This is a genomic window from Pantoea sp. DY-5 (genome assembly GCF_019795955.1).
Taxonomy (GTDB): Bacteria; Pseudomonadota; Gammaproteobacteria; order Enterobacterales; family Enterobacteriaceae; genus Pantoea; species Pantoea leporis.
Window position 1 is genome coordinate 1 of record NZ_JAIMIE010000011.1, and the last position, 55961, is coordinate 55961.

Sequence of the window (55961 nt, forward strand, 5' to 3'; positions counted from 1 at the left end):
ATGGCTCCTTAAATCCGGCTGAGTAGGTGCAGCTCGCGCTGCGGACCCGAAAAAGACCTTCTCTGACGCGGGTTTTATCTTTCCGGTCTGGCCTTTCGCGGCAAAGGGCAAAGGAGCAACGACGAAGTGAGGGCATAAAGGGGCGACGACAAAAGTTTTTGCGGCCCCTGGCGAAAAGTTTTGGCGGCGTGCACTTCACCCCTTTCTGCCTGAACCGGCGGTGCTACGACCAGCCCTCCGCGCAAGGGCTGGCCGGAAAGCAGAGGAGCGTCAGAAGGGACGTTTCAGACCGCCAGGCGGGCTGGCCTTAAAGGCCCGGCGTAGTTTGCCGGGACGGTGAGAGCGACGGCGAAGCCGGCAGCAGCCGTTGAACCTGGACATCAGACCGAAACCGCTCGCGGACGAAACCCGAAGGGATTCGGTGGCGCTTGGCGGCTATGCCGCTTAGCGACATAGGGCTCGACGACCCGGCTTGCCGGGGAGCCGAAGGGGGCTAGAAATTATGTTTTATTTCTATTAAGGAGCCATTCTGTTAAATGTTAATCATTATCTCATGTATTAAACATTAAATCAGATCTGGCAATCCCGATTAATAATCACTTAAACCCAGATAAAATTTGATACTCCAACTCCATTTCTTCATATAAATCATCAAAAGTGTAACATGTTATATGTTTATTATAGATTGTCGAACACTCAATCCTTTTCTCAAATCGATGCCGACAATCACTTTTATTTAGTGAGTTAGCCCTTCCAATTATAAGTGCACCATAATATTTAATGTTATGCCGGCCAAATTCAGCCTGCATATTTTGCGTGCCGTTATTTTCATGTAGATGATGGTACCAATCGATTACTTGACTATATCCGTGCTCAAATCTTAATGACCAAGAATGAGCAAGGGTTTTTTTATTTATTTTTTTAGTGAAAATTGAACTCTCCATGGCATTTTCGAATTCAATAAAAGCAAACGTAGAATTATTATCATTGGAAACCACAAAATCTGCCCTATACTTACCTATTATTGGTGTTTCATTATTGTACTGTGTAGCGCCTTCAACACCAACAAGCCTTCCCATCAGGAGAATCAACTGAGGTCTCGCTTCAAAGAAATCCAATAAATCAGTCTCTTTTATATCTTTTCCAGCTAATAAGAAACTTGCAAACTCATCTAGTTCACTCCTGCAATCACGCTCTCGTAGCTGGCCAGATTTTAATACAATCATTTGGCTGACCTCATCAAACGATATGTTTCATCATAACTAACCAAATCTACCAAGCTGCAACTTTCTTTATCTGCAGTATATATAACCAACAGATCTTTACTAACGCGGTATCTATAAATTTTTTGATTTTTAAACTCACCCATAACTATTGAATCAACAGGTCTCCCTTGCTCTAATAAATCCACTAGAGAAAATACTTTATCAAGAATCCCTTCTGGGTGCTCTTTGACTTTTTGAAGAAACCTCTGAGAATATTTTATTTTCAAGTCTATACCTCCTAAAAACTCATGAATCGCAACCGACCAGCCAAACCTCATCAAAACAAAATAAAATTACGACCCACCCTTATCATTCAAATCTAAATAAACAGCATGAACATCAAGCTAAACCAACTAAAACTGAATATTCATGCTAATTTTACAATTTCACTTTATATTCCATTTTATATAATCTTTTAGATTCTACCTTACACGATCGTATCAGATATGGGCGGCAAAGCCGCCCTTGATTTCAATCTAAGACCTTAAAAATGGCGCGGGCTTCGGGATGGGTGAAGGCATAGTCGGTCAGCTGACGGTGACGGCGGCAGTAAAGTGCGCACAGCTCGCCATCATCGTGACGGTCATACATCCAGCTACGGTGATTGAGCACCAGTGAAGTGATCACGATGCCCGCCGCTTCGCTGCTCAGGCGTACATCGCTGTAATTTTCGGGATTGATGAAGCGCCAGTCTCCCTCCGCTGCGGGCTTCATGAAACCACCGCCGGACGGCAGCAGCGCAAAATCCCACACACCGCCGTCGTAGTCCGCCAGGAAACGATCGGCGTACAGGTACACGTTGGTTTCGGCACGCATGAAATCGTCGCCAAACAGCGCGGGCAGAAAACGCAGGCGCGCATAGCCGTCGAGGACGCGCGCGGACTCAAAAGCAGGGGTGGCAGTATTCATCAGAAATCTCCGCAGTCAGGGTGGTTAACAGTTCCGGCCTGTGCCGTGACTGAATGACAGCCCGGCGAAAAGCGGAGTGTTCAGGAGCACCGCCGGAAGCCGCAGCGCAAGCGAGCGCGAGGCGGGTTTACGCACGGCGGTGACGCGAAGCATGAGCGAAGGCGCGACGGGAGTAAGCCCGATGAGGCGAGTGCGAACGGGTGAGGACGGTGAGCGAAGCGATCTCTTGAACACGCAGCGGCCGGGCTAAAGTGAAGTCACGGCACCGGCCGCAGACCGCACGATTTTTATTCCCCCGCCGCAGGCGGCATCAAAGAGGCGCGCAGCAACGTCCTTTTTTCTTGTCCACATCCGGGGTGCATATCCGCCCCGGAACCCTGTGGATAAAAGTGGCCCTGCCGTACGACGGCAGGGATGAAGATGTTTGTTCGATTTTTAATCAGTTACACCCTCAGGTGTTTCTGTATCACGGCCGCGCGCCGGTAGAGTTCAACCAGGTCGCTGTCAATCCCCTCAATCAGCAGGCCCGTCATGCGCTGTTCCCTACTGGCGCCGTGCCAGAGGTGGCGCGCAATCATGTCGCGCAGGCGCAGGTGAAACTCATACAGCGATTCTTCCAGGTCGGCGACGTCGGCCGCCAGGGTGTCGGTCTCAGGGTGCATAGTGTGATCGTTCATCGTCTTGTCTCCGGTTATCAGGCCGCGCGGGCGTCGCGATGGGCATACAGGCGGCGCAGGCCGGCTGCGTGGTACTGCTCCATCAGCTCGATACCGATCCAGCGGCGCCCGCATTCCTGGGCGGCCACGCAGGTTGAGCCAGAACCAGCAAACGGATCCAGAACAATGGCACCGGGCTGCGTGAAGGTTTCAATCAGCGGCCGCAGGGCGCTCACCGGCTTTTCGGTCGGGTGATAGCGGTTGCCGGTGTACTCCCACGGCATCACATCGGGCAGTGGCTTCGCCGGCAGCGCAGGGCGCCCTTTGGCCAGCACGTACGCGCTTTCGTGCTGATAGCCTACAAAGGCCGATTTTGAGGCGTAAGGTTTGGTGAACACGATATGGCCCACCACGCGGAACCCCGCCGCCTTCCACGCCTGCATAAAAATATCTACCCGGTTCCAGCCGTAGAAACTCACCGCCAGGCTGTTGTCTTTGAGCACCCGGAACATTTCGTTGCTCGCCGGCTGAACCCACTCGCTGTTAACGTCGTTGGCAATTGACCGGCCGGAGCGATCCTTAAAGCCGACGAGGTACGGCGGATCGGTGAGGATGAAATCAATGCTTTTATCCGGAAAGCCGCCCATAACCTGTACGCTGTCGCCGTGCATGAATCGAGACATAGTGATGCTCCTGTGTATGAAGGGGGCACCGGTAGTGGTGCCGTGACCTCCACACAGACGGGCGACCGGCGGAGCAAACAGGGGCGGATGCGCAAGCCGCACGCGCCGCCGGAGCGGACTGAATGTCCCGCGCACGGCGGGGAACGGGTGAGCAGTCCGGCGACAGCTTCCCTTGTTTGCGAGGCCGCCCGGCTACCGTGAGGGCACGGCACGTTATGCCCGCCGTTCTCCGACCACCGGGCGGGGGACGGCACAGAGGCGGAGCGCAGCGACTTACTTGTTCATGTCAGTCCTGATGCCATCGTGACCGGCGACACCAGGACAGATACCGCATTTCAGGCAACCCGCGCAGGCGTTACGCTTCGCCCTCCTCCGGCATGACGGCATCGATGGCCATCTCAAGATGCCACCAGTTAAATCCCTCGTTTGCATCATGATGGTCTTCGGCATACTCCATGGCCGCCGCAATCTCATCCGGCGTCATATCCGGGTTGATGCCGAGAAAGTCCTCTGCCAGCCAGAAGGTGCCGCAGCACAGCTCGTCATCGCCGACTGCGGCCAGCCGCGCCCTGAATTCCCGTACGGTCATTTCTCTCATGGCTTATCCGGCGGGTTGCCCCGCCGCCTCCGGTTCAGCCGCCGTAGCTGGCCACGTTGTCAATAATCCAGTCCGGCCCGGTCACATCACGGTAGCCGTCCTCATCTTCCTCCTCGCTCCACTCCAGCGAGTCACAGCGCTCCTCCAGCTGGACGCCGCCAGAGTAAGTCGCCCATCCGCAGTAGTCGCAACCCGCTTCGGCGTACCAGTGTTCAGCGGTGACGCCATAACGTTCCGTCAGTGCACAGAGCACTTCCGGCGAGGGCGGCGACCAGGGCGTATCGAAGTCAGCGTCAAAGGACGTGTCTGCGAAGTACGACAGGTTAAGGTCGTGCGCGTGTTGCCACTTCGTTCCACAGCGGTCGACGGCGTCCGTAAAGCCGTCCGTGATCCCCTCAAGCAGACGACCGTTATAACCGTTGATTTCCGCATCGAGACGCGGCGGGAGCAGCTGCAGCATGTCAAACGGCAGCGTACTGCACGGCGGCTGCTCTTCCCGGCAGAGCCGGTTCCAGACCTCGCTGAGATTCTGGCCATAAAGCGTTGTCTGCCAGTCACCTCTCTTCTTTTCCCACAGCGCGGTGATGACGGCCTGCTGCTCTGCAGTGAGCACCTCCCACGTCATGCTCCGCAGGCCACTGGCAAGCCACAATGCGTGCAGCAGCCCGCAGGTTTCGGGCGTCAGTTCTGCGCCCTCACGCAGCTGCACCACCCACTCAGAAAAAGCTCGGTTTTCCGGCGTGTTGCGGCCCACCGCGTTCGTCAGCGCCGGGTACGGCGCGTATTCTGTAGGCGTGCCCGTCTGCAGCAGACGGGCACATCCGGCCAGAAACAGCTGGATACCCTCTCCCGCTGCGCGCAGATAAGCGGGCGCGTCAGCGTTTCCCTCTATCAGCGCTCTGACCTTTGAAACTTCACTTTCCGGGCCTGTGACCCGCAGTCTGTTGGCACACCAGTTCGGCATGTCGACTCCTCCGATAAGATTTGCACGGTGCCATCTGCACCGTGCCGCCACGGCAGCCGGGCGGAAAGCGGAGCAGGCAACGGGCGAATGAGGAAGCCGCACGCGCCGCCGGAGCGGACTGAATGTCCCGCGCACGGCGGGGAACGGGTGACGAGCGAGGTGAAACAACCCCTTGCCGGTGCAGCGGCCCGGCTAAGGTGAAGGCACGGTGCGGGTCTGAAACAAGACTGAAACCATCGTAATGGCCAGACGTTCGCCCGGCGTCAGGCAAAGCCGGAACGCCGGCATGAAGCGGAGCGCAGCGACATCCATTACTGGAACTGAGACGCGTTGTCCGCTATTTTGCTGAAAAAATAACCTCACAAACTGAGCAGATGAAAGACGCAACAGGTATCCGGATGAAGACGCACGTTCGTATCGGTTACCGGATATGGGTTTGGCTGCTGGCCATCGCTTCTGGTGCCGCACTGTGCTTTTACACCGGGTCGGAAGCTGCGGTGCTCTGGATGATGAAAGCGCTCTGCCTGTGTTCAGGCATCACCGGTCTGGCGGGCACCTTCATCGCACGCCTGCTGCGCGGATGAGATGAAAAGAAAGTCGAAGTGAACTCTGAAAAAACAGCTATCAATACAGTCAAAATCCATGTGTAAAAGTGCAATAATTGCACTTTTTTACGTGGATTAGAAATTTAAGGAGACGTTATGACAGGATGGCACCTGAAACTCTGGCGAAAAAGCATGCTCTGGACGCGTGAACGCGCGGCCACCGAGCTTGGCGTGAGCCTGCGCACGTACAAAAGTTATGAAAATGCGAAGGAAGTTAAGCGCGCCGTCGGACTCGCCACGGTTACCCTGTCGCTTATCAGCATGATGCCGACGCTGAAAACAGAACAGGTGAGCCGTGAGCGCCTTGTTCAGCTTCTCGGGGAAATGACGGAGAGCGTTAATACAGAGGGGTGACGCCGGTCTTTTCTGGCTGGCGGACTGAGCCGGAAAAAATCCCCGGGCGGCGAAGCCCGGAAGCAACAGGAGTGAGCACGTCCGGTCTGAAGCCGGCGATGTTGGGTCCTGATAATATGTCAGCTATTGCAATACGTCACACTGGTGTCAACAGAGAAGTCACGCACACCTTCAGCATAACGTCATATTCAGAGAACGTTGCCAGGAAGCGTCTGATTTGAATAGTGATATCGCGGATTAAAACGCATATCTGAGCGTCGACCGGCGCTGGATGAAGCCCGGCGGCGGAACGCCGGGCAGCGGATGTACAGTCAGAGGGCGCCTCCCCGCGGCCTGTGACCCGTTGTCATCATAGTTACCGCGGAATAAACCTGCCCGAAATATTTTTTTGCTGGCACCTCAGCCAGATAAATTCATTTCCATCTCCTTCCGCCAGGCTTTCGCTTGCCAGACAAAACCCACTCAATAATACTGTACATAAAACCAGTATATACAGGAGGAGGATTTTATATGCGCGCCTTGCACACAGCACTTACCGACCATAAGAGAGACGCTTCGGGGACAGGATCATGAAACCCGCAGCGTACTGCACCGGCCTGACGCTGCTCTGGCCACCCATTTTTACCCCGCGCGTGCGCGTACCGCTCTATGCTGAGCCCTGCGCGGCAGGCTTCCCCTCTCCTGCCGCGGACTACGTGGAAAAGGAACTGGACCTCAATGAACTCTGCATCCGCCGGCGCGCCTCTACGTTTTTTGTGCGGGCGAGTGGCAGCAGCATGGAAGGCCTTGGTCTTTATGACGGCGACGTCATGGTGGTTGACCGGGCCGAAGAGGCCGGACACGGGGACATCGTTATCGCTGAGGTGAACGGGGAGTTCACGGTCAAGCGCCTGCAGCTGCAGCCGCGGCTCGCTCTGCTGCCGATGAATCCGGCCTACGCCGTAATTTACCCTGAGGAGCTGCAGCTGCTCGGCGTGGTCACCTGGTGGTTTAACAGCACGCGCGCGCGCCGGAGGTAAACATGCCCATGTTTGGACTGGCCGACGTCAACTCATTTTACGCGAGCTGTGAAGCCCTCTTCCGTCCCGACCTGCGCGGCAAGCCCGTGGTGGTGCTGAGCAACAATGACGGCTGCGTCATCGCGCGTTCAGCCGGCGCCAAAGCGCTGGGAATAAAAATGGGTGCCCCGTGGTTTCAGATAAAGACGCAGGAATTTGCTGAGCGCGTGCATGTCTTCAGCAGTAATTATGCGCTTTATCATAGTCTTAGCATGAGGGTGATGACTGCTCTTGAGGAAATGACGCCCCGGGTTGAGCAGTACAGTATTGACGAAATGTTCCTGGATCTGACCGGCATCGATGGCTGCGAGGACTTTGAGCACTTCGGCCGTCGCCTGCGCGCGCACGTGCTGGCCACAACCGGCCTGACCGTGGGCGTCGGCATGGGTCCGACGAAGACGCTGGCGAAATCCGCTCAGTGGGCCAGCAAAGAGTGGAAGCAGTTCCGCGGCGTTCTGGCGCTGACGCCGGGCAACCCGAAACGCACCGAGACGCTGCTGGCCAATCAGCCCGTGGAGGAGATCTGGGGCGTTGGTCGCCGCATTGGCAAGCGCCTGAACGTTATGGGCATCCACAACGCCCTGCAGCTGGCACGCGCCCACCCTGCCCTCATCCGTAAAGACTTTAACGTGGTGCTGGAAAGGACCGTCCGCGAACTCAACGGCGAATCCTGCATTCCGATCGAGGAGCTCCCGCCGGCCAAGCAGCAGATTTGCTGCTCCAGGTCCTTCGGCGAGCGCATCACCTCAAAAGTGGCCATGCAGCAGGCGCTCTGCCAGTACGCCACGCGTGCGGCGGAGAAGCTCCGGGGGGAACGACAGTTCTGCCGGCGCATCAGCGTATTTATCCGGACTTCACCCCACGCGGTCAACGAGGTGTTTTACGGCAACACGGCCGGTGAAAAGCTGACGCTGCCCACGCAGGACACGCGCGACATCATTGAGGTGGCCATGCGCAGCCTGGACCGCATCTGGCTGGAAGGTCGCCGGTACATGAAAGCCGGCATTATGCTCGATGACTTTACCCCTAACGGGGTGAGCCAGCTGAGCCTCTTTGACGACGCGCAGCCGCGGGCCAACAGCGCACAGCTGATGAAGGTGCTCGACGGCATCAACCAGTCTGGTTTGGGAAACGTGTGGTTTGCAGGTCAGGGAATAAGTACCGAGTGGAAGATGAAGCGTGAGATGCTTTCACCGGCGTGGACGACCCGCTGGGATGATATTCCAGTTGCACACGTCAGATAAAAAAACTTTTGAAGTATTTGCATATTCATTTGTATATACAAATGCGTAGATTCTTGCATATACGTTCATTAAATGAATAGCCACTTTTTTCGATAAGATATGTATATACATAAGCATATACATACCTGTCACGACAATCACTTATATGGGCACATAACAATTAATAAATGTATATACATAGGTATATACAAATTAGAATTTCACGTGTTTTCAATCAGTAAGTTAGCAAGTTTCTGGAGCATTTTATCATCGTCTAAGTAACAGGCGGCGCGTAACACTCTGGAACGGGTAATATTTTTCTGAGGAAGTAATTCCTGCATTTTCTCAACTAACATAGAAAGAGCATCATCATCGAGACCCGTAAGCCGCAGATTCATCTGTCTGCCCGTTGTAATGTTGCGCTTCTCAGCAACTCGGGTAACCCCTTTGGTTATGCGATCACTTCTTGCCAATTTCGGCCCCCTCAATTTGATCAAGGAGTTCTTGAGTGAAAGCTTTATAATCCCTGTATGGCCGTTCATTTCTCGCAAAGAACATTACAGGACGATGAACATCGGTTGCCTGTTTAAAAAGCTCGCTTTGACGTATTTCAGTCTTGGCCACAACATATCCAGCTTCTTCAATTAATCCCTCAATTGATTTTTTCATCCTGGAGTGAGATTCGTTTACTTTTGTCTTTACAAGTGTATATACAAAAGGTTCATTTCTTCGCACTTCCTGAACCACTTGGAATAGGTCTTTAATGCCTTTAACTGCACGCTTATCCATGTCGACAGGGATGACAATTTTATCAGTGATCAGCAGGGCGTTTTCAATGCTCAAATCAATAGCAGGACGAAGATCGATGAGGATGAAATCGTAGGAATTTTTTACCTTGTTCAAACCCTCTTCAAGAATGCTTAGTCTATGGCGAAACCTTTCTGCACTTCGGGCTTCAACCGCGAGGGTTATATCAGCAGGGATGATATCTAGGTTAGCAATCGTGTCATCACCGTCCATCGCAGAATAAATGAGTTTATTGATATCAAATTTAGGATCTGCAAATAGGTCCGTGATGGTGTAATCCTCATCACCACGTCCCAAATCATCGCTAAGGTTTCCCTGATGATCTAGATCAATCAGCAGGGTTTTATAGCCTGCCAAAGCTAATGAACAACCAACAGACATGCAGCTGGTAGTTTTGGCCACACCGCCTTTACTGTTAGCGAAAGAGATAATGTAAGGCTTTTTCATAATCACCACCGTGTATATACAAAAGTATATGCATATTAACTTATGGATTATCAGTGTCAATGTATATACACAAGTATATGCAAAATTAAACATTGGTATATACCTATGTATATACACAATCAATCTAACATTCCTTTATATACAATGCGTTATGAATCAACTCCTTTCAGCAAATTTACAGCCTCGTTTCCCGGCATCTGGAACTGCACCCGGTGCCGGGCGGCCACGTCCAGCGCGAACACCCGCGTATAAATCTCCGTCGACTTCGCGCTCTTGTGCCCGAGCAGGCTCTGCAGCGCCTTGAGCGGCGTGCCGGCGTACAGCATGTGCATGGCGTAGCTGTGCCGGAAGGTGTGCAGGGTCACCGGTATTGAGAACGTTACCCCCTCTGACGCCGCCGCCTCCGTTGCCTCGTTCAGCCAGGTGCGCGCCGTTCGGTCAGTAATGTCCCACAGGCGCACCTTTTCCGCCCGGCCGGTCTTCTCGCTCTTACGCTCCAGCGGAATGCGCAGGGTGGCGATCATCATCTCCAGCTGCGTCACGAACTGCGCGTCGGAGAGCGGCACCAGCCGGTGGGGCACGACGCCGGCGGCCGGGCGGCCGGCGCGGCGCTCCGCCTTCTCCTCGCGCTGCTTGAGCGTGGCCAGCTGCACGAACGGGTACTGCTGGCGCAGCAGAAAGTCTCCCCGCGTCAGCCCCAGCGCCTCGCTGATGCGAGCGCCGGTGTTCCACAGCGTGGTGAACAGCATCTTGCGCCGCAGGTCGGGCATGAAGTGGAGCAGGGCGCTGACCTCGGGCGCCAGCAGGTACTTCGGCAGGTCGTCTACCAGCACGGCCATCTGGCGCAGCGCAAGCGCTGCAGGGTAGTCGATGGAGACTGGCAACTGTGCCGGAATATGGGAGGGAGTGTAGGAGATCATTCCGGTCATAGAGTTGCTCTCTGTTAAATGCTTTCCTGAAGGATTTATGATGGGTGAAATCGTACATCGCCCAACATATCTTTATATAATTCATATAGATATGAAACGTGCGCATCAATGCAGTCGAGTTCGTAGCAGGCTCTTTTCATTTTCTCGCCAAATCTTCGGGTGTTGATATGCCGTATTCCAGGAAGGCTTGGTGTTCCTTCTCTGGACCTGTGATATCTGAATGCTGTTGAGCGGGAATCTATGGCAACCAGCTCTTTAATAACAGCGTCCGTGTATTTATGATTGGCACGCGGAAATGAGGGGTCTACAGTTTTGACCAGTTTTCGGGTGTGCTCCCAAAGAATGTTGAGGTCATGGTCGACTTTGGGGCCTTTGACATCAGGGACCGTTATCTGAAGCAAGCAAAGTTCGATGATACGCTTGAGGCTCAGTTCGACATAATGGCGGAAAAGGAAAACAATGGGGTACACCAGAATATCTTGGTCACGGCCTTTGCTGTCAATATGTTCGATTAGAAGCTCGGCAGCGCGACGATAACCGGATGCGTAGGTGCTACCGTGATCTTGAATCCACTCATTCAGGCAGGCATTGTTGTGTGAGTCTTCATCAATGACAAATAACTTCGACGCATTTAACTTTTTCATCCTCAATTCTCCAGCTCTTCATCCCCTTTCCACTAGGTCGCGGGCCAGCTCGGTAAACTCCACTTACTCGCAGCGCAGGTACCGGCAGTAAACGCGGGCGTCGCGGCCGGTGAGCCCGTCCGGATTGCCGGTCAGGTAGCGCTCCAGCCCCCCCAGGCAGTGTTCGCAGGTGTCCAGATCGTCACGCCACTCCCCGATCGCGCCAGCCTCGTCGAGCTCGTGGCGGAACGTGCTGAACTTGGCGCTCAGGACGTTCAGCCCGAGATGGGTGGCGGCGTGCACGTTTTCGGCGGAGGGATCGGCCACGGCGGCGCTGATTTTTTCAAAGGCGCAGCGGAAGTCGCTGCGGTTAAAAAAAGACTCGAACATCACGGGCTCCTCGTTTTAAAAAAAACGGACAGCTACTGTCACCCACGGTTACCGTTGCGGCAATAACATTACGGAGAGTGAAAATATCATAAGTTACATTTAGCGATGAAACAGTAAGCCTGCAAACAGCCACAGGATTAAATTACCGCATCACCCTGCGCGCTGGATCCGCTTTCTTCTTTATTTGTGACTTTCCCGGAAGCGTAGCACGCCGATATGGAACGTCATAGCGTCATTTTTTCCCGCATCTTTCTCTGACGCACCCCGTATGTTGTGGCTTATACAGCTGATTAAGACACTATATGTTGTGGTCAGGCCGGAAATTTGCCCCGCAGGTGCAAAAGATCCGGTTCCACCCTTTTCCGGATCTCAGCAAAAAAACAGAGAACTGTATAGGTGCTACATATGCATATATCAAAAATATGCATATGTAGCACCTATACATATGCTTAACATCTGCATATACTTGACATATGCACAAACCAGTACTGTCAACATTCCGGATATGCTCCACATATCTATCTGCTCGGGAGAGAAAGAACATGAGAACCGTATCGATATTTAAAAATGGCAATAACCGCGCCATCCGTCTGCCCCGCGATCTGGATTTCGAGGGGGTGAGCGAGCTGGAGATTGCCCGGGAAGGGGACAGCATCATTCTACGCCCCGTCCGGCCGACTTGGGGCTCGTTCGCCCAGCTCGAAAAAGCTGACCCGGAATTTATGGCGGATCGTGAGGACGTTGTCAGCGACGAAGGACGATTTAACCTGTGAACAAAATCTATATGCTCGACACGAACATCTGCTCGTTCATCATGCGCGAGCAGCCTGAAGCGGTGCTTAAGCGCCTAGAGCAGGCAGTGCTGCGCAACCATCGCATAGTGGTCTCGGCCATCACCTACTCCGAGATGCGCTTCGGTGCCACCGGTCCGAAGGCCTCGCCGCGCCACGTGCAGCTGGTTGACGCGTTCTGCACCCGCCTCGATGCCGTCCTGCCCTGGGATCGCGCCGCGGTGGACGCAACCACAGATATCCGGGTCGCGCTGCGCCTCGCCGGCACGCCGATCGGCCCGAACGACACGGCGATTGCCGGGCACGCCATCGCCGCCGGTGCCGTGCTGGTGACGAATAATGTGAGAGAGTTTGAGCGGGTGACTGACTTGGTGCTGGAAGACTGGGTGAAGTAAGCCACTCTTTTCAAAGTCAGGAGGTAAGGGCACTAGGAAACAGCCCGTATACGAGCTGTTTTAACAGATATCTACAGTAAGCTGTCTTGGACTGTAGTGTGTATTCAAAGATCAGACTATCTGGGAGCTAAGGCCTATCTTCCGAAATTAAGGCGGTAAAAACAGTGGATCAAGCGGTATGGGCAACCGAGCTCTGGTTTGCTGCCGGTGGCAGGGCGATGAGCTTGTCACATTCCATAATCACGTACTCCGGGATGAGATCGAACCTGGACGGATCCAGCTGACAGATGAACTCATTTTCAATGTGGTACGTTTCGTTAACGAATTTTCGTATTACCGGATGGTCCTGATCCAGTTCCAGTAAACGGAACACCTGCAGTTTTTCATAGCCGTTACGACAGCGACGGTACAGGTTTTTTATTTCGTCTGGGCTGCTGACGAGAGCCTGAAGTCGCGGATAATCAAAGCTGTCCACATACTCCCCTATATCCCGCCGGGCCTGCTGAATTTTCTCAGGCACCATTCTGGGGTAGCCCGTTCCCGCAGCGGTAGGCTCGCGATGATCCAGCGGGACGACGCGTCGATGAAATAGATTGGACAGGAGCTGATAAGCATCGCCACGTTCGTCAACGATTTCAAAGTAGCGGCGAAGATAGATGAGCTTAATGATCTCCTCACAGTCTGCTGACGCGGTGATGGATTTGCAGATCTGCATGAACGTCATGATATCACCGTCGTTAACCGGTAATTCCTCTATGACTCCAGCAGACAAGCGCAGGCAGGAGGCGGTCACCAGATTACTGAAAAGCTTTCTCACCGACTTCAGCGTGTCAATAACAGGCTCCACGTCATGCGTCAGCATGAGTACAGTCCGGTTCTTCAGGCATTCACCGCTTGCGCGCCTGAACAGCATTTCGAGAATGGCGAACTTCTTGTTTTTGTCAAAAGAGGAGATGGGATCGTCAAGGATAATCAGTCCCGGATTTTTTGACAGGCATTCATACATGAACAACACAATCGCAAAGGCGTTCCGTTCTCCATAACTGAGATGCTGGCTGCCGCCGCTGACGTACCCGTCAAAATCCATGTGTCGTAGTCTGAGTTTTCTCTGATCTCCCTCACCGGCAATATCCACCCTGTATTTATAGCCTGCATAGGTGAGGAAATTATTGATGTTTGTTTTGTGCTGTGCGATCAGCCGGACCATGCTGTCTCGGTGCCGGTTAATCCTTCCCTGCAGCGGTCCGGCAAGGTTTATCAGGTCCTGAAGGGCCGTGTTCAGTCTGTCGGTGATCCCCTGCGTGAGTTCGCACTGCAGATCGGGGAAGAACTGCAGGTCAATCAGCCTGGCAGTGAGCACCTCCCGAACGTTCTGCTGTTCCTGCAGGCTGAAAACATTCAGGCCTCTCAGCGCAGTGAGTTTCTCTGTCAGCGTGTCGGTCTGGCGTTTCAGCGCCACCAGATACTCAATATGTTCTGCTTCCGGACCGTTCTGAAGCAGGGTGATGGACAGAAGGCGTTCTCTGGCGTCCTCTGTCAGGTAATTACCGAGGTTTTCCACCAGTTTGATGATAGCGGTCAGATTTTTAATGGTGGATTTATCGTATTCCTCTCTGACTTGGCGGATTTGCGCTTCCTTTTCCCTGATATCACCGGTACAGAACGGACAGCAGCCATCTGAAAGGGGCGAAAACTCGAGTCCCTTTGTCTGCCAGTCAATCCATTCCACGCGGCGTTCACTGCGGATATAGGGTTGATAGTTCTCAAGACCAGCCGGAATATGGTGTATTTTATTTCCGCCTGACAGTCCTCTCATGCCGGTTGAAGAACGTGAAATCCCGGAACTGGTTGATTTGAAAGCATTGCTGAGTTCCTGCAGATGGTCTATCAGCGAGTCCAGCTCGGTGTGATCCGTGAAAACCGCCCGGATCGTTTGCGTCATCTCTTCTATTTCACGCTCTCTTTCCGCATAGGCTTCATTGCGGATAAGAATATTAAAGCTGTCACTGATGAGCTCGTCCGGTTGGAACGTAAACTGACCGACGTACCCCTCGTTAAAGCACATCACGTCCCCAATCCCGTCAGCACCGATGACAATGGGCCCGACGCTATCGGGGTTTTCTCCGCGCAGCCGGAAGGGCATCAGTGCCTGCAGTCCCTGAGTGTCGTCCCGCGCCGCACAGCTTATGGCCCGTGACAACGTACTTTTGCCGGTACCATTTGGCGCAAACTTAATGTTCAGTTTATCGGCCGTAAGGGTGATACGGGCTCGTGCGATGTTATTGCAGTGGCGTATTTCAATGTCCATTTGTCTGTCCTTTGCCAGTTATTCAGAGGGCTTCATATCCTGCAGCAATATGTGCCCGCATGCCGTGATGCAGATACATAATACGTTTCGTTGGTACCATTGTTTACACCTCTCCGAGGTGTTCATATCAGGAACAAAGATTGAATCGATCCGACTTCGCCTTTTTCCGGATCTGCCAGACGAATGAATCAACAAAAACCCATAAAGAAAACTAAAAACACTCACATAATTGATATTGAACTCAAAGTGAGTCATATTGGATTCATAGTCATAAAAAAGCATACATATTGAGATAAATACCATGCAGAAACTTCAGGCGCGAAATATCCCTGACGATTTATACGACCGGGTGGCCGCCGCCGCCGCGCGCAATGAGCGATCGCTGGAGGGGGAGCTTCGCCACACCCTGGCGGCCGCTTACCCGCCCGCGGGCAGTGAAGTGCTGTCGCTGCGCCAGCAGTGGCAGCAGGATACCGCCCGCCGCCTGCGTCAGCTAACCGCGCAGCTGCAGGCTGACGATTTCTGGCAGTTCCGCGGGCCCGGCACCGTGGTGCAGCTGGCACGGCACGTCGGCGAAAGCTCGCCGGCCCGCATTCTTGACTGGCTGGACGGCCTTGAGCCGCTGTCCTTTGACGCCGCTGCCCGCATCGCGGATTTCACCGGCTGCAGCCGCGACTGGCTTATGGAGGGGAGGCCGGATCCGTTCCCGGCCGCCGACATCGGTAATCCCGCTGACTACGAGCACTTTTTCTGTCCGGAAGAACGTGGAGACTGGCGCTTTTACCTCATCCGGTTTGCGGACGGCCAGCTCTTCTCCATCCGCCACGACAGAAGCTCAGGGGCATGGAGAGCGGGCTACATGGGTGGACGCTTCTGCCTGCAGGACGGCATGGGCAGCGGCGGCACGGGTAACCTGAAGCGGTTTCTGCAGTTCCTCAAGGCCCGCCGCATTCACCTCAGGGCGGACAGTTTTGATCGCGCTGAAAACAGCGACGACACCGGCCTGCACCACCCCTGCTACTATGCCCGCAACTCGGCGCTCGCGCAGACCGACTGGCTGCCGGAACTCCTGCAGGGCAACCTGCCCGAACGCTGGGCGTCAGATGCTTCTGAGCTGACTTATATGCTGAGTGAAGTCCGCGACGCGCCGGACGGCACCGCGGCCTGAGGACCTGAACATGAAAAAACCCACGCCGGTGCCCCACGACGCCGCCTTCAAGGCCTTCCTGACGCACCCGGATACGGCACGTGACTTTATTGAGCTGCACCTGCCGGCGGAGCTACGCGCCGCCTGCGATCTCAGCACCCTGAAGCTGGAATCCGGCAGCTTCGTGGAGGAGAGCCTGCGCGCCTACTACAGCGACGTGCTGTACAGCCTGAAGACCTCCGCCGGTGACGGCTATATTCACGTCCTCATTGAGCACCAGTCGACGCCCGACCGCCACATGGCGTTCCGCCTGATGCGCTACGCCGTGGCCGCCATGCAGCGCCACCTCGACGCCGGACATAAAAAGCTGCCGCTGGTCATCCCGGTGCTGTTCTATACCGGAAAGCGAAGCCCGTACCCGTACTCCACCGACTGGCTGCAGGAGTTTGACGATCCGGAGCTGGCCGGCCGCCTCTACGGGGGGCCGTTCCCGCTGGTTGACGTCACGGTGATCCCGGATGAGGAGATCATGCACCACCGCAGCATGGCCGCGCTGACCCTGCTGCAGAAGCACATACACCGGCGCGACCTGGCCGACCTGCTGGACCGGCTGGCCGCCACCCTGTTGGCAGGTCACCTCACGGGACAGCAGCTGGTTTCGCTGATAAACTACCTCGTACAGGCGGGCGAAACCGACGACGCCGAAGCCTTCGTACGCAACCTGGCGCAGAGAGTGCCGCAGCATGAGGATGAACTGATGACAATTGCACAGCAGCTGGAGCAGAAGGGAATTGAAAAAGGTCTGGAAAAAGGTCTCACTCAGGGCCGCGTCGAAGGTGAACGTGAGGCAACGCTGAAAATTGCCCGCGCTATGCTGCAAAAGGGCCTAGACAATCAGACTGTTATCAGCCTGACAGGTCTCACTGAGAATGACCTCAATCAAATTCACCACTGAAAGAAAGCAAAACTGTCTGGTGTAATTCAGGTGCCCCGTGGGGCACCGGCTAAAGCTTTAATCGTCTTCTGACCTGTTCGGGTGCTCAATTCTGATCGAAACATCACCTTTTAAGCTGACATCCGCTTCATATTTAATAATAAGATCAAACTTATCAGAATCGCTCCGGACATTATCGGAGGTAATTTCCACCAGGTTACCTGAATCAAATTCCCTGAGGGAGAGGGCACGGAAGAAATCCTCATCGACCACCAGTGATAATGGCTGGTTAACGAACGACATTAAGAAAATATGACAGCTACCATAATCGGTTGTGACCGTCCTCGAACCATCGCGGTTTGTCTTCAAAATATTCAGGAGACCGGGATTACTGAAAAGTGATTTATTATACTGCTGACAAATATCCCTGCTCATGACAAGAATATATTTATCTAAAAAGTCAGGGTTCGACTTAATGTTATCAAGCAGCATATTAAAATCTTCAATAATAATTTTTCGCAAGGCGGATGCACGAAGTAACTTATTAATCACAATACGCTGAATATCACTGACTACGCACTCGGCCTGGAAATCACCTTCATTGATGGCGGGGATTGCATCTATACCTTCAGCATAGGACTCTTTATCAATGCGTATCCAGGGCCGCCGCTCCGTAAAATCCTCTGCATTTTTGACAAAGCTGGTAAGCCTGAACAGCGAGAGTGGTAGGGGCTTTTGCAGGCACTGTTTCAGGCAATCTGTAGTTTTAGCAGCCGCTGCCGCGAGCCGTGCCGCATCAATAACGGCCTCATTGAGTTGCGTATCCAGGTGGTGCTGAAGCAGTTCAGTATGCTGTTCAAGCAGGATTTCGAGATTCTCTTTCGCCACGACGGTCTGTTTTTCGGTCAGATGCCAGCAGCTCTCAAGCTTACCAAGCTGTTTATGAACCGCGGATAAGACCCTCAGCAGACGCTGCTTCTCACGGTAAGTCAGGTAATTATTCTCAATAGCTTCTTTGACGCCCTGAGTTATCCGGCTGCTTTTCTCAGATACGGTTAACAGCAGCTGAGCCCACGCCATGGGCATATCAATGAAACCACTGTCATATATTCCACTGTAAAGGCGACCTGAAATCATATCCGGCTTTTCGTAATCACTCATTCGACGTGCCAGCCCGGTGAGCCACGCACTGCTCTCCATTTTTTCCGACCACGTCCACAGACAAATCCGTATCAGGCTTTTTACCAGTTGTCCGCCGTCATCTATTTTTTCTGATTTTGTTTCTAAACCACCTGTCTGGTCAGTGAGTTCGCCCTGAAGAATGAGTTTTACAAAATGCGTAATAAAGTCATCCCGGGCTGTCATTCTTGAAGTGAGATATAAACTCACGCAAATTCGCGTGTCGGTCAGAGCATTCATACAGGCAATGCTGAACCAGTCGCTATCCGCAATACAGTTCATGTTTCTGGTCATGAATACACCCGGGCTGAAAAGCTGGCCCTGATAGCTGTATTTATCACCCGTATGACTGTCAATTTTCATTGAATCCTGCCATCGGTTGAGAAGGTCGACGGCCGCATCAGCTGTGACGCTGTCACGCGTCAGTATTGCATCGACAACCATCGGCGGAAGATCCTGAAGTTGCATTCTGCAAAAGAAGTCATAAAGCCCGGCATTATCTGCATTCAGGAATCTTAAACGGACGGCGTCCTGATAACGTTCCCAGACGCTGGTATAGGTCCTTAATAACCGGTCGTAACGCGTTTTCAGCGTGACACTGGAAATCGGATGGTTCTGACTGTACCACCCGGTCAGCGTTGACCAGAAAGAGCGGTTAATCCCCATGTAGATGCCTAGTTCCGCCGAGGTTAACATCATGCGGCTGTTGAGAATGCGAACGCCCGACCACAGGCACAGTTCAAAAAACCTTTCTGACTCAGAAATTTTATCCATCGCTTTTTCCGCGACAGAATAAATTTCACTGGAAAATGCATCCTGAATACTGGATTCAAAGAGTTCTGTTTTGAGCAACAGAAAGTTATCCGGTACATTATTATTCTGAAAGTAGTATAACTCACAAAGATCAGTGAAATTATCAATTAAATTACCGACTGCGTCATCAAACCCGTTAATATCTGACTCCCGCAGACAGGAGTATACTTCCGCCGTCAGCGCCTGCATAATGGTACTGGAAGTTGAAAAATCTCGCCCAACCTTAGCCTTAAAAAAACATTTACTCAGAAGCTTAACTAAAAAGCTTTCTGGTTCAATATTTCGCAAACTGAAGAGGATTTTTTTATCCGTGTCCTCACTGGCAACGTAATGGTTGCCAACGATGAAGCAACCAATTCCCCCCTTTTTACTTAACTTTTTATTAATCAGCCTGAGTATGAAGCGGAACGGCAGGTGGTGCAGGCTCAGATTGTCATTTTTCAGAAATTTACCGTAAATGTGTTGATTTTCCGCAGAATAATCAACAAGTTTAATCTCGATATTAGAAAATGTCGTCTGCGGATAAACGGGATTAAACCTTAACGAGGCTGTCACTTTATTATTAACATGTTCCATGACTATTCCGAAAGCAATATATCGCTTTACAATCGCCTGTCGCTTTTCATCATCCAGTATTTCCAGGCTGACGATGAAAAACCAGACGGAGAGCAGAATGTTAACGGTCAGCCACGCAGCACTTATCAGACAGGCGATGCCATAGAGATAATCTCCGGAAATCATCCGGACGGGCACACCTAAAAGTATAAACGCTGACAGAAGGAGCCCACTAAGTCCTGCAAGCATGAAGCCCGAATAACGCTGGTAGGCGTTCTGTGCGATTTTTCTGTCAGATTTTTTCTGGAAGACAACGCTGACAAGACCGATCACCAGTGGATAAACAATGCCGATAATAGTCAACTGACCACTCAGAATCGTGGTCTGCCACTCTAAAACAGAGTGACGGTAGGGAAAAGAAGAAGAGAGGTATTCTCTTATGGGAACCCTGAGAAAAAAACCAGCCATCAGCATCAAAAGAGCTGCGCATAACAGACAAAACGCAGATATAAACGGTTTAGATGAAAGTCTGATGATGACTCTTTCCAGCGGAGTCCATTTTAAACGTGCATATGTTGAATTCTGTACAATGTTTGTTTGCACAAACTTTTTCGCGAGATATTCAGTTTTGTTTGTTACCCACCCGAGCATAAACGCTCCTTTATTTTAAGTTTAAATTGATCCCTGTGAAATCATATGCAGGATGTGATGTTTAATTACTTGCACGTTGCGCGATTCTTGAGCGTTTGAAGCATTTCAGCAGTCCCGCCAGGCTTACGTAGCATGTCAGAAAACTGAACAGGCGGACTGAATGACCTTGTCCCGGGCTACTCCCCCTTTGGTTCTTTCTGATACACCGGATCGGTTCCGCGCGGAAGCTGCAGGGCCATATTGCGGTAATGCTGCAGGCGCTCTCTGAAGTACTCGCGCAGCGCCTCGGGCTGCTCCCTTTCGACCTCAGCCGGAAATGCGGGCAGATTCAGGCGCTCTTTGTAGGCGACTCCCGACGCGGCCAGATCCACGTTCACCTTTGCGCGTTCCTCCGGGCTTCGTGCGGCTAAATTCTGTGACATATGAAATCCTCCTGACGTCAGTATATCCCGCTATTCTTTCATCAGGAGGTGTCTATGTGCGGACGATTTGCGCAGTACAGCAGCCGGGATGAATATTTTAAGGCACTCGGCCTGAAACCGGATGAAATCACGTTCGACCCGGAGCCCATTGGTCGCTACAACGTCGCGCCGGGCACGCGCGTGCAGCTCCTCAACGAGCAGGATGACGCGCTGCGCCTCGACCCGGTATTCTGGGGCTATGGCCCGGAGTGGTGGGATAAGCAGCCGCTAATTAACGCGCGCGGCGAGACGGCGGCGAGCGGGCGCATGTTCAAGCCGCTGTGGAAACAGGGACGCGCCATCGTGCCCGCCGACGCCTGGTTCGAATGGAAGAAGGAAGGCGATAAGAAGCAACCCTTCTGCATTTATCATAAGGATAATCAGCCCCTGTTCTTTGCGGCCATCGGCAGGCAGCCTTACGGACAGAACCACGGCAAAGAGGGGTTTGTGATTGTGACGTCAGCCAGTAACAGGGGCATGGTCGATATTCACGACAGGCGCCCGCTGGTAATTGCCCCTGACGCCGTTCGCGAGTGGCTGAGCGCCGGCACGTCACCTGAGCGTGCAGAAGAAATCGCGCATGAAGCCGCCTTGCCTGAAAAGGCATTCACCTGGCACCCGGTCAGCAAAAAGGTGGGTAACATTCACAATCAGGGCAGGGAGCTGGTCGAGCCCGCCTCGGAGGGTAAGGACTGACCGGTCAAATAATACCGGGCACGCCCTGAGCGTCGCGACTCACCCGCCGCCTTCGTCCGCTTCGACATCCGGTTCGCCGCGCAGCTGCTCGATGGCGAACAGCAGCGAGGAGGGACATTCTTCTCTTTTCTCGATCACGGCGCCCAGCAGTCTCATCAGTTCGATGGCCAGTCGCTCACGGTTGATTTCTCCGCCCTCGCTGGCGAGTTTCAGGCAACACATGCCGGCCGCAAAGCAGGCATCGTGATAAATATCCTCGTCTGTTTCATATTCATCAGTGCTCATCATGACTCCTGCTGACGCCGAATCCGATAAAGAATGCATGCTTAAGGTGAAACAGGCGTACCAAGAAGGGGATCCCGCAGCCTGAGAGAACTGAATCTCAGGTTACCATCGCTGCGGGCGTAATAAGTACAAATTTCGTACAGGCGATGATTATCGCAGGTCAGGGATGAAGCCCGGTTCCCGACCTGTCAGTCGGGGCGGCAACACACCGCTGCGGATCTGAGCTCGTTATTCTGTCGTACAGAACCCGGGCTCTCTGAGCACTTCACTGACGTCATCCAGCAACTGCCTCAGGGCAATTTTTCCGGGGAGTTTACCCATGGTTTTCCCGTCACAGGAGGTCCGGGCAGCTCTGGCGGCAAAGTCCATGAAGCGTTTGTCCTCCCATAGCTGACCAATCATCATCATGTTAACGCTAATCTGCAGGCTGGCACTGACGTCATACTCGTCGCCGGGGCTGAAGATACTCTCCAGCTCCGCCCGTGCGTCCTCGTTCATCCGGCTGAAATCCTGATCGCGATACCACACCATGCACTGTTTTATTCCGGCACCCATCAGCTGCTCAAATTCTGCTTCTTCTTTTTCGGTCATACATCCTCTGAGGTATTCATAAAAATCTGCAGGCAGCAGTACATGCTGGCCACATTCTCAAAAAAACATTGTAGTGCAGCCAGTTCTGGCAGGATATCGGAACAGACAGGCGGGCGAGCAGTGCGCAGCCTGCCCCTGAATGCCGCGTCAGCGGCATGGAGGCGCCAGAAACCGTCAAGGACGGCTCTTATGCCATCGGGCGCCGTTAACCCGGCAGAGCCGGTTGCAGAGCGTTATGTTCATGCAAGGCCAACCCACCCCCTGTCAGACGCCGTTTAAGCAGCGGCCTTACAGGCGCGCATAAGCTGGACGGTCGTAGACGAAAGTTACGAACCGCGGGCCTCAGTTCAACAGCCACATCTGACTTTAGGTACAACATTCATCTATAAAGCGACTCTGTTCCGGCCCTCTGGGCCGGGGCGGCGGCGCTTTTCAGGGTGGGTTTCGCTCGGTGCTGAGTGGAGTCTGATATCAATGGTTTCGCGTGTGTGGCCATCGAGTTTTTTTGCTGCTGTAACTGCAGCCTTTTGCCCGCAATTTTGCGGGAGCTACCTTCAGACGCGAAGCGGCTGTACCGAACCGGCGCGAACGTCAGTTCGCTGCGAGGGCGGGCATTAAATTGTCCACAGGGCGCAGCCGTATAGGTTTTATTTTTAAAGGTAAGTAATAACGGATCTTTAAAAGAAAGGAGATCGGATTTTTAAAGGGATCATCGCGGTTTGTAAAAATCCCGTTCAGTGGTTAAGACGCTGTCCGGTCAGAAGATAAATAACATACCCTCTCGCGGTTAATGTGGATAACCCAGAAATGAGGCGTGACGACGGCCGCGCGGTGAAATAGTGTGCGCCCGATCGCATTCCGGGAGCGTGGCTAAGAGGCTGATGTGGATGAATTTTGTGCGAAAGGCGTTCTGCAGGCGTGGGGAGGCCTCCGGCGCAAACCGGATAGCTGGATTCCAGGCAGGGGAAGAGAAAAGCCGGCTTCAGGAGCCGGGCAGCAGGCTGGGGTCATCCGGCGCGCATGCGCCAGCGTTTTAAGAGGAGCTGCGACGGCGGCCGTCAGGTCGTGACCAGCAGGTCGTCTCCGAGTCGCGCGTAATGGCCGCGTGACAGCTTCATGCGCTCGGTGACGCGATGTTCAATCTCCGCGCGTACCGCATCGAGGCTGCCAAAGAAGCGGCCGTTGCGGATTTCTTTCTGCAGCTGCAGGCGGACCAGTTGCTCGATGTCCTTGCGCGTACGCGGTGCGTCTTTGCGCGCGCGGTGGCGCTTCATGCCGTGCTCACGGCGCGACTTCTGATACTCGCGAAAGCGTTCGCGGACGAACGACCAGGCGGCGCTGATGAGCTCGCCGGCGTCAGCGCGCGGCAGGCCTTTCTTCTCGCGGCGGCGGTTTTCCCACTCGATGCGGCTGCGGCGCGCGGCCGCAACGGCCTCCTCGGATACGTCCAGCACCTGCCACATCAGCGGCGTAAAGGTGATGTCCGTCGGGATGTTGCAGCCAATTTCTTTATCGTATTCGGTGTTGTAGGTGAGGAGCTTCAGCTGGGCCAGGAACTGCACGGCACCGGTGAAGCGGGTAATGGAGAGGCGTTTTTTCTCCGTGGCCAGCCCGCAGCGGATGCTCATGGTGGTGAGCGAGGCGCCTACGCGGTTGGCCAGCGGGTTAAAGTAGTGGCAGAGCGCCTGCAGCGAAGCTTCGAGGGCGCGCATGCGCAGCTCCGGCGGACGGCGGCGGCGTTCTCCGCGGGCGATCGACATCGCAACCAGCGTCTGGAACTCGACGCGCTGCGTGAAGCCCGCCGCCTTCTCACGAATTTTTTCGCAGAACGGCAGGGTCTTCTTTCCTTTCTCAGGAATAAATTCCGGATTCGGATTCTTTACCTGCCGGTAAAATGAAGTGTTTTCAGATACCTGTTCAGTCACGCCTTCCTGCGCTTATGTTGCACAGAAGGAGTACGCACCGAGGGTATTGCAGTTTTTCGGGCATGAATCTATACTCCCCGCATAGAGCAACAGCTTCTATGCAGTTTTTAGGGCCCCGTTAGTCTTCTCTAGGTCGGCAAACTTTGAGGAAGATTATCGGGGTTTTGTTTTTTCTGGCCTTAACTAATCAGTCAGTACCAGTCTCCTGCCACCTTACGGCGTGGCTAACCAAAGATCTTAATCGATCTGCAATCTATCACCAGCAATCAAATCAGGCAAGGAAGTAAAGTCTTTACCTTGAAATTTATTGATGATTCAATGATTTTTCAAGTAAGCGCTCAATATATTGAGCCTGAGTTATACCTTCTTTAGTGCATGCATCAACAAGTAAGTCTTTCAACGGATTACGGACAAAAACCTTTAGTTCTTTATGAGTTTTCCGTTTACGTGCAACAGCTGCTAACTGCTTCTCGGAATCAGTTAGGGGCCTTCTCTGTGCGGCTGCACCTGCACTTAGTATTTTTGAGGAAGTGACTTCTTTGGTGTGCTGTGACATCTCTGCCTCCTCGCGAACGATTCATAACTAGGCAGAGCATACTACAGGTACTCATAATCAGCGACTTAACTTTGTAACATGCCCAAGTTGCCGCCTGGGCAAATTAACTATTGAATCAGTAGCTCGAACTCCAGTCCTTTCCTCCATCCCAGCGTGACTGCCAGTGAGCCAGATAGGTCTGCGCGAGCGCAGGTACGCCCCGAACTACAAGTGCGTTCTCGGAGTTCGACTCCGCTGCGCTGCGCGTGTAATTGAAGGATCCGAGCTCAACGTTCTGCCCGTCGGTGATGATCACCTTGTCGTGCATGATTTTGTACTGGCTGTTGGTACGCAGCGGGATGCCGGCATTCACTACTACGTTCATGGCCGCCTGGCTGGCTTTGCTGCGGTTGCCTTTGTCATCCACGACCACCCTGACGTCCACGCCACGACGCTTTGCCGCGACCAGAGACTTCACCACTTCAGGTGAGGTAAAGCTGTAGCCCATCAGGCGTATGCTTTCGTGCGCTTCATCCAGCGTACGCAGCACCAGCTGCTGCGCGCTGCCTTCGGGCGAAAATCCGACGTCGATTGAGGGCGCCGCGACGGCCGCACCGGTGGAAAGCGTCAGCCACAGCGCGCTGGCCACGATTCGTGCATTCAGTTTCATTCCAGTTCCTTGTTAATCCGGCCATAGCCATCAGTCAGCCACGCGTCAAAGCTCATGTGTGTCGGTTTCTCAGACGTTTCGCTTATCAGCACGTCCCCGTCCCCGCCGTTGACCGATACGGCATAGCTGGCAAGATGTCTTGCCATATACATCGACGGAAGGATAGCCACTTGCCGGCCGCTGCCGGGCTCCGTAACGCTGAAGCAGCGCTTTCCGGAAGCGCCCACCTGGACATACACATTGGCGTCGACTGCATTACTGCGATGGGGCACGAGCTGATACTCAATGCCGCCGTAGAAGATGTTTTCAGGGACATTGTCATCGCCTTCCTGCGCTGTCTGCCAGGCACCTGACTCGTAATCCACGGCCCAGATCCACTCCCGGGCATCGATTTGCCACGCCAGCTGCTCAACGCTGATGGCCAGCATTGCGCAACTAAGGTTCAGGGCGGGTCTGATGCTGTATCCCACCCGGACAAATTCGATGCCGATGAAGGCAATTTCAGTGCGTTCGCTTGCCGTAAGGTGCCCCCGCACTCTCTGAGCCGCCGCGATGGCCATCAGGCGCCCTTCCATCCCGGCAAGCGTATGAAGATGCCGCCAGCCCTTGATGCACACGGAATTCTTATCGGAGGCCCGGCGTGTATCACCGGGCCTGATTTCAGTCATCATGTCTGTGACCTCTCAGTTGTCAGGCTTCCTGTGACGCCGCTTTAACAGGAGCCAGCGCCACGTAGTTCTGCGCCGCCTGTTCGATGGCATCGCGGCCCGCACCCAGCAGACGCGGCTCGCGCAGGCGCACTTTATATCCACGCCCGCGTACCGGCAGGCTGGCCAGCACCATGTTCCAGAGAACTGCCGACCGTACGGCTGCTGCCGGCGATCGTTTCCAGCTGAACTCACACTCCAGATCAAACTCACAGACGGTGGCCAGCGCCGGGTCGGTCAGCACCAGCCGGCGGGTATCCTGCAGACCGGGCTCAGCATCGAGAACACGCAGGATGTGCTGTACACGATCGGCGCGCACATAGCTGCGGCGCTCGCGGTACGGCATGGTGGCCAGCAGCTGCTGCTCTGACGGTGGACTGACTTCAACAAACCGGTTTATCCGCACTGCATCCTGCGCAAATTTGTCGGCATCTTTGATATAGAGCGAACTGCCGCGGATGACCTGCCCCCGGAACAGCGTGATGTTTTCGCCCTCCTGCAGTGCCTGAATCTCATCGACGTCGACCTTTTTCTTCTCGCTCACCTGCAGACGGGTATCATCGTTCCAGCCGCTGCCGAGAATGCCGGCCTGCTGCACCATGCTGCCCATGTGCGCGCGGTACTCGGTGCCCGCCATCAATTGAAGGATTTCCAGCGTATCCTTGGGATCGCGGATAATGCCGGTGATGCGCGTGCCCATGTTGGCGATCAGCGTCCACACCGCATCGCCCGCAGCCGTCTTCAGGCGCTGAACCTCCTGACCGGCCAGCAACAGGCAGTAACCCAGCGAGCGGATCTGCGTGGCCAGCTCGCCGAGTTTCTCGCTGTAGCCTGCGCCGACCTCGTCAATGACCCATAGAAACGGGAAGCGGTCCTTATACCGGCGCACCTTCATGTTTTCTTCCGGACGCCCTTCAATCTTCTCGCCGAGATCCTGGCTCAGGATCATGGCCAGCTGCGACTGATAAAGGCGGCCGAGCGTTGAGCTCTCACTGGAGGACAGCTCCAGCGCCGGCACCAGCACGATCAGGATGCGGTCATTGTGCACCACGTCGCGCAGATCGATGTCGCCGGCGTCGCGCGCGAATACGTGACCGTAGGTGTCGTTAAACAGGCTCAGCATGCGGGTGAACTGCTGCATCAGGTAGCCGTGCTGGCGGTTCGCCTCCGGATCCCACTCCGACGGCGTGGCCACCTTATCGATATCGAACCCGGAGAGCGTGTCGAGGTAGTTCTGCAGCACGTGGCGGATTTCCTCATGCCACTGCTCCTCCACCGCCTGGATGTAAAGCCCGGCGATTTTGCGCAGCGGCAGGTGCTGCTGAATGGTCCGCTGGGACAGCGTCGTGCCCTCGCGGCGGCATTTGTAGACCAGCGCAAAAATCAGCGCCTGGTTCATCGCCTTGGCCTTTTCCTGCCATTCGCCGCCGCTGCTGCCGGTTTTGGGCAGCATGGAGTCCATCAGGTTCACTATGTAGGTTTCCTGCGCCAGCCCGAACACGGAGGTGGTGTTGGTCTCAGGCCTGCCTTTGACGTTGTCCAGCAGTTGCTGTGCGCGGGAGCTCCCGCCGGTGATAAAGTTCATCACCCGCAGGTCGTCCTCGCGGCCGAAGCGGCGCGCCATGGACATCGTGGAAAGCGCCACGTCGTTCTGTGCCTTGTGGTCAGAGAGGATCATGCCCTTGCCCCAGCACATCGCGTTGAACACCCAGCCCAGCAGCGTCTCCGTTTTACCGGCGCCGGTGGTGCCGAACATCAGCACGTGCCGGGTCAGGTCGTCCATAGAGAGCCACAGCTCACGCCCCGCATCTTTGCCGCGCAGGTACCCTGCGTACAGGATGCCGGCCGCGCGACCGGTATGGATACGGACGCTGGCCACCGGCAGAAAGCCCAGCACCTTCGCCGGTACCTGCCGCTCGGTGGACGGGTCGTCGCGGTTCATGTCCATCGGCATGCGCATCGGCATCTTCCAGCGGCCGGCCGGCGCCACGACCACCGACCAGAACAGCAGCACCGGCAGGCTCAGCAGCAGCGTAGCGGGCCAGACAATACCGGCAACCATACCGGTCAGCATGCCCCAGACCAGCGTCCCGCCCTCGCTGAGCATGTCCGTCAGCCAGGAGCGGCCGACGTGCCGGTTTACGCGCGCGCTATCCAGCGTGGAGTTATTTTCCATCACGGTCCCCTTCGTTCAGAAATGCCATCAGCGCCGCCGGCGAGCTCAGCACGCTCTGCTGGACATAGCGGCCGTCGTCACTGATGGTCCAGGGCGTGCCCGGCAGGCGGTAAGCCCGGAAAGCCACCTCGTTGACGCCAATCGCCCCGCGGGCGATTTCGGCCTGCCGCTCGTCCGCGACCACCGGTGCGGCCTGTGCGGTGCCCGGCACGCCGATACCGGCGTCGGCCGCAAACAGCTGTTTCCAGGCGGCGGGACGCTCAGCCTCCGGCAGCGCCATCACCGGCGTCAGCGCGTTCAGCGACGCCTCACGCCCCTCGATGGTGACCGGGAATATCACCACGTTGACGGCACCGGCGGCGGTTTCAAAGTGGCGCTCCATACGCTGGCAGTTCGGGCACGCCGGGTCGGCGAAGACGTAAATGGTGCGCGCGTGGCCGGATGACAGCGGCACCGTAAACAGCCCGCGTGACGCCGCGCTGTGGAGTTTTGCCGGCAGCTCAGCGCGCACGCTCAGGGGCAGGTCCCAGCCGTCGGCTGGAGTCGCAGTGGCCGGCATCTGTGGCTGGGGACGCGGCTGTGGCCGCAGCGGATGATCAGCGTCCACATCATTTTCCCGGGACGGCATCACGGTCCTGACGCCGGGTTCAGCGGGTGCGGAGCTGGCAGGCTCCGGGAGGCGAAATACTGTACGGGTATCCACTGTAGTGAGCATATGCGGGTCTTCGGGCGTAAAGAGACGGGAAGCCATCACGACTGTTGTGAGCCATCCCGCCGTCAGCCCGGCCACGACAAGGGCATAGCCGAACCTCCGTAGTTTCCGTCCGCGAAGGCGTTTACTCTCTACAGTGGTCAGAAGGTCAGTAATGCAGCACAGCAACTGCCCTGCATCCTCACCGCGGTAAAGCGGTGCGAGAGTATCGCGGGCGTTCTGTGCGTAAAGCCCGTCACCGTGCATCACAAACCACGGTCTCTCTTTCAGGGGCAGTACAAAAAGCGGCTCTGAAACGGCACGGGTCAGAAATACCGCGCCGTTCATTCCATGTCCCTCTTCGGGCGTTTCGCGGCGGGCGATCAACAGGTCGCCGTTCATTTCGGCCACGAACGGGCCCTCTCTGCGTGAAATCGTCATGGTCATGTCCTTGTCTCAGCGCACGCCGGCGCTGTCGGTAAATTCATCTTCGCCCGCGTCGGGCAGATACAGTGCGTCCGGGAACGGCACTTCGCGCTCCCGTTTTGAGCGTGCCGTCCGCGCGTCGCGCGGGTATACGAGCCCCAGCGTTTCGAGCTCAAACTGGAGGCCGGTTATCGCCTCGTCGGTCATGAGCGGCGGGCGCGGCAGCCCCAGCCTGACGGCCATCTGCTCCGCGCGCGCCTGCGCGACGATACCTGCGCCTTCCACGAATACCTTTGCGGTGTCTGCGCTGTGCAGGCCGTACCACAACGTCCGGTCGCACCCTTTGAGCCAGCGGAAGCGCGCCGGCGGCAACCTGAGATCGCGCCCATAAAGGCCAGCAAGCGCGGAGCGTACCGTGCCGTGCCTCTTCAGCCACTCGCTCACGCCCGGACAGGCAAGCACCCTTGCCACCTGCGCCTCTGGTATCTTCCAGTCGGGCACGCTGTGGAACACCGGCATCCGGAACAGCCGGCGGGTCATGCAGGACCGGTTTAAATCGTCCAGCAGGGTGGTCGCGGCCGCGCGATCATCCGCAAATACCTGCAGGCCGAACACGGCAAAGAGCGCGCGTTCGTGCGGCTGCCACTGGTCCGGTGACGTCATGGCCGGACCGGTCTGCGCGTCAAACACCGCGCGGGCGGCGTCGCGGTCCAGCACCCGCCGCTTAATCAGGCCATACTGCTCCGCAAACTCCTCGGGCTTCAGCGCCCAGGCATTCTCCGGCGTGGTGTCGTTCATCAGCCCGTCGCCGCGATGACCGGCAAGCACCGGAATAACGGAGGGAGCGAACGTGGCCATCACGCGGGGCAGCGAGTGAATGTCGATCGCACGACGGCTGCGGAAGCCCAGCGCGGGGTGACGCGCCAGCGCCCAGCCGGTTACGGCAATCAGCGGCACCATCGGGACAAACAGAATGCCGGCGGTGGCGTTGAGCACGTTCTGCCATTCGCTGAGGGTGACCGACTCTGCGCCGTTGCCGGTCGCGGCCAGCAGGTTGATGCGCTCGGCGGCGTAGCGGTGGATGTGCGGGAAGTCCGCCATGCGCCACAGCCAGTAAAGCAGCCAGCAGCTCCAGCGCACGAAGTCGGAAAAAAAGAGCCAGCACAGCAGCGCCGTGAGGCCAAGGGCGATCATCGCCATGGCCGGCTCATTACTGCCGGCGGCGTTCGGATGATGGGAGTGCATGTGAAGTTTCCGGAAGCGGAGACGGGAAGCCCGTCAGAATGCAGATAAGAAAACACCGGCGCGTGGCCGGTGTCAGAGGAAAAGCGTCAGGATGTCAGTGTCATGCCAGGTTGGCGGCCTGCGGTACCACCACGTTGTGCTCAAACTCCACGAAGCGGCTCTGGATGCCAACGTGTAGCGGCCATGGCTCCTTCGGGAACGGCTCTGAATAACTGTTGTGACTCATCGCACTGAGCGTATTAAACAGCTCTCTGGTTACAATCTGGTGCGCGTTAATGCTCAGCTCCGGCACGTCTGGATTCTTCGTCTTGATACGCAACGTACTGCCTTCCACTTCACTGCCCGTCCAGTCATCCATGGTAAGGCCGATCACGTCCACAAATCCCTTTTTGACCATGTGAATGTAGAGCATGGTGCCATGTTTCGTATCAATACCCAGATACTTACCACGCCCCGCATCGAGCACCTGATGCTGCTTTTGCGGACTGAAGCGTTCATCGCTGGTCAATAACGCGACCATTTTTTTCAGCTGACGGCGACGATTATTAATACTGAATCGTCTAAATCCTAACGGCACTAAAATGGATAACCACAGCATTAATAACAGGAAATAATCTGTCGTGAACAATGAGTGTTTAGACGAGCTTCCGATAAAGACAAATAATGTCAAAGCTGCGAATATTGATGCACAGGGCAAATAGATAAAATAATAAACAGTTTTCGTTAATGCCCACATAACATCAAACGAATTATCATGGCGTTGTACGTTTTTCATGGCATCCTCCTGCCGCTAATCCTCTGATTAAATTATACCCACACCTGTGCATAATACCAGGTAAAATTACTTAATTCCGTCCTCTTTATTAGAACCGTTATTCTGCACTTTCTGCAGACCTGGCGTTCTGCGCGCACCACCGCCAGCCGCCGCAAACATCCCTTTGACGTCGTCAACCAGTCCACCCATGATGCCAGCCATACCTGCCCCCCCGAGGAACGTGATCACATAATCAGCCAGTGTGGCTTGTAACCCAAACACGCGAGTGACACCAAACGTCGCGATGCGCGCATATATCAGCAACCAGCCCACTAATTTGAACAGCCCGATAATAGAGTCCGCATTAGCGTTGGCCAACGCAGTGCCGAACATAAGGTTCAGCAATGTGCCACCCGCCATCACGGCGACGGACGCAAAAAAGAACCCCAGCACCATCAGCGATGGGCGCAACATCATGTCGATTAGAAAAATATAACCATATGCGCTGCGACTACCCTTATCTTCTTCAGCGCCCAAGTGCGTCGCAGACCACATCGGGCCTGCTGCACAGCCCACCATGACGCTGACAATCCAGTTAAATACCCCGACCATCCAGTACAGGAACGGGACCGCTGGCAGAAACACAGCCAGTGAAAAGCCCACTGCGAATAAAAGTAACAGCAGAAAGTAAAAGGGCGGGGATAGCTCAGATAAAACATCTTTAGCTGCCGCCGTGACGTTAAAAGGAAGGATTTTCCCGACAGTTCCCAGAATCGAATTGTCTGCAGCGGAAGCTGCTGCATATACAAGGGTATACGTTGCTAAGGCACTCTCAGTAGTAATTAGAGTCCAGTCCCCAATGTTCTGCATTTTAATAAGTGGATTAACTTGATCAGAAAAATCAGCTGCTGTACCAATCTTGCCCGTAGCAATTTCATTAGTTAAACGCTGAACAGGACTCCTGAATAATCCAACAAATATTGCATCTGGGTCAGCAGCACTGAGAGCTGCCCCGTCATCCTTAGCTGTTTGAGTCCCCAGCGGCGCGGTATAGGTGCTGTTCTGCACCTGCGATCGGTACGCCGTGAACACCTGATGATACAGGTCGCCGGTGCCCGTCTCGCCGTGCAGGCTTGCGCCTGACGTCACCGGTGCCGCGTTGGCCACCTCGTTTGTCTTGCTGTTGGCCGTCGCAAACGTGTTGTACCAGGCGCCCAGCGAAATCCAGCCGTAGGTTTTGAGCTGAGACGTCAGCTGACTCTGCAGCGAGTCCTGATAGTTAAGCTGGTTCAGCGCGTTGTTTACCGTGGTTTCATACGCGGCCGCCGCGTTCTGAATCGACGTCTCCGGGTCGCTCAGCGTGCCGGTGTCCTGGTCACGCTTGCTCAGGTACGCGTCGACGTAGGCCTGCGCGGCGGCATCGAGCGTGGACTGCATCGTATCGAGCGCGCCTCGCTCCGCGGTGGTCACGTTCGCCGTGTTCACTGCGTCCCCGAACAGGCTGTCGAGCACGCCCGACGACGGCTCTGGTATACGGGCGCTGCCGCACAGTGCGCTGCCGTTGCCAGTGGTGTAGTCACCGTTGCCGCCCTTCGTTTCCATCAGCGCCGTGCGCGCCTGCCCGTCCTGATAGAGCGAGGAAAGCTCGCGGTTGGTGGCGTACTTGCACAGGTTCATCTCAAACACGGCGCGCGCCGCCGACCGCGTGGAGGGTGCCGTGGGCTGCACGACCAGCGACATGCCGCTGCTTATCATGTCAGCGGCCTTGTCGGTCAGCAGGTTGGCGCTGCCGATGCCCATGGTGGAGGCCGCCCAGAGCATCACCAGCTGCGACAGCGACCATCCGGATGCCGTGGGGATAAGCGTGATAAAACCGGCAAAGCTCATGACGGGATGCAGCATCGAGCGACCGGCGCTGAACACCTTGCCGTCCTGACCGCCCTTAAACAGCGTTTTCAGCGTCACAATAAGGAACCACGCCAGTGCCACCGTACACAGCACGCCGTTCAGCAGCGCGAACAGCGAACCGATGAGCGTGGCCTGCCCGGGCTGGAACGGGGAAATCACCACGTCGCCGAATATCATCACCAGCGCCTGACGGGAGAGGTCTCCGGTCTTGCTGGCGGCGTCGCTGATGGTCTGGTAGTCCACGCCGTCGGCGAGCGCCGGGCAGGACGCGGCGCACAGCAGAGCCGCCGCCTGAATTTTTGTCAGTAGCTTCATGAGTTACCTGCGGGTCAGGAGCTGACCGGATAGAAAAGAGTAGCCGCCGCCTCTGTGCGGCAGGATCAGGAGGGCGGGTTCAGCGACCGCAGCGCAGGGCAGCAGCATCTCGCAGGACGAGGGCCCAATGGTGCTTAAAGATGTCTGCCGCACTCCACATCAAAGAAAAAATGACCAAAACCGCAGTCAGAGGAAGCGCTATCGCACAGGCGCCGCTGATTAATACCAGGTGAACAAGAATAATCCAGCCTTCCGGGGGTAAGCCTCCGGCGAAAGCGGCGTCGACCAGGGGTTGTGCCTGCGCTCTGCAGAGACACATAAGAAGCACGACGCCGCCCACCCGGGCGATAAAGCTCAGTGTTTGTTTCAACATGGTAAGGGTTCCTGCATGGGCCGGTACTTTACCGGCTGAGGGAGTGCCGCTCTGTGAGGACGGCACCTGAAGAGGAATTACTTCACGTACTGCCAGACGTGTTTGGGTACGCGGTCAAACAGCCTGCCGGCGGCGAGCTCGGCCTTGCGGTGGTCATAGGCCTGCGTCATCGCAAACTCTTCCACGGAGTCGCCGGTGTAATAGAGGTGTTCGAACACCTTATCCAGCATGTCCAGCGTGTTGTAGCGGCGGAATTTAAACAGCCAGTCACTTCGGGTCATAGTAGTCTCATCGGTCAGGAATGGCACAGCAAGGCAGGCGACAGTGCCGCATACCGCTTTCGCGAATCAGAGTGAATCTTTTGATTTTAATTCAGTTTTTTCGTGGCAATCTGTGGTATTCCGTAACAAACCTCGCCACCGCCGCCGGTTCAAAGAGCAGCTGGCCATCCTCTCTGATCGCCACCGGCAGCGTCACACCGCGCAGACGCTTTCCGCGGCTCGCAGCCTGCCACAGCACCAGAGGCGGGATATCCGCCTGCCGGGCAAAAGCATCAAGTGTCATCAGGGGTTCGCCGGACGCAGCAGGTTCTGCTTCCGGTTCCCGCGCGTGCCACTCAGCCGCAAACGCCGTGGCCAGTGCCTGATCGAACATCAGCGTGGCCCCGCGAATCTTCCGGGCAGAGGGCAACTGCAGGCCCTGCATCACGCCGCCCGTCCGCACCGCGTGAAGTAACTCACCCGGCCTGATATTCAGCAGGCCGGCAAACACATCCAGCCGGATATACATGGCTCAAGTCCTCCCGATACCGTTCATAACAGCCCCCCGCTCAGCACCTGACGGCACCAGCGCGTCTCCTGCAGGTAAGCCTGAAAACTCCCGTTCTCTGACGCCGACACCCGCTTTTGTGTGAGCTGCCACAGGCGATAGCTGGCCTTCAGCGCCTGCACAAAACCGGTTGCAGCGAGCAGCAGCAGAACCATCACCACGCAGCCGACGCGCAGCCAGCCGGTGCCGCTCACGCTGCTGCCGGCCGCCATCAGCATCAGCAGAAAGCCGGCGGCGGGCAGGCCGGTGAGCCACATCAGCCCCCACCAGATCCAGCGGCTGACGCTAAAGTTACGTGCAAGCCGCGCGGGGGCCATACCGCTGTCCGCCACCGCCTGCGACCAGTCAGCCGGGCGGTAGTCGCCGCCACCGCGGCCTGCCGTGACCTCACGGAGTCGCTGCCACAGGCGGGAGACGTTGCGCCCGGCGTGTCGCGCCACGCTTGTGACCTCCCACGCCGGCAGCACCACGTTCAGGGCTATCCAGCCCGCGCGCTTCGCGGTGATGCGGGCGGGTTTAGCGCCGTCCTCGCGGACGGCTGAGTCATTGTCTTTCACAGCGGTTCTCCTTCTGCGGTCAGGACGGGTTCAATAAGCGAAAACGTCACGGAATGCAGCGCCGCCATCGCCTGCAGGCCGCCCGCGAGGAAGCCGTACACGGAGGTCAGGTCTTCGCTTTCCATGCAGCGGATGTCGGGCGTCAGGAAGATGACCTGCCCCGGCCGCTGGCGGAGCGTGCTGAGCCTGAAGCCCGTTGCGCCCGTAAAGGTCTCGGCCACGTGCGGATGATGAAAGATTTCCATCCGGTTGCGGATGGCCAGCACCGACTCGCTGGCGCCCTCAAGCGTGAGCAGAGCCCGCGCCGTCTGCAGCGCAGGGTGGTAAGGATACTGACGGCTCCAGCGGGCGATGCTGCTCCAGAGGTCACCGGCCCAGAGCTGCCCGGCCAGCGCCCCGAGCCCGGCGGTGCGGCCGGTAAAATGCCCGGTGTCGTCCGCGAACGTCAGGACGCAGGTCATAAGCCGGCGCGTCAGGTCGCTGTGGCGGTCCGGCGGAAACAGCGCGGCGGACAGGCACTCACTGCCGTCTGAAGCCCGGACGCTGCGCATCGCTGCCAGCACGTCCCAGACGTCGCCCTCCTGCGTCTGCCCGGGCGCCAGGCGCCACGCCTGCCACAGGTTTTTCCAGCGCGGCGCCTGCCAGAAGGTCTCCCACAGCGCGCCGCAGGGGTCAAGCACCAGCACCGGGCCGCTGCCCGCGTCCAGCAGGGATGAAAGCGCGCCGGCGTCCGGCGCAAAGGTACCGCTTGTTGTCATGGGATACTCCGGGAAGGTTACTGTGCGCTCACGCCGGCGCTCATCTGCGAGGACAGCGCCTGCAGCTGCGGGGCGTACTCATTTTTTGCCGCCAGCGCCAGCTGCTGGCCGCTGATGATGTTGGCCTGACGCAGCTCGTTTTTGATGCCGAGCGCCAGCCAGTTGGCCAGACTCTGCTGGCGCGCCATCTCGCGCAGCAGGTTGTCGCCGTCCATGCCCTGCAGGTCGGTGACCCACGCGGTGTTGGCGTAGCGGCGTCCGACCTCAAATGCCTCAAACTCGCGCTCGCTCATGGTGCCGGTCTGCTTTGCCTGCGCCGAGGCGGTCTGCTGAAAGTAGCTTTCGGCCGACGGTGCCTGTCGCGCTTCGGTGAGTGCGGCCTGCGTGGCGTCCTGCGGCTGGCTTGCCGCCACCATGTCCAGCTGCGGCTGCATCGCCGCGCTCTGCATGGCCTTGTACTGCGTGAGCAGGCCCTGATACTCCTGCCCGGTGGCGGTCTGGATTTCGCCCTTGCCCGGCGTGCGCCCGGCGTCGAGCTTTGCCGAGTTCTTCACGTAGGCCATGGCCGCGTCCGTCTGCGCCTGGGTGAAGGTGAGTTCCGGGTCTTTGCCCGCGGGCCCTGCCCCGTCGTAAAGCGAACGGGCTTCGGTGTCACCGCCCGGAAGCTGAGAGACCGACGGGCATAGGCCTGTGCCGCCGTAGAGCTTCGCCTCCTCCGCCGTGCAGTAGGCCGCATGAATGAGCGCGCTGCGGTAGCCGCCCTGCCGCGGCGTGGTCGGCAGGCTCGCCAGCGTCTCGCGCACTACCGCGTTCGACACCCCGCTGCCGCCGGCAAGCTTCGAAGCCGCCGCTCGGGTTGCCTGACTCACCTGCGCAGCGGTCCCGGAGGCGGATTCGCTGCAGATGCTGTCCGGCACCGTATACGCCGCGCGGGCCTTCTCCAGCCGATCCGCCTGACGGTTGAAGTTCTCCGCCTCGCGCTGGGTGCGCGCGGCCTCCGTGACGGCGGTGGTGACCTTGTCGGCATTCTGCACCACGGCCGTGCCGGTTTCGGTTTCGGCGGAGAGGATTTCCCCGAGCGTGGCCTGCATGGTCTTCAGCGCCGGCACGACGAGTTGTTCTGTCGGGGCGCTGGTTATGACCTCTACGGGATAGGCCAGTGCTTTCGGCGCCAGCGCCGCCAGCACGCAGGCAGCAAGCAGCCGGCGCCCCGCGGGGCGCCAGTGTGTGGATGGTTGCATATCAGTACTCCTGAAGGGTCAGAGGTCGTAGCCCTGTTTATCGATAAGCTCGGTGGCCAGCTGACGGATGACGCTGTCACCGCGCTCCTCGCCGGCGGTGCGCCGTTGGTGCTCGATGACTTTTTCGGCCGAGCCATTGGGGAAGAAGCGGGCGAGAATGCGGCGGGTTGTCTCTTCGCCGACGTCTTTTTCAAGCGTGCGGCGCAGCGACATGTCCACCGGCGTGGTGCTGTGGCCCCACAGCTCCTCCGGGCCCACCGTGTTTTTCATGATGTGGGCAATCGTGCTCCCCCCTTTAATACGGAAAATGCCGAGGAACGGCACGCCACTGCCGTCATCCGACGGCCCGCTGCCCATGCGCTCAAAGTTGTCCAGCGTGACGTCCGGCACCTTAAAGCGCTCTTTAAGCAGCGCGCGGTCCTCCGGATCCACGCCGACCATATAGACGGAGTTGGCCGACTGGCGCAGCGCCTCGGGCATGTCCCGGAAATACTGTGAAGCCAGCACGGTGCGCACGCCGAACTTACGCTGCTCACGGTCGGCGGTCTCCAGCATCGGGAAGATAAAGGGGACGCCCTTGGCGTTGTGCAGCTCGTCGTACTGTTTGGTTTTGACCTCCTCGTCAAGCTGCTGCACGCGGGCGCGGTGCAGGCTGTGCCAGCGCTCATCCAGTCTGGGAAAGAGCTCATCCTGATACTGCGGCAGCACGAAGTCGCCGCCCGCGATATGACCGGCGAACAGGTACATCATGCCGGTCTGCAGATAGCCCGCCTTTGACTTGTCGCCGGCAACGTACTGAATATCGACCGTAATGACGCGCGCCTTCGGGCTTATCATGAAGCGCGTGCGCCCGGCAAACATGCGGTACTGTCCGCAGGCGTCGCGCAGGCAGCGGGCAATATACTCAATCAGCGCCTCATTGCTGCCGTCGCGCTGTATCTTGCCGTACATGCTTTTGTAATCTTCACTGAGCAGGCGCGGCGCCATGTCCGCCAGCTCCGGCACCGCCATAAACTGTGCCCGCTGCGCCGCATCCGTGTCCCCCGCGTCCTGCAGCAGGTCGCGCACCTCGTACCAGGTGGCGTTGTCCCGGTATTCCGGATGCGCCTCCCAGATACCGGCCTCTTCGAGTGCCGCATCAACCTGCGGCACAAGCCCGGGCTCATAGCGCCGCGGATCTTCGCGACAGGCCTTAAATGAATCGCTGACCAGTCGGCGCAGAATGATGGGGGTGTCGCGACCGTTGGGCGGCACGCCGGTGTCCGGGTCGATGCACAGCGCTGTCATCGCGTTTTCCATAAACTCGGACTCGTAGCTCAGCGGCGTCCTCAGCCCCAGCTGAATATCGAACAGGTTGCGGCAGTATTTAACGTCGTTGCGCAGGACGATGCTCAGCACCTCATCCTTACGCCCGGGCGGAAGCGCCGCCCGCAATATTGAGGTCATCCCCGTCGCGCTGAAGCCTTTCTCGATCCCCGCAAAGAAGGGCAGCTGCCGCTGTGCGGTCATGGCCAGAATAATGGGCTGGCGGTTGATAAACACCGATTTACCGCCGCCGGATTCGCCGGCAACGATGGAGGTTTTCTTGGTCTGGTTCGACGGGGCGAGCGCGACGGGCATCAGCTTACCGTCAGGCGACACGAACAGGGCATTACCGTCCTCGCTCCATGCCGTCGTGGGCCGCGAGAGCGGCATCAGGTTCAGCGCCTCGGAAAGCGGCGGATACATCAGGCAGGGCCCGCTCGCAGCCGAGGACGCCGTCAGCGTAGCGACCCATGCACGAACCGGATCGCCGAAGGTCTGCGTGACGCCGCAAACCCCCCAGGAGGTCAGCGCCTGCTGCAGTAGCGTCAGATTGCGCGTTACCGTCTCCGGCGAATCTCCCCAGGTGGCGGCGGTGATGGTCATCACGCACACCGGCTCGTGCATGTCACGCGCCGCCAGCTTTGTAATCGACTGAAAAATGGGCCTGAGACCGGGTACCCACTCGGAAAAGCTCAGCACGCCGTGTTTGCCGCTGAGCCGGCGCATGCCCCCCGGCATCAGGTCCTTTCTGATGCGAAACGGCACGCTGCGGGGGATAAGCGCGCGCAGTTTCGCAAAGCTCTGCGGGTTCTGCGGGCCGAGGTTCATCGCTACGGTGCCGTGCCAGACGCCGCAGATTTTCAGCAGGTTATTGCGGATTTCTTCGACGTTCGTCCCCATGACCTGAAACTTCAGCCAGGGCGCCAGGAAGGGCGTCACATCCTCGCCCTGACGTACACCGTGAGGAATGACGCGATCGGTCGGCAGCAGCGGCTGCCAGTGCTCTCCGGTGCCCGGGTCGACCTGCGCCCGCAGCACCCGCCCCGCCTCATGGACGTCAATGCGGCGCATCAGCACGCCCTTGCCGCTGTCGCTGAGCGCGCGCTCCACCTGCGAAAGAAAGGCATCATGGCGGATTTTTAGACCGGGCAGCTCGGTCAGCAGCGGGTTCTGTCCGAACACCGCCGAGGGACTGCCCTTGACCAGTTCGCCGATCCGCGCGTTCTCATCGCGCAGTTCGTGCCCGGCGAGGACGCCGCGACCGGTGTAGCACACAAGCCAGGTGCGCTCGCGGTTTACCCAGGGTGACAGCTTCGTCACCTGCTCGTCCAGCATGTAGTCCAGCTTCAGACCGGAGCGCTTCAGCGACTGATACTGCGGGGTCAGCAGCCGTCTGATTTCGGCCTTCCCGCCGTCCGGATCGCACTCGTGAACGGTGCTGATTTTGTGACCGGCATGGCGGTAGTGCGAGTTCAGCGACTCTGTCATGCGATCCAGCCGGCCCTGCCATGAGTCGTCGTGTGAAGCCGGCAGGGTTTCATCCGGCTCGCGGTAGCTGCCCGCCACCTCATAGACCGTCAGAAAGTCACCGTTGTGGGTGACCATGATGTAGGGCCCCTTCAGCTCCGGATGTCGGATGCGATCGTCATCGGAGAGGCGCACCACGGTTTCCAGATCGCAGTAATCGGGCAGGTCGCGCGACACGGCAAAGCGCGTGGCGGCGGTGATGATCTCTTCAGTCCAGCGGATGAGGCGGTTTGGCATACAGGTCGCTCCGGGTATAGGTATTCCAGGCCGGGGTGTGCACGGCGCTTGCGGCGGTGCGGCCCAGCGGCAGCAGCAGGGTTGCATCTTTAAAAACGTCGTGAGGCAGAATAAGCACGCAGCCTTCCAGCCGCTGCTGCAGCCCCGCTCGCTTTGCAGGTGGCAGCTGGCGGAACGCCGCCGCAAACTCACTGGCGCGGGAGGTGCCCCACATGCCCTCAACCTCGCGCGCGTGGCGGGCCAGCCAGTTCCATACCCTGCGTGACTTCTTGCGCAGGGCTTTGCTGTCGCTGCGCAGTCCGATAAGCGCACGGCGCTGGAGGTTGATGATGTCGGACGCCGGCGCATCAGGCAGCCAGGCAAGGTGTCCGTGCGCGGCAGTGGGACTGTCGAGATTGAGGGTCAGCCAGCACAGCGTACAAAGCGGCTGTGCGACCGGCCCCTGCCACAGGCGCTGCGCGCGCGTGCCGCAGCAGCGGCAGGCCGGCCCGGGTTCAACGGGAACGGGCCTCGGGGCTGCGTCTTCGCCGCTGACGTCCGGCATAAGCGGCAACAGACCGCCTGCCTCTGCCGGAGGCTGATAAACAGACATAGCGTGTCCTTACAGGCAGGGCCTGATGAAGATTGAGAAGTTAAAGCCATGGAAAAGTCAGAGAGGTTTGTAGCGGTGGTGCAGCGTAAGTCTGATAGCGGTCAGGGGCAGTCGTGTGCATGCCGCTGCGTTGCCTTTAGTGCCAGAAAGAGAGGGCCGGGTGCCGACCGCCGAACACAAAATACGTCACGGCCAGAACAATAAGTATGACGGCAAAAAATCCAAGGGGCGTACACTGTAGAAAGTACGAAATGTCTGACAGGTGTGGATGCTTCTGCGACCACTCACTCTGACACTGGTATATTTCGCCCAATTTCTTCATGTGTACCTGCCATTCTTTTCTGCTTACCTGCTTTTCCTCAGCAGTCTCAAAACGGAATGCCTGCCCTGTGTCATAGTGGTAGGCTTCTTCAAGCCTGTCTACGATGCTCCGCAGCATAGACTTCTGATGAGGCGTAACATGCCTGAAGAAACGGCTGCTCCTCAGGCGATAAAAGAACTGCAAGCGGTCGCGATGTAGATGATCCGCAAAAGTATCAGCAATAAAGTCGCCATCGTCCCGGATGTCCGCCATATCCTGCATAATTTTGTTTCTGAAACGGCGGGGGACGACCTCAAGCGCGTCCAGCATAATTCTGCGATAGTCCTTCGCTTTATCAATGTGGTAGAGCTTCATTGTCAGCCTCTTATGTAAAAGAACGCTCAGTCGACGGTGACCCCGACGCAGTGGTGTGAATGAGATAAATGTTGCATGAGCCCGTAGCAGCAAAGAGCAACCAGCCCGGTGGCCAGAATCGCAATGAAAAAAAGCCGCATCACTCTCCTGACCTTCATCCGACGCGGATAGCCCATGGCGAAAAACAGGGGAGTCGTGCAGATAAAAGCGCCAAAGAGCGCGTACTGTCCGAGTGAACGTTCATCCGGACTCAGGTAGCCCGGTATTGACCCGCACAGCTCTGGCGGCCTTAAAAACACAACGTAGGCAAGAATCAGCCACAGAAGCCCAGCCAGTAGCAGGGTAAACCTGACGATAACGTTCATATCTTCTCCTCCAGCGTGACGGCAGAGCTCAGCTTTCTGCACCCACCCGGTCTCTGCCGCTTCAGTCCACAACAAGACTGTCCCCATTCCACTGAGGCCAGCCCGTTCCCGGCTGCACGCTACAGCGGGCAACATGATTGCCCACCTTTGCTTCAGCACCCTGACTGAATGCTTTGCCGTCCAGCCAGCAGGCACCTTTATATGCTTCCTTATCCTGCTGCTCGATATGAGTCAGAATCTTCTCCACCCGGCTGTTGGTTTCCCTGACGATATCGTTGATATCACTTATCTCCGTTGCCATGTAGGGGTCCAGCACGCCGGCAGATACCGGTGCACTTTCGCTGATGGTGGCGAGTAACAGAGAGGCAGCCACCGCCGCCGGAATAAAGGTTTTCATCCTGAAACTCCGCAAACGTTCAGACATCATCAGAAGTGCCGCCCGGAAGGCGGCAAAGGTGGTTAATTCACATTGACGCCGGACTTGCTCCACTGCGGCCATCCCGTTTTAGCCTGTACGCCGCAGGTCACCGCGTGACCCGCTGTGGTGGCCTCTGCCCCCTGACTGTAGGCTTTGCCGTCCAGCCAGCAGGTGCCGTTCTGCGCGCTCTGGTTCAGCGCAGTGAAAAGCTGCTGCAGGCGGCCGTCAATAACCTGTGCGGTGGCGTTCAGCTGGTCGAGTTTCTGACTGACGTCAGTATCGCTCACCGGCTGGCTCGCCTGGGCGCCGATGCACAATCCGGCAGATAAGGTGAAAGCAGTAACAGTGCTCAGTAAGGTTTTCATCAGGTCACTCCGGATGAGTTGTGAAGCCAAAGGAAATGACCGCCCCTGTCCGGGGCGGTGTACCGGGGTTAACCCACGCTGACCGGCGTCATGCCAACCTGCGTCTGACCGCGGCGGATAAGCTCCGGCACAACAATCAGCAGGATGCTGACCAGAAACGCAACCAGCACCATCCACGGCCTGACCTGCGGATTGTTCTTCATGCTTTTCAGGGCAAACAGGCTGCCGATAACTCCAACCACGCCGGCAAACACCGCAATGTTGATAGCACTTTTGGTGCCCGACGTGGCCCCCTGTGACACGCTGTTAAACATGTCCGCAATATCCCCGTCGGCCATGGCCATCGGTGATATTAAGGCGAGCCAGGCAGTCAGGGCACGCAGCGTCAGGCGACGCAGGGTTTCAGACACAGTCAGGGCGAGCGCGTACACCGCGCAGTAAAGGCGAGTCATCATGGTTTTTTCCTTAAGAATGAGTGTGGCCGGATGGCCGGTTAAATCGTCCGTGAGGACGGAATATCAATGGCCTGCGTCAGTGCAGGCCAAGCGTTTTCTGAATGGCGTCAAGCAGGTAGGGGTTACAGACAAACATCACGCCAATGATAAATTTCGAGGTGCCGGTGTTCACGTCGTTCCCGGCCGTCAGGCCGGTATGACCGTCTTTTTTGGACCGGCGCCAGAGCAGTACGCCGGAGAGCGCAAACCACACGCCGATCATGCGCAGCAGGGTCAGCAGGGCGTTGGCCGCCACCGCCCCCTGCCCGAACGTGCCCTGGTCGACGTAGCTGATGGCGTCAAACGACACCTGCCAGCCCACCTGACGCGCGCCCGCGCCGATGAGCTGGTCAAGGCCCACCAGGCCGCAGCACAGCAGCACCCAGGCAATGACCGCACCGCCGCTCGCTGCCTGTCCTGGCGCCTTGCGGGCAAGCCAGGACTGTCGGGCAAGAAAGCCGCTGGAGCCCACCACACCAAAGAGGATGCCGAGCGTGAGGGCAAGATTAATGCCCGCACTCTGCAGCCCCGAGGCCAGATTTGACAGCATGGTGATGCCGTCGAGCGATCCTCCCATGACGCCTCCCTAGCGCAGCACGCCGGCGTTGGTCGTCACGCTGCCGTCAGCCGCATTCACCTCCCGCACCGTCACGCCGCCGAGGCTGTCGCCGGGCTGCACTGCCCACGTTCTGCCCTGCCAGCTGACCCACGCCATACCGTTCTGCAGGCTTTCCAGCCGCATCCCGGACAGTGCGGAGCGCGGGCTTTTGCGCCCTGCCGAGGCGTGGCCTGACTCAGCATCCGGCCTCACGGCCAGCACGGTCACCAGGTTGCCCAGCCTCGCGTTTTCTTTCGCCAGACCGTCGAACTGCTGCTGCAGCGTGGCCAGCGCTTTCGTCTGCGCGCGCACCGTGTCTGACAGGCGGGTGATGGCTTCGCGGTTGGCCGCCTCAAACTCACGACCTTCCCTGATAAGCTTCACCACGTCATCCGGCACGCTGCCGGCGGTCCCGGTGTCGTTCAGCGCGCTGACCGGCACGCTGAGCCCACCGGTCTGCGGCGGTGCAGGAGCAGACGCCACCGGAGGGGCAGCCGACGCAGCTGCGGGTGCCGGCTGCACGTTGCTGAAACCGGGCTCCTGCCCGAAGGCAAGCTGCCCGGCGTCCGGCGCGGAGGAGGACGGCACCAGCAGGAACCAGCCGGCGGCGAGGATGACTATCGCCCCGCCGGCCAGCCACGGCAGTGACTGCCCAAGAAAGAGCTTGCGCGTCAGCAGGCTCTCTTTCTTCAGTACCGGCGGCGCGGGAACCTGCGCATTATCGGGCGCGCTGACCACCGGCTGCGGATCGAATTCATTCACGTGGAGTTCCTCTCTGTTCGGCCGCGCGGATGCGCGTCTGTGTTTCCGCGCGCAGGTCGGCGGCGGTCGGGGTCGGGTTGCTGCTCAGCGCGGCAGGTGATGTTGTGGTCGTGGCAGATACTGCCCCACCCTGCGCGGAGACGGCGTCGGTGCTGTACACCCCGCTCATAAACTGAATGGCCACCACCTCGTTGTTTTTCACGGTGACGGTGCGATCCGGCAGGCGGGAGGCGTCACTGGCCAGCACCTGCCCCGCACGCTGGGCCATGCCGCCGGCAATCACGCCGCCGACCACCGTCGGGTCCGGCAGACCGGGACGGGCAGTGACGGTGTTAAAGCCGTTGCTCAGCAGCTGCGTGTTGGACTGCGAGTAAAGCTGCCCCGCTTCACCGACGCCGCCGAAGATCGAGGGCAGCACGATGCGGCGGACGTAGTGATGGTCAACGTCGGTCGCAATGTTGGCCACAAGCGTCTTGTCGTCGAGCGCGTAGGCGTCCACTTTGTAAGCCTGCCCGTTCAGCGTCATGCTGGTGAAGTGGATGATGACGCCGTCACCGGACAGCTTCGCGCCTTCAGGGGCCTTGAGTTTCGCACCCGCATACGGGCCCGTTTCAATACATCCCAGCACCGGCGTGGCGCCATTATCAGAGTCCACGCCGGTGCAGATTTTCCCCGGACCGCGCCAGTAAGGTGCCACCACGACAGAGGGCGGCGGCGTGTTCGCCGCGTCCTGACGGCTGCGGGCCGCGGCAAGCTGCACGTTGCTGCCGGGCAGCGAATCCCGCCATTCCGTCCAGCCGCCGTCCTTGCCGCCCATTAGCTGGGCCGCGGGCAGCTCACCGGCTTTCGGCTCTGCCTGCAGCTTCGCCAGCAGCGCGGCGAGCGACTTCTGCCGCGCCTCCGCCAGCCTCTTTTCCTCATCAGGCGTGCGTCCGCTGCGCGCCGCGCCGGGTGGCGTCTGTGCCGCCGTCACCGGGGCCGCCTTTGGCGGTTGGGCCGGCGCCGCCACGTCCTGCTGCAGCGGAATGCTGGCGATAAAGCTCTGGTTTGAAGCCGCCGCGTTCTGCGCGCCGCGGGCATTGTTTTCCCGCAGCAGCTCGCGATAGGCCGGCTGCTCCTGTGCGCGGGTCTGGGTCGTGCCCGTGACGCGGGTCAGGTCCACGCGGGAGGCCACAGGCGGAGGGGCCGCCACCCAGCTCCACAGCGCGTAGCCGCCCCCGACCACCGCCACCACACCGCCGGCAATCAGGCCCATCATCAGGCGGATGTTACGCCCGCCGGTGTTCTGTTGATCGCTCATGATTACTCCAGGGCAATGCTGAGGGCTTCGGTGCGCCCGTCAACGGAAAAGGCCACGCGCGGCGTCAGCGGCAGCTTCCAGAGATGCGTGCCGTCGGCCGAAGAGAGCGTGGTGTCGAACTCGTCGCGGATGTCCGCGCGCGAGCGAATGTAGAGGTCGTCGCCCTGCTGCCACACCGCCGTGTCCGGCACGCTGCCGGTGGTTTTCAGGCGCTTTGCGCCCGCTGGCGGCACGCCGTCCAGAAAGGCCTGCAGCACGTCGTCGTGCAGTCCGATGCGCGACGGGCCCGGCGCATCGGGCGCCGCACCTGGTCCGCGGCGGGGAATACGCAGGTCAAGGCGCGCATCTACCGTCCAGGTCTTCTTCGTGGTGTCGGCCTCGCCGCTCATCACGCTTATCTGGAGCGGCACCGACAGCCCCTCAAGACCGACGGTAATGAGCGTGTTCACAAAGTCTTTGTTTGCCTTGATGCGCATAAAGGAAGCGCCGGGCGTCCAGTCCACCGTGATATCCGGCGAACCGCTCAGGGGAGCGCCGGTGATTTTCCAGGGCGCGCCGGTGCTGTCGATAAAGCTCACGGAGGCCGGCCAGTTAACCGCGGTGCGCACCAGCGGCAGGCTGGCGCCCGGCTGCAGGCTCACGGTCTGCGCGCTGATGCGCGGCACCGCCGTAATGCCCGGCGTGGCCATCGCCCGGTCCTGCTCGGTCTGCAGGGCGCGCAGGCGGCGGATTTCATCGGCCGACAGCGGCGCCACCGTGGCCTCCGCCTGGTCATAGGCGACCGATGACGGCGGCGGCAGGGGCTGATTCGGTAAGGGACCGGCGGGTGCGACTGCGGGTTGTCCGGAAGCGGCGGGCGTGCCGGTAGCGGGCACCGCGGCGGCGCCCGCGCACCCGCACAGCGCCAGCCACAGGGCCAGCGTGCGAAAGTGGCTCATAGCTGTCTTATCCTGCGTTGTTGGTGATGGTCTGCGTGACCTCAAGACCGCGCGGCTTGAGTCGCACGTCGGCCTGCTGAATGCGCAGCGTGAAGATATAGCGAAGCGGCGGACTGCTGCTGTTCTGTCCCTGCAGGCGCATGGTCACGGGATACTGGAACTCCCACGTGTAACGCCCGCCGATGACGCCGCGGCGGGTGATAACGCCCGGCTCCACGGTGTTGGTCAGGTTCATGCGCTTGTCCTTAACCAGCGACAGGATGTTGGACCCGGTGGTCAGCGCCTGGTTGTAGCCGGTGAAGCCCTCTTCCGAGAAGTCCGGCGAGGCCGCCGTCATCTGGTCGCGGTAGTGCACAAAGTCCAGCGTGAAGGCCTTACTGATGGTGTCGGCGCCGAACTGGCGCACGTCGCTTTCGCTCCATACCGGCTTGTCCGTCGGGTAAAACGGCGTGATGCGGCCGTTTTCAGTGGCCACATAGTGCCCGGGCGCGTTCACCACCACGTATATCAGCACGATAATGGCGATCGCCTGGATCGCGTTGATGATGAGGCTCCACACGGCTACGGTCAGGCAGCGGTGTGCAAACGCCGCGCCCAGCGATCGCTCATGCTGGGCGTGCACGGCATGCTCGTAAATGGCCGGGTCGGTGGCGGGTACAGCCGCCTCCTCAGGCGGCGCAACGGGTTGGGGATTCTGCATGAAGGCTCCTTACAGACCGTAGGACTGCCACGGGTCAATACTGGTGGGCAGGTTGCTGTTGATTTTGTCCGTCAGGGCCCCGCAGACCTTCTCCGACGCCTGATTCATGATGTCCTGCAGGCTCGGCAGGTTAGGCAGGCTGATAGATATATTGCGAATGCCCGACAGGCAGTTCTGCAGCTGATCGGACGTCTGGCTTTCGCGGGCTGCCCACGCGTCGCTGGCCTTTTTCGCGGCGTTATAGCCCGCTTCGCTGCCGGTCTGCGCCGCGCTGCCTGCGCGGCAGGTGGCGGCACCGGCGCCGAAGGCGGTGCAGCAGAAAAAGACCGCCACAAGGGCGGTCGCTGTTCTGTTTGTCATGTAAGTTCTCCGGAAAAATCGATTACTGGGCCGGCCGCGGCGGCGTGGCCGGTGCTGCCTGTGGTGCTGCTGCCGGCTGGTCCTTTACCCAGCCGGACTCGGCCTTGTAGCGCTCGTCGTAGCCGAGGCGCGCGTGCAGCGCGGCGGGCAGGTCGGCGGGCGCGTCCAGCTTCGCGATGCGCTGCTGCTCGTCGCCGGTGAGGCGGACCACCACGTGCTCGCGCGGTACCGGCTGGCCGTTTGAGCGGTTGATGCCGTTGCCGCTGCCGATGGGCTGCGCCCCCTCCGGCGTGAGCAGGTTAATCACCATCGGCGGCGCCTCTTTGCTGTCGGGGAGGCTGACCAGCACGTGCTGATAGACGCCCTCCTGCCGCACCACGCCCTGCAGGTAGTGACCGTCTCCCTGCACCAGGTACAGGTCCGGACGGCCGTCATCGCCCCACGCCGACATCACCGCCGCACCGGCACGCTCGTTATGTTCCGGTCGCGGCGCCGAGAGCGGGTCGCCCGCGACGCTGCTGCCCTGCCCGTCCGGCTTCAGCCAGTACAGGCCGTCGGCGGGCTTCGGCGGCGCGTGGATATCGAGTCCGAGGCGGCTCACCAGCACGTGCTGTATCTGCTGGTAGCGGTTCACGTCAACAGCCGCCAGCCGCACCATGTCTTCAGCACCGGTTTGCACGCGGGTGCCGCCGACCGGCGCCAGCGACCATTGATTGCGCCGCGTCGGCACCTTTTCATACTGACCAGTAAAGTTCCCCTGCGCGTCCTTCATGGGCTTATTGACGGTAACCGGCTGCTCCCCCATCCACTGCAGCGTAACCATGCGCCCGGGCTGCAGGTGAGTCTCGCGCAGCAGCCCGGCGAGCTCTTTGCCCCAGAACGTCTGCGAGCCTTCTTTAGTACGCAGGGTAATAAAGGTGCTTTCGCTCTGATCCGCTTCAAAACGGAACGGCGCCTGCCCGCAGGCGGTGACCTTGCCGGTCACCGGCTCACGCGCCTTTTCCGCCGGCGTATGAACCGCCGGTGAAATCTTCGGCGCGATGGGCTCTGCCGCCGGTGCAGAAGCGGGCTGCTGTGACGCTGTCACGGGTGCAGCGCTTTGCGCGGGCGCCTGTGCAGGTACAGCCTGCGCCTCCGCCATCACGGGCGGTGTCTCAGCGGCCCGCGGTGCCTGCGGGTCTCCGCGTACCGCATCAGCTGGGGCGGCCGGCGCCACGGGCTGACCCGCGGCGCGGCGCGCGGCGTCCAGGTCCGCCTGCTGGCTGGCGTTTTTCATGCTCACGTCAAGCTTATTGGCCACGATGACGCCGATCGCAAACGCCTTAAACTCGTCGCTGCCGGTCAGCTCAATGCGCCCCTGATAGTGATTGGCAGCGGTCAGCAGCGCGGCGAGCACTTTCTCCTGATGCGCGCTGGCGCCCTCCGCCATGACCAGCCGATTACCGCGGTCAATGAAGGCCGCCTCGCCGTCCAGCTTGTACAGCACGCTTTTGCCGTCCGGGTGCTTCTCGTGCGTGACGCGGCTCAGCAGCTTATCGGCATCGATGCGTGCCGATTTCGAGCCGGAAGAGGCTGGCGTATCTTCATCCTGCGCCGCCACGCGCGGGGCGCCGACCAGGATGGCATTTTCTGCGCCAAATGCGGAGGTCAGCGGGTTACCCGGCGGCACGGCTGGCTGCGGAACAGCCTCCGCCATGGGTGCTGCTGCTTCATGCGCAGGCTCCGGCGCGCGGGCAGCGGGTTCGGGTCGGGCGTCCGCTGCTGCCGTCTGCCAGGAGACATCCGGCACAGCAGAAGCAGCGGGAGCTGAGACCGATGGGGCCTGTGTTGCCTGCTCAGCTGCCGTGGCGGGTACCGCAGACGGTTGGGATGCCGTTGCAGCTGGCGCCGCATTAGCCGGCGGAGCCGTCACACTGGCGTCTGTCACCGGTGTTGCTGGTTCAGGCACGGCGGCCACGGACGGTGTGGCAACAGGAGCCGCCGCCGGCGCTGCCGCCGGCTCCGGAGAGGGAGCGTCAGAAGATGTGACCGGTACGGAAAGTGGTGCCGGTGTGGCCGCAGCGGCCGCTAGCGGCTGTGCGCCCAGGTTCGCAAAGGCCCCTTCTGCGGCTGACAGTGACGCCGGCGTGACGTTGCCGGTCTCTGACAGCCGCACGACCTCATTGCGCAGCACCGCCAGGTTATCCTCAAACTGAGCGCGCGTGACCTCACCGCGAACGAGCAGCCCAATCTGCGCCTCAATGCGTGAAGGGACGCTGGCAACGTCGAGCGAGGCGGATCCGGGATTGCGGGAGAGGTAGTCTCCGCGGGGAGCCGGTGCGTCCGGCGAGGGCATGCCCGCAAGTCCACCCTGCGTGACGCGGTCAAGCGCGCCCTGCACTTCTTTCAGGTGGCCGCCGGAATAGACGCCCAGCGCATTTGCATCATCAAGCTGCGCCTGCAGTCGCGCCACGTTTTCCATCAGCGCCGGCGCCGTCGTTTCACCGCGGGCCAGCGACACAAACTCATCACGCAGGGCCGTCTGAATACGATCAAGCGCCGTGGCGTTCGGGTCAGCGGCGGACGCCGGCGGCAACTGAGCCGCGAGCACCGCCGCGCCAGCCGAATACTGCGCGGCGCGCTCAGGGCTCTCCAGTGATGCCATGCGTTCAAAGACCGCGCGCGTTTCCTCCTGACGCCCGGGCGTAAAGCTCCCCGGGTTGGCGCGGGTAAACTCCCCGTAAAGCATCCGCACCTCACGATCAAACTGCGCTCGCGTCACGTCCCCGCGCGCCAGCAGCGCGTACTGCTGACCCACCCTGTCTGGTACGGTATTAATATCAAGTGTGCCGCCGGTCGGGTGCAGTGAACTCCAGGTATCGCGCTGCCCCAGCAGGCCGCGCAGGCGGCTGAACCCGCCCGTCTCCATGACGTTTGCCCCTGCCATTCCGCCCTGCGTCACCCGGTCGAAGACCTGCTGCATCTCCTTGACGTGCTCACGGGTGTACACGCCGGTTATCGCCGCGCTCTCCACGCGTGAACGCAGCGTGGTGATGTCCTGCAGCAGCGCCGCCGGTGAGACCTGACCGCTGGCCAGCGCGGCCAGCCTGTCGCGCAGTTCGGCGCCGGTGTCGTAAAGCCCGGTGAATCCGTCATAGGTACCCGGTGAAGCCGGCGCCGGCGTCACCGGTGCTTCAGGTGCTGGCTGCGCTGCCGCGACGCTTTCAGCCGCCGGCGCGGTGGCAGGTTGCGCTTCGGCAGTCGATGTCACGCCGGCCGCCGGCGCCGGGACATCAGGTTCGCTGACGTTAACGGCAGGCACCTCTGCAGGCACAGAGGTCGCGGCCTGGATGACCGGCTCGCTCACAGTGGCTGCAGACGGAGTGCTGTCCGCCGCCGGCGCGTCTGCCTGCTGCGCCTTCAGAATGCGATACACGCTGGTCTGCCCGATGCCGAGCTGCTCAGCAATCTTCGCGGGCGTGAGCCCTTCATCGCGCAGCTTCAGGATCTCATCCGTTTTCTCTTTTGCCGCCCCGGGGCGACGGACAGGTGTGGATTCGGCTGCGGCGTCCGGGGACGCGGCGGGAAGAGTGTCCGGCGCTGGCTGTGCGTCGTCAGATGTGGCCATGGGGGCATCCTTAAAGTTGAGCTGCTCAAGAGCCTGAGCAATGTCGGGAAGCAGCGTTTCGCGCAGGCGCTCGGCGCCGCGGAACAGGTGCAGGTCATTAAAATCGGTAAAGCCGCGCTCGATTTCGGCGGCCGTCAGGTCCGGCAGCAGCACCGCGCCACCGGTGGCCGCTGCGGCGCGGTTCGCCGACAGCACGCCTTTATTGACGTCTTTGGTGTGGTCGACATCGGCCATAAACAGATGCGGGCTGTCGGGGTAGCGGGCTTTCAGCACGCTGGCCACCGTTTCCATGTTGCCCGCATCAATAGTCATCACGACCGGATGACCGGTGACCATGTGCAGGCTGCGCGCGGTGGCGTAGCCCTCCGCGTACAGCACGGGCTCACCGTTTCGCAGCTCGCCCCCCTCCACGCGGAAGTGCCCGGCCTTGGGCGCGTCCTTATACAGATACTTTTCACCGTCGGGCGGAATGTACTGCAGCGTGCGGAACGCGCCGTCTGCGTCACGGAACGGCACGACCAGCGCGCCGTTGCGCGTCTGCCTGACGTCGTCTGCAACCGTGATGCCCTTTCGTACCAGATAGCCGTGCGCCGGGTCGGCCGCCGGCAGCCGGTCATAGAGCGCCTTTGCCTTTGCGGTCTGCTGCGCGTACAGCGCGGCCTGCTCGCGGGCAAAGTCATCCTGCGACTGGCGCATCACCGCGCGGATGTGCACGCGGGCCAGCGGGTCGGCTTCTCCCGTCCCGCTGCTGCTTGCCTTCCAGCGCGTGATGTCCTTGTCGTTCTCGGCACGGTGATAGTTGATGAACCAGCCGCCGGGCTTGATGCCGTCGAGAAATCCCCGATAGACGCCGTCTTTATTGCCTTTTTTCCCGTCGGCCACCGGCACGCGATGTCGCCTGCCGTCCATGACCGGCAGACCGTCAATCACCAGACCGCCGCTGGTCAGCGCATCCAGAAACTCTTCCTGCGGGTTACCGCCGCCGCTGCTGCGGATGCTGCGGTCCGGCAGCCACTTCTGCAGCCGGCTCAGGTCCGCGCCCGGGCGGGCGTACCAGAGCTGTGCCTCTTTGTCCCATGCGATCGCGCTGCGACCGTCCGGGTGCTTCCCGGCGTCGGCGCGTGCGGCGTCGCGCTGGTCCGGTAAGACGGCAAGCCATACCGGGTAGTCAGCTGTACTCATGATGCCTCCTGTTACAGGGTCAGAGACGGCTACTCACCGTCGGTAAAGCGTCGGTACCACCACGGCCGGCCGCTCAGGCTTTTGCCGCGCGCGAGGCGGACCACGCGCGTCAGCAGCTCGGTGACGCCCCAGCCGAAGGCCTTCAGCAGGCGGAACACGGCGATGATGCCGGACACGACGTAGAGGGTGTTCATGGAGGGGAAGCGGAACCAGAAGAGATAAAGCAGAAACAGCCAGGCGGGGATACCGAGAAAGTTCAGCGGAGGGCCTGCCCACCGCCAGAACCCCGGCGGATAATCCTCTTTTTTAAATTCACTCACGCGATCCCCTCCTCAAACTCACGTCGCTGGCGCGGCGACATCACCACGGCCAGCTCGGATTCGGCGATGCGGCCGGCGCGGTAAAGCTGCCAGCCCTGGTCGGCAATCCGGCGCTTTTCCTGCCGGATAAGGGTGTTGATGTGCTGGCCCCACTGCGACCACGGCATGCCGGCGAGCTTCTCGCGCAGGTAGTAGTCGAAAATGATAAATTCACGCACTGCGATGCGCTTACCGTCGGTGCTGCGCAGCAACTTCTGCACGACGACGTACTGCAGCACGCCCAGCAGCGACCATGCCATGGCATCGCGGCTTTCGTGCGGAAACTCATTGATGAGGCGCGGAAATACTTCTCCCGGGGAGTTGATGTGCGTGGTGGAGAGCAGCAGATGGCCGAGCTGGCCGGCAAGGATGCCCGCGCTGATGGTCTCGAGATCGCGCATCTCCCCCACGCCCATTACCGACGGCGCCCGTCGCAGGTCAGCGCGGATGCCAGTGGCAAAGTCTGGAATGTCTTTGCCTACCTGAGACTGCAGCGGCGGCAGCACGTCACCCGGGCGGCCCAGGATGAACTCAATCGGGTCCTCCTTGGTCGTGACCTTGCGGTCGGGGTCCGTGTCCAGACAGTAGCGATAGGTTGAGGCGAGCGACGTGCTCTTACCCGAGCCTGTGATGCCGCCCCACAACCCTAGTCCCTCCGCTGGCAGGATGACGGCCATCAGTTCCGGCTCCAGCCCGAGGCTCTCCAGCGGGGGAATATCGGAGGGAATGACCCGCAACGTCCAGCCGATCGTGCTGTCCTGACGTCCCGCCGTGCCCTGCAGCAGATTGACGCGAAAGCGGATGCGCTCGCCGCGGTTCAGCCCCCAGCGGCCGGACATATCGCCGTCGAGCTGCATCGCGCGGTCAGCGGGCTCCCCGCCCCGCACCAGCGGGCGCAGCTCCGGTGTAAACACCTCGTCCATCAGCTTGGCCATGGTGTCGTCCGCCACCGCAAACGGGCTTGCCCTGAGCAGGCGGCCGTAACGGCCGACCACAAAGTGGTTGTCGCCCTGCAGGTGAATGTCGCTCACGTTGTTGCGCGCGCACCACACCATAAAGCCGCGCAGCGTATCGGCGCTGAGGCCGCCGCTGAAGTCATAGCGTTCGAGATCTGAGGCTGCCATCAGCGCTTCTCCGTATTGATGACCGGCTTCCACTTCGCCTTGTCGGTGACAAAGCCGGCGCGGGATTCGAGGCGTCGCTCGCGGTCGCCGGTGGTGAGTTTGTTGCTGTCGCCAGTGACCGTCTGCTGGCGCTCGGTCACCACCGGCGCGGTGATGAGGTTCTGACGGCGCAGCAGCACATACTGCAGCATGCCGTTGTAGTCGCGCGTCAGGCGGTTGACGTTGGCCTCCAGCGTCTCGTCGGCGCTCTGGCGCCCTTCCGCCCAGCCTTCGTTGACCGCCGCCTGCCAGATGTCGCGCTGCACGCCGTTTTCCGGGATAAGCCCGCCTGCCGGCTCGTCCGGCGGTACGGTGCTGAGCCCGGCCATCAGCCAGCCGCGCCACGTCGGCGGGTTGCTGACGAAGCGCTCAGGCTGGATGATTTCGTACACGTGGCTCGCGGTGCGTATCTGGTCGGGCGTGACGTGCGCCACGTCCACCGCCTCGGTGATAACCGGCGGCAACCAGCCGCGGCTGCTGATGAGCGGGCGGAAGTCATAGGTGGCATCGAGCTGCTTAGCCCGCGCCTCCAGGTCGCGGCGCAGTTCCCACGCCCGCTGCGCCTTGCCGCCGCGAAAGCCGGTGGTGCGCCCGCCCTCGGTCAGCATCTGCCGGCGGTTGTCGGAAACGTCAGCGGTGTCACGCTTTTGCGGTGACAGGTAGGCTTCCGGCCCCGGCGGCGGCGCGCCGTCAGGCCCGGGCGCAGGTGCCGCTTTCGTAAAGTGAAATCCCGCGCAGCCCGCCAGCAGCGCGGGCAGCAGCAGGACGCAGAGTCGGGCTTTCATCGGCGGCCTCCCTTATGGTTACGTCCCGGCTCAGCCGGCAGCGAGGGCATAAACTGCAGCACCATCTGCCCGGGGTACGTCACGAACGTGGCGCGCCAGGCGGTCTGCATCTCAGTCATGCGCAGGACGTTTGCATAGGTGACGTCCTGCACCTCAATGTCCACGGGCAGCGGCAGGCGCACGCCTGTGTAGCTGAACTTCAGGCCGCGGGCGCGGGCCAGCGCGCTCAGCAGCTCCACGGCGTCGCCGTTCCAGCTGAAAGTGACGCGATCGCTGTCGGCGCGGATGATGGTCACCGGCAGCGGCGAGTCTTCCCGCAGATCGCCCTCCATCCACAGCTGCGTAAGCTGCTGTGATGCTTTTGACTTTGAGGTGACAGCGTGTGCTGGCGCAGCGGCGTCTGCATGGGATTGAGGATGCAGCTGACAGCCGCACAGCAGCAGCGCCGGCAGCGCGGTAAGAATGCGTTTTTTCATGGTGTCTCCGGGAGTTGCCGGTCTTCAGTAGGAATTAGCAGGCGGCGCCGTTCAGCGGCTGGCCAGCCAGATGGAATAAACTTTTCGGGCATACAGCATGCGGCGGGCCTGATTGCCGTCGGCAAAGCCGGCGTTGTAGCTGCCGAGACACTGCCAGGTCAGGCCACACACCTGCAGGTGCTGCGCGAGGATCCACGCGCCGGTCTGTACGTTCAGGCAGGGCTGCGTCAGGAGGTCGCGTTCATCACTAATAACGCCCATGGCTTTGAGCTTTGCCAGATGCGTGGAGTTAATCTGCATAAGGCCAAAATCGCGGCTGGTCACCC

General features: G+C 58.9%; 61 protein-coding genes (1 of these 61 running past the window's edge). 9 read left to right on the plus strand and 52 right to left on the minus strand.

What is annotated here, in order from left to right; all coding sequences use genetic code 11:
- Positions 1–596: 596 nt before the first annotated feature.
- The 7 genes from K5Y30_RS23855 to K5Y30_RS23885 form a co-directional block, all read right to left on the minus strand.
- The gene (locus tag K5Y30_RS23855) at positions 597–1226 is read right to left on the minus strand and encodes a Shedu anti-phage system protein SduA domain-containing protein (protein ID WP_222213808.1); all 630 of its coding nucleotides are present in this window, start codon (positions 1224–1226) and stop codon (positions 597–599) included.
- Positions 1223–1492 carry a hypothetical protein gene (locus K5Y30_RS23860; RefSeq protein WP_222213810.1) on the minus strand — a complete coding sequence of 90 codons (270 nt, stop codon included), beginning with the start codon at positions 1490–1492 and terminating at the stop codon, positions 1223–1225. The genes K5Y30_RS23855 and K5Y30_RS23860 overlap by 4 nt, the downstream gene beginning before the upstream one ends.
- Positions 1493–1736: 244 nt before the next feature.
- Positions 1737–2174, minus strand: coding sequence for an antirestriction protein (locus K5Y30_RS23865; protein WP_222213812.1), 438 nt, complete (start codon positions 2172–2174; stop codon positions 1737–1739).
- Between the two features lie 443 nt (positions 2175–2617).
- Positions 2618–2851 (minus strand): hypothetical protein, encoded by a 234-nt coding sequence (locus tag K5Y30_RS23870; RefSeq protein WP_222213814.1) that lies wholly within the window; start codon positions 2849–2851, stop codon positions 2618–2620.
- A gap of 17 nt (positions 2852–2868) precedes the next feature.
- The gene (locus K5Y30_RS23875; protein ID WP_222213816.1) at positions 2869–3513 is read right to left on the minus strand and encodes a DNA methyltransferase; all 645 of its coding nucleotides are present in this window, start codon (positions 3511–3513) and stop codon (positions 2869–2871) included.
- A 355-nt stretch (positions 3514–3868) separates the two neighbouring features.
- The gene (locus tag K5Y30_RS23880) at positions 3869–4102 is read right to left on the minus strand and encodes a hypothetical protein (RefSeq protein WP_222213818.1); all 234 of its coding nucleotides are present in this window, start codon (positions 4100–4102) and stop codon (positions 3869–3871) included.
- A gap of 43 nt (positions 4103–4145) precedes the next feature.
- On the minus strand, positions 4146–5075 hold the full coding sequence (locus K5Y30_RS23885) for a DUF1281 domain-containing protein (protein ID WP_222213820.1): 930 nt from the start codon (positions 5073–5075) through the stop codon (positions 4146–4148).
- Positions 5076–5473: 398 nt separating this feature from the next.
- On the opposite strand from K5Y30_RS23885, the gene K5Y30_RS23890 reads away from it, so the two are divergent.
- From K5Y30_RS23890 to umuC, 4 genes are all read left to right on the plus strand, one after another.
- Positions 5474–5659 (plus strand): hypothetical protein, encoded by a 186-nt coding sequence (locus K5Y30_RS23890; protein WP_222213822.1) that lies wholly within the window; start codon positions 5474–5476, stop codon positions 5657–5659.
- A gap of 117 nt (positions 5660–5776) precedes the next feature.
- Complete coding sequence (locus K5Y30_RS23895) at positions 5777–6034, plus strand: helix-turn-helix domain-containing protein (RefSeq protein ID WP_222213823.1); 258 nt, start codon at positions 5777–5779, stop codon at positions 6032–6034.
- A gap of 569 nt (positions 6035–6603) precedes the next feature.
- Positions 6604–7053, plus strand: a complete 450-nt coding sequence (gene umuD, locus K5Y30_RS23900; protein ID WP_255606796.1) for a translesion error-prone DNA polymerase V autoproteolytic subunit — start codon at positions 6604–6606, stop codon at positions 7051–7053.
- An 8-nt stretch (positions 7054–7061) separates the two neighbouring features.
- On the plus strand, positions 7062–8336 hold the full coding sequence (umuC, locus tag K5Y30_RS23905; protein ID WP_222213969.1) for a translesion error-prone DNA polymerase V subunit UmuC: 1275 nt from the start codon (positions 7062–7064) through the stop codon (positions 8334–8336).
- 200 nt (positions 8337–8536) lie between these two features.
- Here the strand turns inward: umuC and K5Y30_RS23910 are convergent, their stop codons facing one another.
- From K5Y30_RS23910 to K5Y30_RS23930, 5 genes are all read right to left on the minus strand, one after another.
- Positions 8537–8788: a hypothetical protein gene (locus K5Y30_RS23910; RefSeq protein ID WP_222213825.1), complete on the minus strand. Its 252-nt coding sequence runs from the start codon at positions 8786–8788 to the stop codon at positions 8537–8539.
- On the minus strand, positions 8775–9569 hold the full coding sequence (locus K5Y30_RS23915) for a ParA family protein (RefSeq protein ID WP_222213827.1): 795 nt from the start codon (positions 9567–9569) through the stop codon (positions 8775–8777). The genes K5Y30_RS23910 and K5Y30_RS23915 overlap by 14 nt, the downstream gene beginning before the upstream one ends.
- Before the next feature lie 149 nt (positions 9570–9718).
- Positions 9719–10498 (minus strand): site-specific integrase, encoded by a 780-nt coding sequence (locus K5Y30_RS23920; RefSeq protein ID WP_222213829.1) that lies wholly within the window; start codon positions 10496–10498, stop codon positions 9719–9721.
- Positions 10499–10533: 35 nt separating this feature from the next.
- On the minus strand, positions 10534–11142 hold the full coding sequence (locus K5Y30_RS23925) for a hypothetical protein (protein ID WP_222213831.1): 609 nt from the start codon (positions 11140–11142) through the stop codon (positions 10534–10536).
- Between the two features lie 63 nt (positions 11143–11205).
- On the minus strand, positions 11206–11511 hold the full coding sequence (locus K5Y30_RS23930) for a hypothetical protein (RefSeq protein ID WP_222213833.1): 306 nt from the start codon (positions 11509–11511) through the stop codon (positions 11206–11208).
- 542 nt (positions 11512–12053) lie between these two features.
- On the opposite strand from K5Y30_RS23930, the gene vapB reads away from it, so the two are divergent.
- Together vapB and K5Y30_RS23940 are read left to right on the plus strand one after the other, a co-directional pair.
- Complete coding sequence (gene vapB, locus K5Y30_RS23935) at positions 12054–12284, plus strand: type II toxin-antitoxin system VapB family antitoxin (RefSeq protein WP_061720588.1); 231 nt, start codon at positions 12054–12056, stop codon at positions 12282–12284.
- Positions 12281–12697 (plus strand): type II toxin-antitoxin system VapC family toxin, encoded by a 417-nt coding sequence (locus tag K5Y30_RS23940; RefSeq protein WP_222213835.1) that lies wholly within the window; start codon positions 12281–12283, stop codon positions 12695–12697. Before vapB ends, K5Y30_RS23940 begins: the two co-directional genes overlap by 4 nt.
- 169 nt (positions 12698–12866) lie before the next feature.
- Here K5Y30_RS23940 and K5Y30_RS23945 read toward each other — a convergent pair whose 3' ends face one another.
- Positions 12867–15005, minus strand: a complete 2139-nt coding sequence (locus K5Y30_RS23945) for an AAA family ATPase (protein ID WP_222213837.1) — start codon at positions 15003–15005, stop codon at positions 12867–12869.
- Positions 15006–15306: 301 nt separating this feature from the next.
- On the opposite strand from K5Y30_RS23945, the gene K5Y30_RS23950 reads away from it, so the two are divergent.
- On the plus strand, positions 15307–16173 hold the full coding sequence (locus K5Y30_RS23950) for a hypothetical protein (protein WP_222213839.1): 867 nt from the start codon (positions 15307–15309) through the stop codon (positions 16171–16173).
- Positions 16174–16183: 10 nt separating this feature from the next.
- Positions 16184–17107, plus strand: a complete 924-nt coding sequence (locus K5Y30_RS23955) for an Rpn family recombination-promoting nuclease/putative transposase (protein WP_222213841.1) — start codon at positions 16184–16186, stop codon at positions 17105–17107.
- Between the two features lie 57 nt (positions 17108–17164).
- On the opposite strand, the gene K5Y30_RS23960 is transcribed toward K5Y30_RS23955, so the two are convergent.
- Positions 17165–20284 (minus strand): MFS transporter, encoded by a 3120-nt coding sequence (locus K5Y30_RS23960; protein WP_222213843.1) that lies wholly within the window; start codon positions 20282–20284, stop codon positions 17165–17167.
- A 176-nt stretch (positions 20285–20460) separates the two neighbouring features.
- Entirely contained in the window at positions 20461–20706 is a 246-nt protein-coding gene (locus tag K5Y30_RS23965; RefSeq protein ID WP_222213844.1) for a DNA polymerase III subunit theta, read from the minus strand.
- A 54-nt stretch (positions 20707–20760) separates the two neighbouring features.
- On the opposite strand from K5Y30_RS23965, the gene K5Y30_RS23970 reads away from it, so the two are divergent.
- Entirely contained in the window at positions 20761–21441 is a 681-nt protein-coding gene (locus tag K5Y30_RS23970; protein ID WP_222213846.1) for an SOS response-associated peptidase family protein, read from the plus strand.
- 39 nt (positions 21442–21480) lie between these two features.
- Here the strand turns inward: K5Y30_RS23970 and K5Y30_RS23975 are convergent, their stop codons facing one another.
- From K5Y30_RS23975 to K5Y30_RS24155, 37 genes are all read right to left on the minus strand, one after another.
- Complete coding sequence (locus K5Y30_RS23975; RefSeq protein WP_222213848.1) at positions 21481–21726, minus strand: hypothetical protein; 246 nt, start codon at positions 21724–21726, stop codon at positions 21481–21483.
- A 228-nt stretch (positions 21727–21954) separates the two neighbouring features.
- Positions 21955–22317 (minus strand): hypothetical protein, encoded by a 363-nt coding sequence (locus K5Y30_RS23980; RefSeq protein WP_222213850.1) that lies wholly within the window; start codon positions 22315–22317, stop codon positions 21955–21957.
- Positions 22318–23375: 1058 nt separating this feature from the next.
- On the minus strand, positions 23376–24242 hold the full coding sequence (repA, locus tag K5Y30_RS23985; protein WP_222213851.1) for a plasmid replication initiator RepA: 867 nt from the start codon (positions 24240–24242) through the stop codon (positions 23376–23378).
- On the minus strand, positions 24235–24306 hold the full coding sequence (locus tag K5Y30_RS24985) for a hypothetical protein (RefSeq protein ID WP_222213971.1): 72 nt from the start codon (positions 24304–24306) through the stop codon (positions 24235–24237). The genes repA (K5Y30_RS23985) and K5Y30_RS24985 overlap by 8 nt, the downstream gene beginning before the upstream one ends.
- Positions 24307–24546: 240 nt before the next feature.
- On the minus strand, positions 24547–24798 hold the full coding sequence (repA, locus tag K5Y30_RS23995; protein ID WP_222213853.1) for a replication regulatory protein RepA: 252 nt from the start codon (positions 24796–24798) through the stop codon (positions 24547–24549).
- 115 nt (positions 24799–24913) lie between these two features.
- Entirely contained in the window at positions 24914–25447 is a 534-nt protein-coding gene (locus tag K5Y30_RS24000; RefSeq protein ID WP_222213855.1) for a phospholipase D family protein, read from the minus strand.
- Positions 25444–26118 (minus strand): hypothetical protein, encoded by a 675-nt coding sequence (locus K5Y30_RS24005; RefSeq protein ID WP_222213857.1) that lies wholly within the window; start codon positions 26116–26118, stop codon positions 25444–25446. The genes K5Y30_RS24000 and K5Y30_RS24005 overlap by 4 nt, the downstream gene beginning before the upstream one ends.
- A gap of 19 nt (positions 26119–26137) precedes the next feature.
- Positions 26138–28330 (minus strand): F-type conjugative transfer protein TrbC, encoded by a 2193-nt coding sequence (trbC, locus tag K5Y30_RS24010; protein ID WP_222213859.1) that lies wholly within the window; start codon positions 28328–28330, stop codon positions 26138–26140.
- Positions 28320–29462, minus strand: a complete 1143-nt coding sequence (locus tag K5Y30_RS24015; RefSeq protein WP_222213861.1) for a thioredoxin fold domain-containing protein — start codon at positions 29460–29462, stop codon at positions 28320–28322. The genes trbC and K5Y30_RS24015 overlap by 11 nt, the downstream gene beginning before the upstream one ends.
- A gap of 15 nt (positions 29463–29477) precedes the next feature.
- Entirely contained in the window at positions 29478–30647 is a 1170-nt protein-coding gene (locus tag K5Y30_RS24020) for a conjugal transfer protein (protein ID WP_255606797.1), read from the minus strand.
- A gap of 145 nt (positions 30648–30792) precedes the next feature.
- On the minus strand, positions 30793–31467 hold the full coding sequence (gene excA / locus K5Y30_RS24025) for a plasmid IncI1-type surface exclusion protein ExcA (RefSeq protein WP_222213865.1): 675 nt from the start codon (positions 31465–31467) through the stop codon (positions 30793–30795).
- 66 nt (positions 31468–31533) lie between these two features.
- Positions 31534–33669 (minus strand): DotA/TraY family protein, encoded by a 2136-nt coding sequence (locus K5Y30_RS24030; protein WP_222213867.1) that lies wholly within the window; start codon positions 33667–33669, stop codon positions 31534–31536.
- 79 nt (positions 33670–33748) lie between these two features.
- The gene (locus K5Y30_RS24035) at positions 33749–34042 is read right to left on the minus strand and encodes a hypothetical protein (RefSeq protein WP_222213869.1); all 294 of its coding nucleotides are present in this window, start codon (positions 34040–34042) and stop codon (positions 33749–33751) included.
- A gap of 77 nt (positions 34043–34119) precedes the next feature.
- Complete coding sequence (locus tag K5Y30_RS24040; protein WP_222213871.1) at positions 34120–34323, minus strand: Hha/YmoA family nucleoid-associated regulatory protein; 204 nt, start codon at positions 34321–34323, stop codon at positions 34120–34122.
- 91 nt (positions 34324–34414) lie between these two features.
- Positions 34415–34831: a hypothetical protein gene (locus tag K5Y30_RS24045; protein WP_222213873.1), complete on the minus strand. Its 417-nt coding sequence runs from the start codon at positions 34829–34831 to the stop codon at positions 34415–34417.
- A gap of 23 nt (positions 34832–34854) precedes the next feature.
- A complete protein-coding gene (gene traX / locus K5Y30_RS24050; RefSeq protein WP_222213875.1) occupies positions 34855–35427 on the minus strand; it encodes a conjugal transfer protein TraX in 573 nt (190 codons plus the stop codon).
- Positions 35424–36185 carry a prepilin peptidase-dependent protein gene (locus K5Y30_RS24055; protein ID WP_222213877.1) on the minus strand — a complete coding sequence of 254 codons (762 nt, stop codon included), beginning with the start codon at positions 36183–36185 and terminating at the stop codon, positions 35424–35426. The genes traX and K5Y30_RS24055 overlap by 4 nt, the downstream gene beginning before the upstream one ends.
- Positions 36186–36202: 17 nt before the next feature.
- The gene (gene traW, locus K5Y30_RS24060; RefSeq protein WP_222213878.1) at positions 36203–37426 is read right to left on the minus strand and encodes a conjugal transfer protein TraW; all 1224 of its coding nucleotides are present in this window, start codon (positions 37424–37426) and stop codon (positions 36203–36205) included.
- Between the two features lie 18 nt (positions 37427–37444).
- Entirely contained in the window at positions 37445–40495 is a 3051-nt protein-coding gene (locus tag K5Y30_RS24065; protein WP_222213880.1) for an ATP-binding protein, read from the minus strand.
- On the minus strand, positions 40467–41087 hold the full coding sequence (locus tag K5Y30_RS24070; protein ID WP_222213882.1) for a conjugal transfer protein: 621 nt from the start codon (positions 41085–41087) through the stop codon (positions 40467–40469). Before K5Y30_RS24070 ends, K5Y30_RS24065 begins: the two co-directional genes overlap by 29 nt.
- Before the next feature lie 136 nt (positions 41088–41223).
- A complete protein-coding gene (locus tag K5Y30_RS24075; RefSeq protein ID WP_222213884.1) occupies positions 41224–41763 on the minus strand; it encodes a hypothetical protein in 540 nt (179 codons plus the stop codon).
- A 26-nt stretch (positions 41764–41789) separates the two neighbouring features.
- Positions 41790–42128, minus strand: coding sequence for a hypothetical protein (locus K5Y30_RS24080; protein WP_222213886.1), 339 nt, complete (start codon positions 42126–42128; stop codon positions 41790–41792).
- Positions 42129–42189: 61 nt separating this feature from the next.
- Positions 42190–42525: a hypothetical protein gene (locus K5Y30_RS24085; RefSeq protein ID WP_222213888.1), complete on the minus strand. Its 336-nt coding sequence runs from the start codon at positions 42523–42525 to the stop codon at positions 42190–42192.
- Between the two features lie 62 nt (positions 42526–42587).
- The gene (locus tag K5Y30_RS24090) at positions 42588–42911 is read right to left on the minus strand and encodes a hypothetical protein (RefSeq protein WP_222213890.1); all 324 of its coding nucleotides are present in this window, start codon (positions 42909–42911) and stop codon (positions 42588–42590) included.
- A gap of 68 nt (positions 42912–42979) precedes the next feature.
- Entirely contained in the window at positions 42980–43366 is a 387-nt protein-coding gene (locus K5Y30_RS24095; RefSeq protein ID WP_058970039.1) for a DUF6750 family protein, read from the minus strand.
- Between the two features lie 76 nt (positions 43367–43442).
- On the minus strand, positions 43443–43982 hold the full coding sequence (gene traQ, locus K5Y30_RS24100) for a conjugal transfer protein TraQ (protein ID WP_222213893.1): 540 nt from the start codon (positions 43980–43982) through the stop codon (positions 43443–43445).
- Positions 43983–43991: 9 nt separating this feature from the next.
- A complete protein-coding gene (traP, locus tag K5Y30_RS24105; protein WP_222213895.1) occupies positions 43992–44765 on the minus strand; it encodes a conjugal transfer protein TraP in 774 nt (257 codons plus the stop codon).
- On the minus strand, positions 44758–46065 hold the full coding sequence (gene traO, locus K5Y30_RS24110) for a conjugal transfer protein TraO (protein ID WP_222213897.1): 1308 nt from the start codon (positions 46063–46065) through the stop codon (positions 44758–44760). The genes traP and traO overlap by 8 nt, the downstream gene beginning before the upstream one ends.
- Before the next feature lie 2 nt (positions 46066–46067).
- Positions 46068–47003, minus strand: coding sequence for a DotH/IcmK family type IV secretion protein (locus tag K5Y30_RS24115; protein WP_222213899.1), 936 nt, complete (start codon positions 47001–47003; stop codon positions 46068–46070).
- A 7-nt stretch (positions 47004–47010) separates the two neighbouring features.
- The gene (locus tag K5Y30_RS24120) at positions 47011–47703 is read right to left on the minus strand and encodes a DotI/IcmL/TraM family protein (protein ID WP_222213901.1); all 693 of its coding nucleotides are present in this window, start codon (positions 47701–47703) and stop codon (positions 47011–47013) included.
- 9 nt (positions 47704–47712) lie between these two features.
- On the minus strand, positions 47713–48063 hold the full coding sequence (locus K5Y30_RS24125; RefSeq protein WP_222213903.1) for a conjugal transfer protein: 351 nt from the start codon (positions 48061–48063) through the stop codon (positions 47713–47715).
- Positions 48064–48085: 22 nt separating this feature from the next.
- The gene (locus K5Y30_RS24130; protein ID WP_222213905.1) at positions 48086–52852 is read right to left on the minus strand and encodes an LPD7 domain-containing protein; all 4767 of its coding nucleotides are present in this window, start codon (positions 52850–52852) and stop codon (positions 48086–48088) included.
- A gap of 29 nt (positions 52853–52881) precedes the next feature.
- Positions 52882–53172, minus strand: a complete 291-nt coding sequence (gene icmT, locus K5Y30_RS24135; protein ID WP_222213907.1) for an IcmT/TraK family protein — start codon at positions 53170–53172, stop codon at positions 52882–52884.
- Complete coding sequence (gene traJ, locus K5Y30_RS24140; protein ID WP_222213909.1) at positions 53169–54335, minus strand: plasmid transfer ATPase TraJ; 1167 nt, start codon at positions 54333–54335, stop codon at positions 53169–53171. Before traJ ends, icmT begins: the two co-directional genes overlap by 4 nt.
- Complete coding sequence (locus tag K5Y30_RS24145; protein ID WP_222213911.1) at positions 54335–55159, minus strand: type IV secretory system conjugative DNA transfer family protein; 825 nt, start codon at positions 55157–55159, stop codon at positions 54335–54337. Before K5Y30_RS24145 ends, traJ begins: the two co-directional genes overlap by 1 nt.
- Positions 55156–55635 carry a DotD/TraH family lipoprotein gene (locus tag K5Y30_RS24150; protein WP_222213913.1) on the minus strand — a complete coding sequence of 160 codons (480 nt, stop codon included), beginning with the start codon at positions 55633–55635 and terminating at the stop codon, positions 55156–55158. Before K5Y30_RS24150 ends, K5Y30_RS24145 begins: the two co-directional genes overlap by 4 nt.
- 51 nt (positions 55636–55686) lie before the next feature.
- Positions 55687–55961: the 3' portion of a lytic transglycosylase domain-containing protein gene (locus K5Y30_RS24155; RefSeq protein ID WP_222213915.1), read on the minus strand. 196 nt of this gene lie beyond the right edge of the window; the window shows 275 of its 471 coding nt (coding positions 197–471); its start codon lies off the right edge, out of view; the stop codon is at positions 55687–55689.

Coding starts and splice junctions, on each gene's coding strand:
- K5Y30_RS23855 (WP_222213808.1), bottom strand. CDS start 1,226: ATGATTGTATTAAAATCTGGCCAGCTACGAGAGCGTGATTGCAGGAGT.
- K5Y30_RS23865 (WP_222213812.1), bottom strand. CDS start 2,174: ATGAATACTGCCACCCCTGCTTTTGAGTCCGCGCGCGTCCTCGACGGC.
- K5Y30_RS23870 (WP_222213814.1), bottom strand. CDS start 2,851: ATGAACGATCACACTATGCACCCTGAGACCGACACCCTGGCGGCCGAC.
- K5Y30_RS23875 (WP_222213816.1), bottom strand. CDS start 3,513: ATGTCTCGATTCATGCACGGCGACAGCGTACAGGTTATGGGCGGCTTT.
- K5Y30_RS23880 (WP_222213818.1), bottom strand. CDS start 4,102: ATGACCGTACGGGAATTCAGGGCGCGGCTGGCCGCAGTCGGCGATGAC.
- K5Y30_RS23885 (WP_222213820.1), bottom strand. CDS start 5,075: ATGCCGAACTGGTGTGCCAACAGACTGCGGGTCACAGGCCCGGAAAGT.
- K5Y30_RS23890 (WP_222213822.1), top strand. CDS start 5,474: ATGAAGACGCACGTTCGTATCGGTTACCGGATATGGGTTTGGCTGCTG.
- K5Y30_RS23895 (WP_222213823.1), top strand. CDS start 5,777: ATGACAGGATGGCACCTGAAACTCTGGCGAAAAAGCATGCTCTGGACG.
- umuD (WP_255606796.1), top strand. CDS start 6,604: ATGAAACCCGCAGCGTACTGCACCGGCCTGACGCTGCTCTGGCCACCC.
- umuC (WP_222213969.1), top strand. CDS start 7,062: ATGTTTGGACTGGCCGACGTCAACTCATTTTACGCGAGCTGTGAAGCC.
- K5Y30_RS23915 (WP_222213827.1), bottom strand. CDS start 9,569: ATGAAAAAGCCTTACATTATCTCTTTCGCTAACAGTAAAGGCGGTGTG.
- K5Y30_RS23920 (WP_222213829.1), bottom strand. CDS start 10,498: ATGACCGGAATGATCTCCTACACTCCCTCCCATATTCCGGCACAGTTG.
- K5Y30_RS23925 (WP_222213831.1), bottom strand. CDS start 11,142: ATGAAAAAGTTAAATGCGTCGAAGTTATTTGTCATTGATGAAGACTCA.
- K5Y30_RS23930 (WP_222213833.1), bottom strand. CDS start 11,511: ATGTTCGAGTCTTTTTTTAACCGCAGCGACTTCCGCTGCGCCTTTGAA.
- vapB (WP_061720588.1), top strand. CDS start 12,054: ATGAGAACCGTATCGATATTTAAAAATGGCAATAACCGCGCCATCCGT.
- K5Y30_RS23945 (WP_222213837.1), bottom strand. CDS start 15,005: ATGGACATTGAAATACGCCACTGCAATAACATCGCACGAGCCCGTATC.
- K5Y30_RS23950 (WP_222213839.1), top strand. CDS start 15,307: ATGCAGAAACTTCAGGCGCGAAATATCCCTGACGATTTATACGACCGG.
- K5Y30_RS23955 (WP_222213841.1), top strand. CDS start 16,184: ATGAAAAAACCCACGCCGGTGCCCCACGACGCCGCCTTCAAGGCCTTC.
- K5Y30_RS23960 (WP_222213843.1), bottom strand. CDS start 20,284: ATGCTCGGGTGGGTAACAAACAAAACTGAATATCTCGCGAAAAAGTTT.
- K5Y30_RS23965 (WP_222213844.1), bottom strand. CDS start 20,706: ATGTCACAGAATTTAGCCGCACGAAGCCCGGAGGAACGCGCAAAGGTG.
- K5Y30_RS23970 (WP_222213846.1), top strand. CDS start 20,761: ATGTGCGGACGATTTGCGCAGTACAGCAGCCGGGATGAATATTTTAAG.
- K5Y30_RS23975 (WP_222213848.1), bottom strand. CDS start 21,726: ATGAGCACTGATGAATATGAAACAGACGAGGATATTTATCACGATGCC.
- K5Y30_RS23980 (WP_222213850.1), bottom strand. CDS start 22,317: ATGACCGAAAAAGAAGAAGCAGAATTTGAGCAGCTGATGGGTGCCGGA.
- repA (WP_222213853.1), bottom strand. CDS start 24,798: ATGTCACAGCACACCAAAGAAGTCACTTCCTCAAAAATACTAAGTGCA.
- K5Y30_RS24000 (WP_222213855.1), bottom strand. CDS start 25,447: ATGAAACTGAATGCACGAATCGTGGCCAGCGCGCTGTGGCTGACGCTT.
- K5Y30_RS24005 (WP_222213857.1), bottom strand. CDS start 26,118: ATGATGACTGAAATCAGGCCCGGTGATACACGCCGGGCCTCCGATAAG.
- trbC (WP_222213859.1), bottom strand. CDS start 28,330: ATGGAAAATAACTCCACGCTGGATAGCGCGCGCGTAAACCGGCACGTC.
- K5Y30_RS24015 (WP_222213861.1), bottom strand. CDS start 29,462: ATGACGATTTCACGCAGAGAGGGCCCGTTCGTGGCCGAAATGAACGGC.
- K5Y30_RS24020 (WP_255606797.1), bottom strand. CDS start 30,647: ATGGCGATGATCGCCCTTGGCCTCACGGCGCTGCTGTGCTGGCTCTTT.
- excA (WP_222213865.1), bottom strand. CDS start 31,467: ATGAAAAACGTACAACGCCATGATAATTCGTTTGATGTTATGTGGGCA.
- K5Y30_RS24030 (WP_222213867.1), bottom strand. CDS start 33,669: ATGAAGCTACTGACAAAAATTCAGGCGGCGGCTCTGCTGTGCGCCGCG.
- K5Y30_RS24035 (WP_222213869.1), bottom strand. CDS start 34,042: ATGTTGAAACAAACACTGAGCTTTATCGCCCGGGTGGGCGGCGTCGTG.
- K5Y30_RS24040 (WP_222213871.1), bottom strand. CDS start 34,323: ATGACCCGAAGTGACTGGCTGTTTAAATTCCGCCGCTACAACACGCTG.
- K5Y30_RS24045 (WP_222213873.1), bottom strand. CDS start 34,831: ATGTATATCCGGCTGGATGTGTTTGCCGGCCTGCTGAATATCAGGCCG.
- K5Y30_RS24055 (WP_222213877.1), bottom strand. CDS start 36,185: ATGACAACAAGCGGTACCTTTGCGCCGGACGCCGGCGCGCTTTCATCC.
- traW (WP_222213878.1), bottom strand. CDS start 37,426: ATGCAACCATCCACACACTGGCGCCCCGCGGGGCGCCGGCTGCTTGCT.
- K5Y30_RS24065 (WP_222213880.1), bottom strand. CDS start 40,495: ATGCCAAACCGCCTCATCCGCTGGACTGAAGAGATCATCACCGCCGCC.
- K5Y30_RS24070 (WP_222213882.1), bottom strand. CDS start 41,087: ATGTCTGTTTATCAGCCTCCGGCAGAGGCAGGCGGTCTGTTGCCGCTT.
- K5Y30_RS24075 (WP_222213884.1), bottom strand. CDS start 41,763: ATGAAGCTCTACCACATTGATAAAGCGAAGGACTATCGCAGAATTATG.
- K5Y30_RS24080 (WP_222213886.1), bottom strand. CDS start 42,128: ATGAACGTTATCGTCAGGTTTACCCTGCTACTGGCTGGGCTTCTGTGG.
- K5Y30_RS24085 (WP_222213888.1), bottom strand. CDS start 42,525: ATGAAAACCTTTATTCCGGCGGCGGTGGCTGCCTCTCTGTTACTCGCC.
- K5Y30_RS24090 (WP_222213890.1), bottom strand. CDS start 42,911: ATGAAAACCTTACTGAGCACTGTTACTGCTTTCACCTTATCTGCCGGA.
- K5Y30_RS24095 (WP_058970039.1), bottom strand. CDS start 43,366: ATGATGACTCGCCTTTACTGCGCGGTGTACGCGCTCGCCCTGACTGTG.
- traQ (WP_222213893.1), bottom strand. CDS start 43,982: ATGGGAGGATCGCTCGACGGCATCACCATGCTGTCAAATCTGGCCTCG.
- traO (WP_222213897.1), bottom strand. CDS start 46,065: ATGAGCGATCAACAGAACACCGGCGGGCGTAACATCCGCCTGATGATG.
- K5Y30_RS24115 (WP_222213899.1), bottom strand. CDS start 47,003: ATGAGCCACTTTCGCACGCTGGCCCTGTGGCTGGCGCTGTGCGGGTGC.
- K5Y30_RS24120 (WP_222213901.1), bottom strand. CDS start 47,703: ATGCAGAATCCCCAACCCGTTGCGCCGCCTGAGGAGGCGGCTGTACCC.
- K5Y30_RS24125 (WP_222213903.1), bottom strand. CDS start 48,063: ATGACAAACAGAACAGCGACCGCCCTTGTGGCGGTCTTTTTCTGCTGC.
- K5Y30_RS24130 (WP_222213905.1), bottom strand. CDS start 52,852: ATGAGTACAGCTGACTACCCGGTATGGCTTGCCGTCTTACCGGACCAG.
- traJ (WP_222213909.1), bottom strand. CDS start 54,335: ATGGCAGCCTCAGATCTCGAACGCTATGACTTCAGCGGCGGCCTCAGC.
- K5Y30_RS24145 (WP_222213911.1), bottom strand. CDS start 55,159: ATGAAAGCCCGACTCTGCGTCCTGCTGCTGCCCGCGCTGCTGGCGGGC.
- K5Y30_RS24150 (WP_222213913.1), bottom strand. CDS start 55,635: ATGAAAAAACGCATTCTTACCGCGCTGCCGGCGCTGCTGCTGTGCGGC.